Genomic DNA, 57,671 nt, shown 5'->3' with positions numbered 1-57,671 from the left:
TCGAGACTGACCCGCCGCCAGGAACGGCACATCCTCATGATGGCAGCATCTTTGACGTAACGACGATTGACCAGCACGTGACGGTCAACGGCTCCGCGATCGCTCAGCCGGATGCGCAGCACACGCTCACGCTCACCCCCGACGCGCAATTCAAGGCTGGGAGTGCCCTCTTTAACGACAAAGTCGACTTGACCCACGACTTCAACATTGCTTTCAGCATTTACTTCGCGCCAGGTCAGCCCGCCGACGGCATGGCCTTCGTACTCCATAATGATCCTAACGGCGCCGATGCCGTCGGCAAATTCGGCGGCGGTCTCGGTGCTCTCGGCCTGCAAAACGGCTTGGCCATCGAATTCGACACCTATCGCAACGGTGCCCCATTCAATGACCCTGCCTACAATCACACCAACATCGTCGACACCGACGCTGGCCCCGGAGCCAACCTCACCAAGCCCACCAATATCGGCAACATTGTCAATGGCGGATGGCACCAAGTCGGCGTCACGTGGGACGCCGATGCCCATCTCCTGCGCTATTGGGTCGATGGCAAGCTCGGAGGCACGCTCACAGGCGATATCGCCACCAAGTATCTCGGAGGTCAGAGCACAGCCTATATGGGCTTTACTGGTGCTACAGGCGGCGCGGACGACCTCCAGCAAGTGCGCGTTTCCGCCGTCGATGCCTACTTCGAAAATGTCAGCCACAATTACGCGAATATCCTCGATCCGATCGCGCTCTCCAACAGCGCCTCCCTGAACGGTTCAGCCACCTACAACAGTGCAACCCACACCTTCGTGCTGACGCCCGACACGGCCTTCCAGGCTGGCTCGGCAATGCTCAACCAGCGCGTCGATCTTTCTTACGACTTCCAGATCTCCTTCGATCTCTACCTGGGCAAAAACGCAGCAGGTGCCGATGGCATGTCGTTCGTGCTGCAGAACGATCCCCGCGGTGAGAGCGCCTTGGGCGCAGCCGGAGGCGGCTATGGCGCCGCCGGCATTCAAAACGGCTTCGGCATCGCTTTCGATACCTACCAAAATGCTAACCTCGGCGACATCGCCGCTGACCATACGAATTTCTTCAACACCAGCGCCCCACTGGCGCTTGGCCGCATCAGCAATCAGTTATCCCTCGGAAATGGCATGGTGACGGACGGCCAATGGCACAACGTTCTTGTCAGCTGGGATGCCACCGATCACACGCTCACCTATTGGTTCGATGGTGTGCAAAAGGCTTCCCTGAACCAGGACATCGTCGCCACTTACGAAGGCGGCTCACAATATGCCTACCTGGGCTTTGCCGCAGGAACAGGCGGCGCGCACAATCTCCAGCAAGTCCGTATCGACTCATTGACCGCGACCTTGGAGCCGCCCTTACCTCCCGGCCGCCCTCATGATGGCAGCATCTTTGACGTAACGACGATTGACCAGCACGTGACGGTCAACGGCTCCGCGATCGCTCAGCCGGATGCGCAGCACACGCTCACGCTCACCCCCGACGCGCAATTCAAGGCTGGGAGTGCCCTCTTTAACGACAAAGTCGACTTGACCCACGACTTCAACATTGCTTTCAGCATTTACTTCGCGCCAGGTCAGCCCGCCGACGGCATGGCCTTCGTACTCCATAATGATCCTAACGGCGCCGATGCCGTCGGCAAATTCGGCGGCGGTCTCGGTGCTCTCGGCCTGCAAAACGGCTTGGCCATCGAATTCGACACCTATCGCAACGGTGCCCCATTCAATGACCCTGCCTACAATCACACCAACATCGTCGACACCGACGCTGGCCCCGGAGCCAACCTCACCAAGCCCACCAATATCGGCAACATTGTCAATGGCGGATGGCACCAAGTCGGCGTCACGTGGGACGCCGATGCCCATCTCCTGCGCTATTGGGTCGATGGCAAGCTCGGAGGCACGCTCACAGGCGATATCGCCACCAAGTATCTCGGAGGTCAGAGCACAGCCTATATGGGCTTTACTGGTGCTACAGGCGGCGCGGACGACCTCCAGCAAGTGCGCGTTTCCGCCGTCGATGCCTACTTCGAAAATGTCAGCCACAATTACGCGAATATCCTCGATCCGATCGCGCTCTCCAACAGCGCCTCCCTGAACGGTTCAGCCACCTACAACAGTGCAACCCACACCTTCGTGCTGACGCCCGACACGGCCTTCCAGGCTGGCTCGGCAATGCTCAACCAGCGCGTCGATCTTTCTTACGACTTCCAGATCTCCTTCGATCTCTACCTGGGCAAAAACGCAGCAGGTGCCGATGGCATGTCGTTCGTGCTGCAGAACGATCCCCGCGGTGAGAGCGCCTTGGGCGCAGCCGGAGGCGGCTATGGCGCCGCCGGCATTCAAAACGGCTTCGGCATCGCTTTCGATACCTACCAAAATGCTAACCTCGGCGACATCGCCGCTGACCATACGAATTTCTTCAACACCAGCGCCCCACTGGCGCTTGGCCGCATCAGCAATCAGTTATCCCTCGGAAATGGCATGGTGACGGACGGCCAATGGCACAACGTTCTTGTCAGCTGGGATGCCACCGATCACACGCTCACCTATTGGTTCGATGGTGTGCAAAAGGCTTCCCTGAACCAGGACATCGTCGCCACTTACGAAGGCGGCTCACAATATGCCTACCTGGGCTTTGCCGCAGGAACAGGCGGCGCGCACAATCTCCAGCAAGTCCGTATCGACTCATTGACCGCGACCTTGGAGGACCATTCACACATTATCGCGTAAACTCCTACCTCACCTCTCCAATGTGAAGTACATGCCGGCCGGGAACCAGTTTAAAGTAAACTGCGTTGCTTGACTCACATTCATTTTTCAGGGTTTGTTCTGACGAGAACAATCAACTCACTCCGCTGCTTCAATTTAAAAGCGACACGTTCTAATGAAATCCGCGAACGGAGCCGTTCCATTCGAGCACCACCCTCTCACAACAGCTGTGTTGAGCACTTACGTTCGCGCCGGTATGTCTCTGAGCGCGGCGCGTGCACTGTCGTCGGGCAGCCACGTGTAACGCAGAGACGGCATCTGAAGACGTCTGATGACGAAACGGCACTGGCAGCCAAAATCGTGCGGCTCCGCCCGCTATGGTCGTTACGGGTATCGGCGCATCCGCGAGACGCTAGTTGCCGGCGGCCTCGGCCGAAAGCAGATCGCGTCCTGACGTCTCGAAGAAATGGAGCACGGCTTTGTCTTCAAGGGACGGCGAATTGGCGACGTCAACGACAACTTGTGTGACAAACATCGCCGCCGCAAGCCCCACGTGAGTGAAGGTGTTTCGCAGTATTCACGCCCGCGAAAATCGCCGCACCTTATAGATACGGTCATATCCTATTCGGAAGTTGGTGACGGCATGAAGGGCTGAAGGCGGTGTATCTTAGTGGTGGCGCATGACACCTCCAGTTCACCACCAAAGAAGCGATGCGTCGAGACCAACGATACCATTTTCAAAATCTTCAACCACGGGCGTTCGCCGCGGGCTAGAGACGGCCTAGCATCCATTCGGGACTATCAAGGCCCGCCTGGGAGCCGCGTGCTCCTGTGCAAGACGTCACCCTATCGGCGCGCTTTCAGACCGCCAAGACCCACGGCTAGTTTGGGTTACCGTAGAACATCAGGCTGCTCATTCTGCTTCTGCTCGACAATTAAAGCACCGCTTCCCCCCAAGTGTAGCACTCTCAACTTTGGAGGTTTAGCTAGACATCTGTCGTAGCAGTCCTGTAGGAGGACTTCGAGCAACTCGAGCAAATATCGGTCAGAAGGTGAGGTCCTTTCCGCCGTTTGGCGGCAATAAATCTGCAGCCAACAAAAATCAATTCGTGCGACCTTGACTTTGAACACGAGAATTGAGTCAGCGAATGGCCTTCAATATCCTAAAGAAGATTGCGCTTCAGCTCTTCAGCACTCCGGCTTTTCCGCCCCAAAAAGACCGATTTTCTCTTCAGCCATGGAATTTCGCTGCGCAAGCTTCTCAGTCCGAGCGCGCCGCCCAGGCGTCGCACCAAGAGCTTCTTAGACAGAGGAAAGAATTGCAGATCGGTCGAGGAGTCTATATCTCGCCAGATGCCGATGTGAGCGTCGGTCGTTTGAAGATCGGCGACAACACTGCGGTTGGCGCTTCCTGCCAAATTGGGATCGATGTCGAGATCGGGCAGAACTGCACGGTCAATCCTGGAAGTATAATTCGCGGCTCCGTGCGAATTGGGAATGACGTCCGCATCGCGTCTGGGGCTCAAGTGCTTGGCTTCAATCACAGTTGGCAAGACCTTGAGCGTCCCATATGGCAGCAGCAGCTGATCCAAAAGGGCATAGAGATCGGCGACGATTGCTGGATCGGTGCCAATGCGCTGGTACTCGATAGCGTTCGCATTGGAGCCCATGCGATCGTTGGCGCTGGCTCCGTTGTGACAAAGGATGTTGCCGACTGGACGATCGTCGCGGGCAATCCCGCGCGAGCAGTTCGATCGAGAAAATACGGCCGGTTCGCAGAATCCGAAGACCTCAGTGGCGAATGGGAGGCCTTCGTCGCCGTCGTGCGTGAGCAGATGCCCACCGCATTGGCCCGTTGCTTTTCGAGAGGTGCTTATTGCGATTTTCCCGGTGACGCGCCGCGGGTCAGACCGCTGGCCGATGCCGTTGAACTCGCCGCGATGGTAGGGTGCGACGTACCAGGCTTCACGCAGCCCCAACTCATCGAAATTCTGACATCATGGCAGGACGAGGCGACGGGGCTCGTCCCTGGCCCGTACGGCGAAGATGCTTTTGAGCGCGGCACGCCACAGGCGGCAAATCTCGAATATAGTCGCTCTGCATATTCCGTGATGTCGACAGGATATGCGCTTGAGTGCCTCGGCATCGGTCTTCGATATCCGGTCTCGGTTGCACACAATATGTCTTCGGCCGATCTCGTGGACATCCTTGATCGTCTGCCTTGGACTGACCACGCGTGGCAGTGCGGTGCTTGGATCGATCATTTTGCGACCGCGTGCTATTTCAACGCAAAACATCACGGCCTGGAACGTGATATGTCCGATCTACAGGGTTGGCTCGCCCACAAAGCCGATGCCGGAAGCGGACTTTGGGGCACGTGCTCGCCACCAGGGGATTTCCTCCAGCCGGTCAACGGGTTCTATCGCCTAACGCGCGGCGCTCATGCGCAGTATGGATGGAATATTGGCACTCCTGACCGCGTGATCGACAGCGTTCTGGCTCACGCCCACGACTCGCGGCACATGGCGGAAGTTTCGGCGACGGCATGCAACGTGCTGGATGTCGTCCATCCGCTTTATCTATGCGGGCGGCAAACCGATTATCGCCGCGATGAGGTTCGTGCGGTTGCACGCTTCTGGCTGAAAAGGATCAGGGCGCATTGGCAGACCGATGAAGGCATGCGCTTTAAGCTATCTGATACTACCCCGGCACGACTTCAAGCGACCGAAATGTGGCTGGCTGTGGCCTGGCTTTGCGCCCATCTCTTAGGGTTTGCTGGCGTGGATGATCCCTTTAGGCCTAGGGGGGTACATCGACTGTGACCACTCCAACAGCTAATCGCTATGGCAGTAGCGGCGATCCGCTAGTCATGACGCTCCTGGTTCGAGACGAGGCTGACATTATACGCCAAAATATTGAATTTCATCTGTCCCGCGGCGTGGACCACGTCATTGCGACCGATAACGCTTCGACCGACGGGACGACAGACATACTCGAGGAATTTGCCCGGGCCGGCTGTCTGTCATTGATCCGCGAGCCGTCGAACGACTATCGGCAGATGGCGTGGGTCAACCGGATGATTGCACTGGCGACCGAAAAATTTGGCGAGATTTGGCTAATCAATAACGACGCGGATGAGTTTTGGCGACCTCCCGATAATTCTGAGGGTCGGGTAGGGAACCTGCGTGATGTGCTTACTGCTTCACCCTCGCCGAGCGTGCTGTGCCGTCGCCGAAACATGATCACATCGCCTGACCGGCTCGGTGCGAAAGCATGGTCGGAAGCGCTGGTCTGGCGCTCTATGATCGAAACCAGACCAAACGCAGCCGAGCTGGCTCGGCCCGAGCCCATGGAGCATCCCTTTTTCTGTTACAATCTTCCTAATAAGGTGCTTATGCATTCCAGAAATTTGGTATCAGTAACAAAGGGGTGCCACTCCGCCACTTTTCGCGATCCTGTGAAGCCGGTCGACCTTGGCATAGAGATCTTTCATTATCCGATCCGGTCTATTTCCGAATTCACCGCCTCGGTTACACACATCTATCGGGCTATTTTACGCGACGTAGACCGAAAGCCGCAGGAATCGACAAAATATATTAGATGGGCGAACATTCTGGAGCGGACAGGTTCTACTCGTAAGCTCGTTGAAGACGCTTTGCCGACAAGGAGCCAGCTATGGCGATACCGCCTCTCGGGGAAGCTGGTAAAGGATCATAGGATGCGGAACGATCTTGCGGGTATCTAGCCCGCCTCATTGTTGGCGCCCGCCGTATTTGAAGTGACACTGCGAGATGCCAAATCACGCGGTTGAACTGCAGGGATGCTCGTAGCTTCGTATTTGTGCGTGAATGGTCACGCTGGCCTACCCAATCGTGATATGCCGGCATGCCGGCTCAAGTAATCAGTCTCGGAGGGCGAAGCCGACATTGCAATCTTTTCAACATACGTGTTGATCACCGGCACTCGATGTCCGGATTGAGTCAGAAAAGATCTTGGCACGTTGGAGCGAGACTGAAATCTGTTCGAATGAATGTCGGCTTGATTCCCGTAGCGATACGTTCAGCTCGATAGAATTCAGACCGACTGCGCCAATCGCGTCCAGGCGTTTTACTCATTCCCGAAATAGATCTGGATTTCGGATCCGACAAGAACCTGCGACTGGAAAACTTTGAATATCCTTGGGCCTGATTTCGAAAAATACAATGCCACAACGCTGAAGCTTCGCTCGAAAGCATCAATCCCTGGCCTCCAAACCAAACATTCGAGTCCCTGCCCGAATTCACACCAAACGGCAAGGATATTGTTAAAAATATAACTAGCGTCGATTGCCTCGTATCGAATATTCGCCCGCTATTTACGAATTTATAGGACGCAAGACGAACTCATCGATATTTATGACTATCGATCGATCACGGGTCATTCTCTAAAATTGCAACGTCATCGAGATAGAGCCATGCCATGCATCGTCTCATCCGCGTCGACGTGGATAATCCAATCGGCATCGAGTTCCTCAATTGCCCTCCTTTTGCATCCGGATTGAAGCTGAAGTTCAAACGCACCGGCATAAGGTAGGTTTGAAAGATGAACGAGGCGCGCGATAATTCGCATTACGAACAATGTCGATTGCTCCGTCAGTATATTCGTTGTCAATTATAGTGAAGCAATCATCTTTATGATCAAGGCAGTCTGCGGTATATTCCCCGTTCGTTACGCAAACAAATAACTGCCGTAATTTTTATGTTCCCGCCCTTTCGGCAATAACTGGATTATCGGCTCACGCCGCTCCATCTGCAGCCTCCCAGTAATAGGTGCTACGGATCGCGCCGTATTAAGGCGGACGCTATGCGTCCAATAGCATGTGGAGATCGCAGCCGGTGCAGATCTTGATTTGAATACCAGACAAGCGCAACGTGTTAAAAACTTTCGCATAGCCGACCGTGGGTGTTGATATTGGCACTTCCGCACCTTGCGGCCGCAAAGTCATAGGGGGTAGACCAGCTCCAAAGCTTTTGACTCTTTGTTGCATAGGAGACGGCGTTGACAAACGCGCAACTTTTTGGGAATTCCTGTAGGACAAACCTGCCCCCCCAAGAAGATCAAGTTTCATCGCAATCAAAACGCGTTTGCATTCTGGTTCTCGGAATGCATCGATCCGGTACAAGCGCGCTGACGCGCGTTCTTAATATAGCTGGCGCCAAACTACCCAATTGTCTCATCGGCGCAGGTGTCGGCAATGAACTTGGCCACTGGGAACCCGCGCGCCTCGCAAGTTATCACGACGAGTTGCTGCAGGAACTCAATTCGCACTGGAGTGACTGGCGGACGATCGACTGGGGCACTCTGCCTCTTTCCAGACGTCAGCAAATCAAAAGCGACATCGTAAGACATTTAGAAGATGACTACGGTGACGGAGAACTGATTGTACTGAAAGAGCCGCGAATCTGCCGCTTCACGCCGTTCTTCTTGGAAGCGCTGGACAAAGCTAGGTATGATGTTCGTATTATCCTACCACTTCGCAACCCACTTGAAATTGCCGACTCTCTCCGAACGCGCGGTGATTTGGGACCTGCTGAGACAATGCACTACCACTCTTCGCTTCTATGGTTGCGCCATGTATTGGACGCGGAAATCGCGACAAGAGACATTCCGCGAGCCATAATTTCTTACGACAGCTTACTTTCAAATTGGCGCGAGACATTGGCATTTTTGTCTCGACGGTTGCGCGTCAATTGGCCCAATAGCCCTGATGAAATCGATACGAGAGTTCAAGAATTCCTTGCGTCGGAGAGACGACATCATCTGTATTCGACCGAAGACCTCTATTTACATGAAAATGCGTTCAATTGGCTGACACAAACGTACGAAACAATGCTTACCCTCCAGCATAATCCGTATTCCAAAAATGCGTTGCAAACCCTCGATCAAATACGGCGACAATTCAATGATCTCCAGCCTGTGCTGGTAGGATTGCTTGCCGAAAAACAGCGTACTTTCGAAGCTGCAATTGAGAAACTCAACAATAGCACGCTTCATGACAAAACCACGATATCACATTATGAAGATATGCTTCAAAGTCACAGAGACGAGATAACCTCGCTCCAGCGGAGGGTGGACCGTCGCAAAACATGGCTTCGAAAAGTGAGGCGTAATCTTTTCAAGCCAATGACACACCTTTTGACAAAGGAGGGCAGACGAAGCGATTAGATGTTTAAAGTGCCGGCTTTTTTAAAATTTTTTCGGCTCAGCTTCGACAAGCTCCGCTACCTGCCGTATTAACGGAAAGCACGATTAAGCCGACGGCAGCTATCGTATAGTTTACCACCTCTAGGGGCTCGCCTGCGTCTGTCCTGGCTGGGGCATAAGCGCCAGTTTGATGCAGTGCTCGGCCAAGCAAAATCTTTGGAGAGCGCTTCTTTGGCGCGCCGATCACTCTGGTTGCGGAGTAAGGCACGGAGCCAAAGTCGGTTCGCATCACTTTTTTCGTTTGCACTCTTCGGATTGATGCCTGATTCAACCCCAACCCGAATATCCTGCCTTAAGGTATTAGCCACCCCAGCTTGCCATCAAACTCGAAAACGCTGGCTCAATGCTTTTTGCCGGCCCACCAACAGGTTTCCAAATTCAGCCGTCCGCTTCTTCAGTATTTACGCCGCTCATTTCCGAAAAATCAGCAATTTTCTCACGGAGTAATGCCTCACTTTTATCAATGAGCGTTCGATATTGGGCGTTGGAAAACGACCATAACGTAGAAACGCTATCATCTCTGTGATCAACAATGAATGGAACCACGGTAACCACGCGCAAAGACTGCTGTCGTTCAATAAATCTATCTATCGTATTTATTGAGACATCGCCGTTGGATGGATCCCATTTCGATAAAATCTGCAACGCTCTCTTAGAATAGATGTTGTACACCATGCTAACCATTCTATCGAGAGTCACAAGCGTTAATCCATCAATCGAAGTCACTTGAACCACTTTCGTATCTTGGTGAAGATCGGCTATCAACCCGCAGAAGAAATCCCAATCCACCTCTTCAAGATGACGCATTATGCATTCGAGATCGCCTTCTCGTTGATTGCGAAATACAGCATCGTCCTCAAAAACAGTAAGCATTTTGAAGTTTTGCTGGAGCGCCTTTGCTGCCAAAAACTTATAGCTTAATGCGCACCCAACCCAGGCAGGAACCGCGCGCAGCCCGTCGAAGGCAAAATCATCAGGATGGGTTCTGCGAAATTCAGCCCGTCTACGAAAAGTCTCGGGCAAACTCAAAGCCAATCGCGCGGAAGGAAGACGATACGCCTCATTAGCATCCCAAAAAACGTCATACGAGATAATACGCATGGCAAGCAGCAGCCGGGTTAAATGAAATCGAAAGTTGGTCTCCTCTGCACTAATCGCATTGTTTCTAGAAGACACATCCGCGTGGGAGAAGCCTCTTAGGGCCTCTCGAATGTTCACAATCAACGCCTCAACATCCCCAGGTTCGACGAACCGGACACGTTCATTTAATTCGGGGTAATCTTCCTGATCAAAGCCTACTTCAGAAACAACCTGACATCCAAGCGACAAAGCCTCAAATATACGCGTACTCTCAAGCAATGCACCTTCGTAGTAATGGATATTTACTACTACTTTGGATGCGCGGACCGCATCGCGGAGATCTTTACCAAAGGTATCATTCAAAATATGGATTCGAAATTCCTTCGCGAGAGCATCTAATATTTTTCGACGCCGGTCGACTTTGTCGTCGCCATAAAATAGAACGTCATATTTCTTGGCGATATCGAAGCCCTCCTCGCCTAGAAACGACGAATAGTTATCAATTGGGCCGAGCGGAATATAAAAGAGCTGCGGATGTGATATTCCGAACTTGTCTAGCGCGGAAATATTGACCATCGAATATTCCGCCACTGCAAGGCAGCTTCGCAGAATGTCGATATATTTCGCCGTAAACCAACGAGAAGATACGGATTGCTCCATCTGAAAGGCAATTGTTTTTGACGGGGGTGGCAAATGCTCGAACATCTGCGGACAGACGACAAAATACAGGTCACAATCGTCTTCTCCAGAATACTCTGGCATCTGAAAAGTCCGAAAATTTAGACTGGACAAATGCTTGGACAAAAGGTGCCCAACAAATTGGGTGTGTCTTGTCGTGATTATCCCGACTCGATAAATACTGCCGGAGCGCAGCAGCGGCGCTTCCCAAGCTAAATATTCGCTTTTCCTGGCTTTGCGGTATGCCTTTCGTTTCTCGGCATTTAATGGATGACGCCACAAGGCTCTAAGCTTAAGCTTCAGTCGGTAGATTTTGTAATCGCTTTTCATTTATTTTTAGGATTCGATTCAGAGACGCCCAAATTCCCTTGGAGAAACGCTAACCCAGCCCTTAGTTCATGCTCGCCTTAGGCGGAAAACCTCACGGAGCTGACGAATGCATTTGAGACCTCAGCTGCAATTTTAGTTTCTCAGCGCGTTCCATGCAAAAAAAAGGTCAAAAAAAGCAAACACTTCGAACTGCAGTGACTTATTTGCACGCGCCTATGGGACAACGTCCTAAGGCCACTCTCTGTTGACCCCTTCTTTTACGCCGACCTACCCGTCGACTCACAAGTGATGTGGGGTCGATCTTCTGCCGATAGGCGCAGATTGTGATGCCAGCGCGAAAAAAGCGCCTTCCCGGCAACAGCTCTCTTGGCAACCAGCGACGAGCAGAAAATAAAATTCAAAAGCAAACAACCACAAATGGGTTTTGTGACAAGATTTTGCGGGCTCCGAAAGCGATTTGGCTCACTACAGATTACTAAAGTCGCCCGGATCATACGTAAATCAACTTGGTCCCACCCTAACATTGTTCCGGCGATCAAAGCATTAGATCTGAACGGCAAGAGATGACGAATGTCGATAGCCAATTGATTCGGCGCCGCTCAGCAGAAACCGCGGAGCGCATCGACCGCCGAAGCTCCGTCACCTCGATCAATGCCCCACACGACGGCTTTCACAGCGTCAATACCCGAACACTTGAGCAAAATTTACGTTACTAATGCAAGCATAATCTAGGATGAAACCTATTTCGCCCGCCGCTAACTTGCTAGAACTCTAACAGCCTCAAAGTGTTAGAACTGCATCTTGCTAGATCGCCAATTCCTGCTTTGCACGCCGATAAATGAACCCTATCAACGCCCGCGTGGCAGCGTCGGCGCCATGAAAGGGAGGGTCGCCTGTGGATGTGATGGTCGTCCGTTCGCAATTCCCGTCCTGCGCAAGTGACCTCGGGGTCTCTAAAAGCGTTCTCCTTGCCTCAGGCAGGAGGCAGCTATGCTTCGACGCCTTTCACGTAGGATGGCTTATCGTGAGATAGGCGAGCATCGAAAACACCTTCGAAAAAGCCTTCTTTCACCATTGGGCAAGCTCTGCGGGCGAACTAGCGCGTCGAACGGGGCCAGTTTTTCTTGAAACTTCGCCATCGGGCATCAATAGTGCGTTCGGTGGGCTAATGGGGCGGACGGAATTTATGGCGCATGTACTGGCCGATTTCCTGGAGGGAAGGAATCGTAACAATTTGGACGGCCTTTACCGAAGCTTCGGTGGGCGTCGGCTATCGGCGCATCGACCTGCTCGCAAAAAGGCGCGGAACCCGGCGAAACCCGGCAGGCGACTCAACTTCGAATCCATTTTAAATAATATCCGTATCGTAATTTTTAAGCCTCAATCGAACAGCGACCAGTCGTTGTCAGTAGCATTGCTCATCAAGCACTAGTCTGCTTCATGCTGCTTCAGGCTCTGCATTGACAAAGCCCAGGATCACAACCTATGCAGATCGCCCATTCGAAAATTCCCGGCCCCCTCGTAGTCGCACCGAAACGGTTTTACGATTCAAGAGGGTTCTTTACGGAGCTTTACAGTGCCAAGGCGCTGGAACAAGCCGACATCAAAGACGTATTCGTCCAAGACAACTTTTCACTATCTACGACTGTTGGAACCGTTCGCGGCTTGCATTTCCAGATTCCGCCGCATTCGCAGGCAAAGCTCATTCGAGTCAGTCGCGGACGCATCTTGGATGTGGCTGTCGATATCAGGCGCGAATCTTCGACCTACGGTCAGCATGTTGCCGTGGAACTCTCGGCCGACAATGGCCATCAAATCTTCATTCCGCACGGCTTCGCGCATGGTTTTTGCACTCTAGAACCTAACACCGAGATTGTTTACAAGGTTTCCAGTTATTATGCCCCTCAAGCCGAGGGTGGAATTTTGTGGTCGGACTCGGCCTTGAATATTGCTTGGCCGATAAGCAAAGATGCAGCCGTCGTCTCGGAGAAAGATGCAGTGCTTCCTGTGTTGAAGGACCTGGCCGCGGTCTTCTAATTTTTACTTGTGTTCGGGGGAAAGCATGAGGGTCATCATCACCGGAGGGGCCGGATTCATAGGCTCGGCCCTCGTTCGCTATCTCGTTCGTGATCGGGGATGGGAAGTCCTAAACGTCGATAAGTTGACCTACGCCGCAAATTTGCAGTCTCTTGCGTCGGTCTCCGACCGACTAAATTATCGCTTCGTGCAAGCCGACATCACCGACATGGCCGCGATGCGTCAGTCATTTGCCGATTTCCGACCTGACGGCGTGATGCATCTTGCAGCCGAGAGCCACGTAGACCGCTCCATTTCCTCCTCCGGAGAATTCATCAAGACGAATGTTCTTGGCACCCACGTCCTTCTGGAGGCTGCCCGCCACTACTGGCGCGATCTCTCCGCGCCGCGCCGTGCGGCATTCCGATTCCTGCATGTCTCAACGGACGAGGTCTTTGGCACTCTCGACGAGAATGAGTTTTTCGCTGAGACAACCGCCTACGATCCAAGATCGCCGTACTCGGCCAGCAAGGCCTCGTCAGATCATCTCGTTAGCGCCTGGCGGGAGACCTTCGGGTTGCCGACGCTGATCACGAACTGCTCGAACAACTACGGTCCCTTTCATTTCCCGGAAAAGCTCATCCCACTCATTCTGCTCAACGCGCTGGAGAAAAAGCCGCTGCCCGTTTATGGCGACGGCCGGCAGGTGCGCGACTGGCTTTATGTCGAAGATCACGTCAAAGCTTTGACGACGGTCTTCGAACGCGGCCGGATTGGCGAGACCTATAACGTTGGAGGCCGGGCGCCCATGGAGAACCTGACCGTGGTCGAGCGCGTTTGCGATCTCCTCGACGCGCGCATGCCGGATGGCGAGCCGCGGCGAAGTCTCATCACCTTTGTCACGGACCGGCCAGGTCATGATCGGCGCTACGCGATTGATCCGACAAAAATCGAAACCGAACTTGGCTGGTGCGCGGAAAAAACGTTCGAGACCGGCATTGCAGCGACCGTGGACTGGTATTTGAACAACGCCTGGTGGTGGCAACCCCTACGCGAGAATGTCTATTCAGGAACGCGGCTCGGATTACTCCCTAAGTCGACCACAGCTGACGAACTTGCGGAGAATTCCGTGTGACGGCGGACACTCCAACCATTCTTATCCTCGGCCGGAACGGTCAGGTCGCACGATCTCTCGAAGAACAGTTGATTGCGCATGGACGCACTGTCGTAAAAGTTGGCCGACCCGAGGTCGACCTCTGCGATCCGTCGAGCGTGTCGCGGGTCATTCGCGTGGCCCGACCGGCATGGGTTATCAATGCGGCCGGCTACACCGCCGTTGATCGGGCGGAAGACGAAACTCAAGCGGCGTTCGCCGCCAATGCCATAGGCGCGCAAGCGGCGGCCCTAGCTGCCTCCGAAGCTGGTGCGCCAATCATTCATTTCTCGACAGACTATGTGTTCGACGGGACTAAGGCCATGCCTTACGTCGAGACCGATGCCACCTCTCCGCTCGGAATTTACGGTCAAAGTAAGCTCGAGGGCGAGCAACTCATCGCGAAGGTCAATCAGCAACACGTTATTTTGCGTACTGCCTGGGTCTTTAGTCCGTTCGGTGCAAATTTTGCGAAGACCATGCTGCGCCTCAATCGGGAGCGGCCGACGATTAATGTTGTCGATGATCAACACGGCAACCCAACCTACGCCCCGGATCTAGCAGACATCGTGTGCCGGATCATCGCTCGTTTAAGCGAGTCACCTTCGGACCAGAACAATTTTGGCATATTCCACGCGGTAAATAACTCTCCAACTACGTGGTGCGGTTTCGCGCAGGCAATTGTCGAAGGCGCAGCGCAGCGCGGCGCACCGCACGCAACCGTCAACCCGATCACAACAAAGGATTATCCGACCAAGGCGGAACGTCCAAAGTACTCCGTGCTTTCGACCAATAAGCTTGCGAAGGTTTACGGTGTCCGGCTCCGGCCGTGGCAGGACGCTCTGTCCGATGCTCTCGACCGCTTGATCGGACGGCGGAATGAAAAACCATCGCATCGCTTGCAACAGGATTTCGGCTAATCAGCATGAGCGCCACAAAAGGAATCATTCTCGCGGGAGGCAGCGGCACGCGTCTTTATCCGTTGACACTCGCACTTTCGAAACAACTTCTCCCCGTCTACGATAAGCCGATGGTCTACTATCCGCTCTCAACGTTAATGCTCGCCGGCATCCGCGACATCCTGATCATCACCACACCGCATGAGCAAGCACTTTTTAAGAACCTCCTCGGAACTGGCGAGCAGTTCGGAATTCGATTGAGCTACGCCGTCCAGCCGGCGCCCGAAGGGCTCGCACAGGCATTCATCATCGGCCGGGAATTCATCGGTAACGATCGCTGTGCCCTCGTTTTGGGCGACAACATTTTTTACGGTCACGGCCTCGGGCCCTTGCTTCGCGCGGCCGCTGCACGAGAGGACGGGGCAACGATCTTTGCCTATGAGGTTGCCGATCCTGAACGCTATGGCGTCGTTACGTTTGACGCGACCGGAAAGGCCCAGACGATCATTGAAAAACCGAAAGCGCCGACGTCCAGATGGGCAGTGACGGGCATCTATTTCTACGACGAACGCGTGGTTGAACTTGCTTCCAAAGTTAAACCCTCCGCACGCGGAGAACTCGAAATCACGACGTTGAACGAGCTCTATCTCAATGTGAACGCGCTGCACGTTGAGAAAATGGGTCGCGGCTTCGCCTGGCTTGATACAGGAACATTTGAGAGCCTGATGGACGCCGGAGAGTACATTGCAACGATCGAACGCCGTCAAGGCTTGAAAATTTCGTGCCCGGAAGAAATCGCGTTTCGAATGGGCTATCTGTCAGCGGATGAAGTAACGGCATCGCTCGGTCGCTTGGGAAAGAGTGCGTATGCGGAATACGTAAGACGCATCCTGACGGCCGAATAAGCCCATCCTTATCCATCAAGGCCTACGCCAAGTTGATCGCCGTGATTGTTTTGTCGGCCAAACAACTTGATTAAAACAGCCGATACGACAGCCCGAATGACGAGTACGTCATCTAAGTAGCCAATTAAACTACCTTGGTATAATCACAAGCATGGTGGCGCAAGCGGTTCGCTGGAATAGACGGAAAACAAATTGTGGACACTCCCCTTCAATAAATTTTCAATAAGCCGAACAGCCTATATCCTTTGCCCAGCAGGGGGGGGGCGAACATGGGCGGAAAAATATTTGTCCACATTGGAGGCGAGAAGACGGGCACAACGAGCCTTCAAGAGTTCCTCACCCGCAATGCATCGAAGTTATCACCACAAGGCTTTTACTACCCCAGCGAGCCGGACAACATAATTTTTTCGCATACTGCTCATTTTCCCGTTGCCGCATCCCTGATAGATCAAAAGGTTGGATTCATAGATAGACAACGGCGAACGACACTTTCTCTCGTGCCTGCTAGCCTAAAGCGAACGATAGCAGGCACAAACTGTACAACCATATTATCATGCGAGCATTTTTCATCGCGACTGAAAAACGTCGAACAGTTGAGAGCCCTCCGAAACTTACTTCCAGCGGACGAAATTAAGATCGTCTACTACATTCGGGAGCCCTCAGATCTTGCTCTGGCCTCTTGGTCTACGTTTGTCCTGTGCGGGGGAAGACAGGAGTTCGATCCTAGCATCGTCGTCCCAGCAAACCGATATTTCAACCATTTAGAAACTCTCCGTTTATGGGGGACTGTATTCGGTGACGAAAACCTGATCGTACGCGAATATAAACGTTTGGCACTCAGATGCGGGGACATTCGTCGGGATTTCTGCGATGTGCTGGGAATTCAAACGGCAGCGATGCAGTTCGATCAAGATGCTAATCAGTCAATCGATTTGCAGCGCCTCGAGGTTCTCAGATATCTTAATTTCGCGCTCTCAGAGTTTCACGAATGCGAAGATAAATGGCTAGTGGCCGAAAATCTCAGGGCAGTTGTTTCTTCGCATATTCCGGAAGGCGGTGATTTAAACATGCTGATAAGTGAAAAAGAAAGAACCGCCATCAAAGCACGCTTCTATGATGTTAACCGACAAATCAACGAAAAATACTTAAGTGGTCGCTTGTCGAACGATTGGTTTCCAGATCCAGAAATGTCCCGAAAAAACAGTGTTGCAACGACTCCGACCCAAGACATCTCACCAATTCTCCGTGAAACGATTATTCGATTAGCCACCACGATGGATGCTTCCAATCGAAAATTGCGAGAAACTCAGCAATTGCGAAAAGCTCCGCGTTGCAAGGAACGCAGGTTAAGCCGATTTTTCAAACGATTGAGACGAGCATCTGGAAGGCTTTTGGAACTCTCCTCAGTAAGAAATTGAATGTGTCTCCGAACGCTCGCGGCTTTTTTTGGAGGGAGAAGAGGCCGGGAGTTGGCGGCGAAAAGTGAAGGCCCAGGGCGATCTTTTCTGCCCTTATCACGACGTCACGGTATAAGTTAGACAGCGGCCTCATTTGCCTACCATCTGGGCTGGCGGAGGCGCCGCTTTGTGCAGACCGAAATGCTGACGGCAAGATCACTTCTGTTGCTGGCGGCTCATAATTCAGCGACGAGTATGGTCTGACGGCGTTATAGTGTCGTCGCCTCCAGCTTTCGACTAGCACCTGAAGTCGTCATAATTTTACTGGCCCAGTCGGGTCTCACGATAGCGTCGTCATCCAGAATACTGAAAACGCTCCTGTGAGATTGCGCAACCTCATGTTTCGCGCGTGGGAACGGATTGGCAGAGGCTGCACGATATACGTGACGCCCCTTGCTGCAGCATACGTCTCACGTGCTTTTGAACCCCAGCGAAATTATCAACAACGATAATCTTAAAATTAGCAAGCGTTTGGCGAAGGAGGGATTCGATCGCACCATCCAGAAGGTTGTAGCGATCATATGTGCACACCACAACAGATGACATCTGCTTCAAGAATAACGGTCATTTTCCTATAGCCGCTTCCCTGCTTGTGGGTGTGGTCGCGGTGGAGTTCGTATGTGGACGGGCATAGAACCCTATCGTCCGTGTTGCCTAATGCTTCGAGCTTTTGCGCACGATAAGCTTTTCTTTCGCGAGAATTGAGGGGATGTCGCAAGAAAGCGGATGCTTTCGCAAGTTTTTGCGAAAATCTGAACGTCGGCTGAGGCCTTGGGCTGCGTGCTTGAGTTCGCAATTCGACATTGTAGAATGCTCTATCGAGTATGCCTCTAAGTGCTCCGGCCGAAATAGTCACGGACACCTCAAAGCAAACCAATCCGGCAGACACTTGTACGATGCAAGCGTGACATGTGACCGACCCACGAAAGGCTGCATGGTCCAGGATCAAGAAAAGTAGTGCTCCCTTCAAAGGGATTGCTAAGTTTCTTCCGCCCCTATGAGACGGCCCCTGCTTCGGTTATTTTATTGGGACTTTAGGCTCTTCCCGGGCCAGATCCGGTAAACGAGATTGACATTGATCCGCCAATCCTCGGCGACCAGCATCTGGCGGATGCGAACCGTAATGGCAGTACCGCGTCACGAACCGCACGATGTCGGCAATCATGCGCTTCATTAACAGGCTTCGAAAAATGCCGTCTTTGCGTTGCGTGTGGCTGTCCAACGACAGGACACGTGCGACCCTCCGAGACATCTGGACACGAATGGTCGTGTTCAACACGAGCCGCTCGCGGCAAGAGTTTCCTTGAGGATCAGCTTGTCCAACGTCTGCTTGGATATCGCTTCCTAAGGCGCTCGTTCTCGCGGATGATTATCACATTGGGTGGCGTCAAGAATTTGGCCCGACTCCGGCAAATTGAAGTGATCGAAGTTGAAGGTAGCGGCCAGATTAAGACAAACTTCGCGTGCATCTGTCCATACAAAGGCATGACTGCGACGACAGATCACTTGCGAAACCTATCAGTCGAAAGATCAAAACCTTCAGCGCTCGAACTGAGTAACGGGATCCGCAAAGATCTACACGCCCCGTCCATGCCTCCGATTTCATTATCAGCGACCCAGACCGTAGTAATTCCGAACTCAGTCAAAAAGGGATAAAGCCCCATCCTCTCGGCAAAGATTGAGGGAAGGATTGAAACGGAGGGCGACAGCAATCCGCGCACGCGATCAAAGAGGGTTGCATCTCCGCTTAACAGAACGGTGACGTCTTCACCGCGTCCCGATACTGTATTAGCCAAACGGCACGCTGCGGAAACAACATGTTCGTCACACGCCGCCAAAATCAGCAGTATATGATTTATATTTCGCGGAGTTTTCATGACTTCGCCAATGAGACCCCCCTGGGCAAATTCACGCCCCGCGGCATATCCCAAATTGGCGACGCATATCGCCCAGGCGTTTTGCAACAATAATCTGATCGCGGATTTATTTACCTCGTAGTGCCTTCTTAAAGCTTGGGCGATGCGAACATGTTCATTATAAAAGCTCTCACTCTTTAAGCTTGCTTTTGAGCTGTTTGACGTGTGGACTCTGAAATAAGCCTTTGCATTCGGATCATAGGCAATTCGGCCGCCCCGCGCGACGCGACTGTAGAGATACCAGTCGCCGCAAATTCTATAAGAAGCCAATTCAGAGAAGATATCCGGACTGAACTCCTGTCTTCGGAAGAGGCAGCCACCAACATTTGCAACAACGTTCTTGTTGCCAAACGGACCATTGAACCAGGAATAGGCACTCGCGATTATCGGCGCCCCCCAGAACTTCGATGCAGAGAGCGAGAGACCTGATTGCGGAACGACGATCCCCTCTCTGTCGATCGAATCTATCCGGCCGAATGCCATCATCACGCTCGGATCACTGAAATATGGAACAAGCGTGCCAAGAAACCTGGGATCACACGTATCGTCACTTTCGCACAGCCAGATTAAATCTCCTTTCGCCAATTCAAATCCCTTCTCCCATTGGCGAAAAATGCTTCCGGAATTCATTTCGTTGAACACAAGCTTCACGGGCACCGAAATGTCCCGCGTCATTTCAAGAATGACATTTCGGCTATCGTCCGTAGATGCATCGTCCAAAATTATCAATTCGCTTAGTTCTACTTCCTGGTCGAGAATTGACCGTATTCGCTCCCGAAGGAACGCGGCATGATTATAATTCGGAATAATCACCGATATCCTTTGCGTCCGCTTGTCTCGAAAGACCGGAAGCTCGCCATCAACCGATATGCCGTATTTCGCATTCGGGGGGAGCCCCGAATGCGAAACCGACTTGGTCCCAGCGAATTGCCTGCGCTGAAAACCATTAAATTCGATCGCTTCAACAAGACGTCCGCGAAACAATTTACGTTTGGAAGATTTGAGCGGATGCCGGATATAGGCCAACAGCTTCGCGAGCTTATGCCTCGGCCGGATTGTCCAGATCGCAGTCATTGTTCGCAGCGCACCGCGAGGTCGACATCAGCCCGCGCGTCCATTTGTGATTGGAAATTGCGCTGTCTCATTTATGAAGAAAATGACAATCTAACAAATCTTCCGGGATGCAAGCGGACGGCGTTGGCAAACATACGCAGCTTGAAGAAGTCCAGGCGACGGTGGTGGCTCGCAGCGAACAATAGAGCTTCCTGATAAAGCTTCTTATTTTGTTTCTTCATTCGAGGCGAAGTACTCTCGATCTTCTTTACAGCCGAGAATTTGGCGTCAAACAAAGCCGTGGGATCGAGAAGAATGAGTGTGGCTCGAAAAAATTCAATATGTTCAGATATGAGGTCATCCAGGAGCCGGTCATTCCAAAGATCCGGAGGACCACGATAGAAGCTCGCCGGATCGGAATGGCCCGCCATTCTCAAATGATAACAAGCCTGCGCCAATGCTGCCGACACCCGCTGCTGAATTTTATGCTTTTCCGAGACACTCGCTCCGTGAATCCGATGAAGGATTCCAACAAATGGCAAATTATCCACCTTCGCGTGCTGCACTACCCTAAGCCACAAATCATAATCTTCGGCATGCCGGAAAGCTTCCCGATAGCCTCCAAGCTTTAAGATAGGCACGCGGCGCATCATTACCGTCGGGTGACATAGTTCACAGCTGCGAAGCAACGCTTCCGAAACCGCTCCTTCTCCCTGCACAACAGTTGGAGTGTGCAGCACGCGACCGCGACCGTCGATCAATTTCCTCGCCGTGCCGACAACCCAAACGTCTGGGCGCCGGGCCAAATATTCAATCTGCTGCGCAAGACGACCAGGCAAACAAACATCGTCCGCATCCATGCGGGCGACGATAGGAGCAGTCGCACTCTCAAGCCCGATATTGAGGGCAGAAACTAGACCTAGCTTGCCACGGCTGATGACGCGAACTCGCGAATCGCGATCTTCGAAGTTCTTCAAAATAGCACTGGAAGCATCACTCGATCCGTCGTCGATGCAAATGAGTTCAAAATCGCGAAGTTCCTGCCGAAGAACACTTTCAATCGCCTGAGACAGATATTTCTCCGCATTATAGACGGGCATAATGACAGACAGAATTTTGCTCATCTCACCCTCATCCCACCTTTGGTGCTTTGAATCCTCTCCCACAGCACCGCTGCTAGCCAACGGAGATCGACAATTGAGAAAGAATCGAGCTTAAAGGGCATTCCAGCCTCGCAGCTGAACTTCGACCACAGGCGCACTGATCTCACTCCACTTGAACCCGCCCAGTCCGGCCGCCAATTTAAGCGGCGTTCACTTTCAACCGCCCAACGATCCGCTCATAAAAATTGTCGGCGCTGGCTGAAACGGCACCCAAGGCGAACTTCTGCGCACAATAGCTGCGGCCCTCTTGAGCGAGCCGGCTCATCATCCCCGGGGCGCCAATTAAGGTGGACACCTGATCGGAGATATCTCCAGCAGAAAAACGATCGGGCAAAAACAATGCGTATTTGCCGCTGACTTCCTTCAGTCCACCGGTCCCAGAACTGACAACTGCACAACCGGCAGCGTGAGCTTCCAGTGCGGTACGACCAAATGGCTCCTCCCATCGAGATGGCACAAGTGCAATCGAAGCTTCTTCTAATCGCTCCCGAACGACGGCAAGTGTTTGATTGACCTCCACCACCACCCGATCCGCGACGGGACGTAACGTCGCCATGACATCTTGAAGATAATCGGGAAACCGCTGTGTCTCGCTCAGTATGAATCGGGCGGACCAAGATGGCTCTCTACCCAGAATATCGACAACGGCCTCGGCGGCTTCTTTAATGCCTTTTTCCGGTGCCGCGCGGCCGACGCAGATGATCTCGCGCCGGCGCGTATTCGCAGGCTGCCAATCACTGAAATCTAAGCCATTGTAAACAACCGACATAGGGGTTGTAACTTCGGGCCAGTCTGCGCGAAATTGATCTCTACACGTCTCGCTGACGAAAATAATTCCTGCCAGAGCTTTGTATTGATTAACGTGCCATCTACGTTTCAGCACGTTCAATACGCCTGTTGCCGGCACCGATTTGATCATGTTGTGCTTGTGCAAGATCACAGGCGTTGAAACTCTGCGTGCCACTCCGGCTGCAGTCGGAAGATGCTGTTGAACGACAATAAGATCGGCCGAGCTCTCTTGCGCTTGGTCCAACGCAAACTTCGTCTTTTTTGTCTTGTGGCGATCTATTGACGGCGGGTACGTCGAGATATTCAACCCCGAAAACAGCGTCTCATTCTCACAACAAAGTATTTTTGTCGTATCTCGATAACGACTGGCTTTGATGAGATCATATACGCAAAGATCAATCGATGTCGCATTGGAGGGACCAAAGCGCATATTTCGGGGCATGAAACAGGTTATGCGCATCCAGTTCGATTTACCCCTCCAAGCCTCAACCTGAGTGCATGCCTTTGACTGCACAGTCAAGCCAAACAAAGATCCGACAGCCCCGCAACATCGCGCAAATGTCTAAATAGCTTCCGCGAGCGGCTGCTTGGTTTCGAGGAACTTCGCAAACTGCAGCTTGAACAGACGACTATAGGCGCCGCCTGCGGCCATCAACTGCTCATGAGTGCCACTCTCGATGACACGACCGGCTTCGATCACATGGATCAAATCGGCATGCAGGATCGTCGACAGCCTATGAGCGATGACGAGCGTCGTCTTCCCTTCCGTCAAGCGTCGCAATTCGCGCTGGATGACGTCTTCCGTCTCACTGTCGAGCGCCGACGTCGGTTCGTCCAACAGAATGATCGGCGCATTCTTCAGAAAGGCACGCGCCAGGGCAATGCGCTGGCGCTGACCGCCTGAGACTTGTGCGCCAAGTTCGCCGACCTGCGTATCATAGCCACGCGGCAGTGATTTGATGAACTCGTGTGCGCTCGCTGCTTTGGCCGCTTCGATGCACTGCTCTTCAGAAGCAGTTTCGTGGCCGGCCCGAATGTTATCGATGATCGACCCTTCAAACAGGAAAGCATCCTGGCCGACGACCGAGATGTTCTGCCTCAACGACTTCAGCGAAACGTCAGCAATCGACTGGCCATCGATCTCGATGGTGCCGGCGTCCGGGACACGCAGACGCTGGAGGAGCGAGAAAACCGTGGTCTTACCGCCGCCGGAATGACCAACCAGCGCAGTCACCTTTCCCGCAGGCACGGAAAAGGTCATATGCTCAATAACCGGCTTGTTCGCCACATATCTGAAAGCGACGTCGCGAATGGCAATCTCGCCGCCTTTGACATCAAGCTCAGGCCTGCCCGGTGGCTCGTCTTCTCGCGCCGGCGTATCCAAGATCTCATACATCATCCGCACACCAATCGAGGCGGAGGCGAGTTGCAGTTGGACACGAGAAAGACGGCGCCCTGGATCGGAGCACATGAGCAAGGCGGTGATAAACGCAAAGAACTGGCCAGGGCTTGCGCCATGATAGAGATTTTGCCAGCCGGCGTAGAAAATGACGGCGGCAACGGCACAGCCGCCGATAGCCTCCATCAAAGGGTTAACGCCGGCCTGAATGCGCAGCATCTTGTTGGACAGTCGCTGGACGGCTTCGATGGCATTAAACATCCGACCGCGCATCGTATTCTCGAGCTGGAAGGATTTGACGACCTGCGCTCCCTGACTGAGCTCGCGCGTCGCCTGGATGATCCCCGCCATCGAATGAATTTCACCCTTCGTCGCTTTCTTAATCCGCGCCACCATCTTGCGCGATGAGATCGCAGCGACAGGGCCGCCGATCAGCGCGATCGCCGACAGAACGGGATCTAGCGCGATCATCGTGCAAACGAGACCCACGATCGTGAACAAGTCACGACCCACATTCAACGAAACAAGCGTCAGCATGTCCCGCACGGCGCTGGCATTGTAAGATATGAGGGTGACGAGATTGCTCGAACTGTATTGTTGAAAGAAGGCGACATCGACTTTCAACATGTGGTTGAACATGCGTTTTTGCGTATCCGCCACGAGACGGTTGCCAATGTTGCCGACGATGACCTCAGAGAAATAGGCTGCAACACCCTTGGCGATGAAAATCCCGACGATAAGGAACGTAATGCCGATCAACGCTTCGCGGTTCTGATTCACGAAGATCGTGTCGATAACGGTCTTCAGCACATAAGCACTTAGAGACGTCGTACCCGCGACAAGCAACATGCAAACGATGGCGATGGCGTATCGCGGAGCGTACTCCCGGCCATTCTCGCGCGCTAGGCGTTTCAATAAATCAAGGGTTGTAGGCGTCGTCGACGGCGTCGGCATCCGCTTCTCTCTGCTTTCGCGACTGACCGCCGCGCCGGCTCGCGCAACGCCCAAACGCGTTGATGTGTACAAGGGCCAAAGTCAACGAACGCATCCGCATGCGCAACAACGTTGACAGCACTAAGCCCGTTCTACGTAAATCTCACCGGCGGGCGGCCTCTGGGATATAATCAAAATCTGCCAGCGAGGGTACCACGCTCCCTTCTTGGTCCACATGTGTTTCCGTCTAGGTGTGGCCCAATCGCGACGACTCTCCGGCCGCAATACCGGACTTGGCGTTTCGAGGCCCAACAAATAGATGGCGCTGGCCTAAGTTGAGATGGGAAAACTCCTAGAAGGAAAGTCGGCCCAAAAAGTGGCCGACGAGCATATCTCTGCTAGAGAGCATTGATCATTGTCCCCTGTTACGCCACCCCGAGCGAAGAATAATAATCAGGACCTCCCACAGTGCACGCCGAAAAGCTTGAAATTCCGGATGTTCTTCTGATCCATTTCAAGCGCTTTTACGACAAAAGGGGCTTCTTCACCGAGCTTTATAATGGCGAGGAGTTCGCACGAGCGGATATTCAAGAAACGTTCGTGCAGGACAATTTCTCGTTCTCCTCCGAGGCCGGCACGATTCGCGGCCTGCATTTTCAGTCCGTCCCCCACGCCCAGGCAAAGCTCGTGCGCGTTAGCCGCGGACGCATCTTCGACGTGGCGGTCGATTTACGACGGCAATCTTTGACATATGGCCAGCACGTTACGGCTGAACTTTCGGCTGAGAACGGCTTACAGTTGTACGTTCCCCGTGGCTTTGCGCACGGTTTTTGCACGCTCGAGCCCAACACCGAGGTCGTCTATAAAGTATCGAGCTACTATGCTCCGCACGCCGAAGAAGGAATTCTATGGACGGATCCGCAGTTGAAAATTAATTGGCCGGTCGATCCGAAAGACGCAACCATTTCCGGCAAAGACGAGGTGCTGCCTTTGCTGCGGGATCTCTCATCAACGTTTTAGCGTCGCACCGCGGGGGATAACCGATGAGAGTCATCGTCACAGGCGGAGCTGGCTTCATCGGATCCGCCTTGGTCCGGTATCTGGTCCGTGATCGCGGCTGGGACGTTCTGAACGTCGACAAGCTAACCTACGCTGCCAATTTACAATCGGTCGCTTCGGTCTCAAGCCGAGCCAACTATCGCTTCGTTCAAGCCGATATATGCGACGGCGACAGCATCAATCGCATCTTCGCTGAATACCGCCCCGATGCGGTCATGCATCTTGCCGCCGAGTCTCATGTCGACCGATCAATTTCGTCATCTGCGGCTTTCATCTCTACCAACGTTTTTGGAACGCACGTCCTGCTCGAGGCAGCCAGGTTATATTGGAGCGAACGTCCTCCCGCGCTTCGAGAAACGTTCCGCTTCCTGCACGTCTCGACCGACGAAGTCTACGGCAGCCTGGACGGTGACGGCTTCTTCACGGAGAGCACCGCCTACAATCCAAGGTCGCCTTATTCCGCCAGCAAGGCTTCATCAGATCATCTCGTCAGCGCCTGGTACGAGACGTACGGCCTGCCGACGCTGATTACGAACTGCTCGAACAACTATGGTCCCTATCATTTTCCCGAGAAACTGATCCCGCTGATCATTCTCAATGCCCTCGAAAACAAACCGCTACCCGTCTATGGCGACGGCCGCAACGTACGTGATTGGCTTTACGTCGAGGATCATGTGAAGGCGCTCACGACTGTTCTCGAGCGCGGTCGCACCGGCGAAACTTATAATATCGGCGGCCGGGCGCCGGTTGAAAACATCGCGGTGGTGGAACGCATATGCGACCTTGTTGACGATCGCTTCCCGGGCGATATCGCGCGACGAAATCTCATCACCTTCGTGCCCGACCGCCCCGGTCACGACAGGCGATACGCCATCGATCCAACAAAAATCGAAACGGCATTAGGTTGGCGCGCCGACCAAACGTTCGAGACCGGCATTGCCGCAACTGTCGACTGGTACTTGAATAATGCGTGGTGGTGGCGTCCTCTGCGCGAAAACGTCTATTCAGGAACCAGGCTCGGCCTGATTGAAAATTCGCCAATCAACGAAACTCAGCTTGCGGATAATTCCGCGTGACATCTGACGGAAAATCCATTCTGGTCATCGGCCGCGACGGCCAAGTCGCCCGTTCTCTCGACGAAACACTGAGCGCATCCGGATATCACGTTGTGCAGATCGGACGACCGGAGACCGATCTTCGCAATCCATCTTCGGTATCTGAGGCAATCCGGGCGGCACAGCCCGATTTCATCGTCAATGCCGCGGCTTATACGGCTGTCGATCAGGCCGAAGTCGAGCCCGAGACCGCCTTCGCAATAAACGCGGCGGGCGCACAGTCTGCCGCCGAAGCCGCGTCCGAGATCGGCGCTCCAATCATTCATTTTTCGACCGATTATGTATTTGATGGCAGCAAAGGCGTACCGTACGTCGAGACGGACGCAGTATCTCCGCTCGGTGTTTATGGAGAGAGCAAGCTCGCCGGTGAAAGCCTCGTCGCCGAAGCCAACCCCAAGCATATCATTCTGCGCACGGCTTGGGTCTTTAGTCCGTTTGGTTCTAACTTTGTGAAGACGATGTTGCGCCTCAGTCGCGAACGCCCCGAGATCAACGTCGTCGACGATCAGCGCGGCAGTCCGACCTACGCTCCCGATCTCGCCACGACGGTTTGCCAAATCATCAGCCGTCTTCGCACGTTGTCGCCAAGCCCAGAATGCTTCGGCACATTTCACGCAACAAACAGCGGTGAGACGTCGTGGTACGGGTTCGCTCGCGCAATCATCGACGGAGCAGCCCGAAGAGGCGGACCCCAAGCAATAGTCCATCCAATACCAACAAGCGCCTTTCCGACGAAAGCCCACCGCCCCGCCTATTCTGTTCTCTCCAACGACAAGCTTTCGCATGTCTACGGCATAAAGCTCCGCCCATGGCCGGATGCGTTATCGGAGGCTCTCGATCGGATAATCGGCGCACGTCATGAAGAGACACCGCAACGTCCGAAACAGGGCTTCGATTCAACAGCATGAGCACATTGAAGGGCATCATTCTCGCTGGAGGGAGCGGCACACGCCTCTACCCGTTGACCCTCGCGGTTTCAAAGCAACTTCTTCCTGTCTACGACAAGCCGATGATTTATTATCCGCTGTCGACGCTCATGCTCGCTGGCATTCGCGACATCCTGATCATCACCACACCGCACGACCAGCCCTTGTTCCAAAGTCTGCTCGGCTCAGGTGAGCAATTCGGTATCCGCTTGAAATATGCTGCCCAGCCCACACCGGAGGGACTGGCGCAAGCTTTCATCATCGGCCGCGACTTCATCGACGGCGACCGCTGCGCGCTCGTCCTCGGTGACAACATTTTCTACGGGCATGGGCTTGTCGACATGTTGCGCGCCGCCGCAGACCGCGACAGCGGCGCAACAATTTTTGCCTACGAAGTCGCCGATCCAGAACGCTATGGCGTCGTCACGTTCGACGCCTCGGGCAAAGCGCTATCCATCATCGAAAAGCCAACGAGTCCAAAATCACGTTGGGCCGTCACTGGCATCTATTTCTATGATGAGCGCGTCGCTGACCTCGCATCACGCGTTACACCATCGGCACGTGGCGAGCTCGAGATCACGACATTGAATGAAATGTATCTAGCGCTTGATGCGCTCCACGTCGAAAAGATGGGTCGTGGCTTCGCGTGGCTCGACACGGGAACATTCGAGAGCCTGATGGATGCGGGTGATTACATCGCAACCATTGAAAGACGCCAGGGCCTCAAAATTGCCTGCCCCGAAGAGATCGCGCTTCGCTTAGGATATATCAAACCTTTTGAGATGGAGCGCTGGCTGACGCGTCTCGGCAAAGGAAAATACGTAGATTACATTCACCGCTTGATTGAGGAAATGTAGACAAAAGGGATGCAGCCAAAAATCCGGAGGAAGCCTGCAGCCTTGCTTTTCGTCGCGACGCCACGGTGATAGCCCGGTGAAGCGCTTAGTGGACGGGCTCTTTGGTGGAGAAGACTTCCGTAGGCCAGAATGCTTCCAATTACCAGATCTGTCTTTTTTCCCGCATCTGTCGGTAGCAGTGGCCGTTTGCTTCATCGCGCTTGCCGGCGTCGCGGCCGAGACCGGCGTCGTGATGCTGATTTATCTCGATAGCGCCAAGCGCGAAGCCCTGGCGAAATGTCTGCTTCAGGGACGGCAATTCCGCGTGAAGACCTCTACCGTGCCATCATGGTCTTCTCATCCACGCTGGTGACGCTGATTGTTATCCCGGCGAGCTATAGACTGGTGAAGAGCTGGAGGCTTCCCATGGCCGCATCGGTGCAATCCGGTCTGCAGCAGAACTCGCAGGTAAGCACGGCAAGAAAATCAGACCTCCGAGGGAAGTCGGAAGTTAGCTTTATGGCCCTTCGTGTCAGGACTGCAGTGTCCGCTGTTTAAGGCGATGTCGTCATGAAGTCTCTCGATGCCCCCTGTCCTTCCTATTATCTCCCATTTAGAAGAAGCGATGAAGAGCTGGCTCGGAGACCTTCACGGATACAGGCGACAATGGCTTCGTCCGCTCTGGGAGAATGCACTACATATGCGGAGTAAGAAAATTCCGGGGCGTTCTCGACGAGCGACAGCCGACCATCTTCCAGATATGGGCAAATGAAGCCGCGCCGAAAATATCCGCGGCCGCCGATGGCCAATATGTATTCGAGGGCAAGTGGGCCATAGCTGACCGCAACTGTAGATGCAGGCTCATCCGGAAAAGCCGAATAATATGCGTCGGCGAATTCTTGCCCCCAATCGATTTGAACGGTTTGCGATGTACAGTGTAACGAGGACGGACGATTTGACTCCGCCAGCACCAATTTTTCTTCGAAAATGAGCTCGGCGACCAGACCAGGCCGCCGCGGCGCGCCATAAAGAACGGCGGCGTCAAGCGAACCCTCCTGCACCTGATCTATCAGACGATCAGCGGTGTCGACCCGTACCGAAAGCGCAAGTTCAGGATGCGACTGACGCATCCACACCAACCAAAGCGGAACGATCGGATGCGAGATGCTGAGTTCCGCCCCCAACATTACGACTGTGTCCTGCGCCTGAGACAACCGGATGGATTGCGTGGCCTGATCTGCAAGCCTGACGAGACTTACAGCGTATCTTTGAAATTTTTGCCCTGCCGGCGTTAATTGCGTCCCGACTTTGTTGCGAACAAAAAGAGGACAACCCAACTCTTGCTCAAGAACACGGATGCGTGCGCCGATCGCAGTCTGCGTTACGTGCAAATTCGTGGCAGCCGCTGCGAAGCTTCCCGTTTTGAGGACCTCAAGGAATGTGCGAGCCGCAGTGATGTCCATATTGTATCAGGTCTAACCAAGCAGGCAAAGAGCGAGGTTACAGAATCCACCACACCGACGTTTTCAGTTGCCAAGCCCAAGAATATCGTAATGCGATGGGAAGTCCTTGTTCCATATTTTCGTTGAAACGGCAAACTTCACATTATACGATTTTCAATACGGAAAAATCTGTCGGTCAACCTGAAGGGCCTTGAGAAAAAGACCCTCCAGAGATGCGCGTTTCCCGTAATTCCGTAGCCTGCCAGCCGCCTCCCAGCGCCAAAAAAATTGCGATCTGATCCTGACTGACTTCCGTCTGCCCAGCAGCATAAGCTTGCTCCGTTGCGGCGAGGCTGCGGTCGGCATCCAAAGACGTCAACGCGTCCGCGCTTCCGCCCCGCCATAGCCTTCGTGCATCCTCAGCGACTTTCGCGGCTCGATCCCGCGCCTTCTTGAGATTTTTCAGCCGGTCGAGGTTGTAGGCATAGTTCGTGAGTGCACTTTCGATTTCACGAAGCGCGGCGAGAACGGTTTTATCGAATACGGCAAGGTTTGCCCTGGTTCGCGCCTCAGCTGCAGCAATTCGCGTACGCGCCACATTCTGATTGATATTCCAACTGATCACCGGGCCGACGCCAAAACGATTGGTGAGCGGGCCAAACACGTCAGTCGCAGCGCCTTGGGTTCCGACGGATGCGCCGATCTTGACGTCCGGATAAAGCTCGGATGTTGCAACCCCGATCATTGCGGTCGACGCTGCAAGCCGGCGTTCGGCAGCACGCACATCAGGACGGCGACCGAGAAGGCTTCGCGCGTCGCCGACCATTATTCTCGACGCCAGCCGCAGCGGCCGGCGGCAAGCCAGCAGCGAACGGTCGTAGTTCTCCGGCAGTTGGCCGATCAGTGTCGCCAAGCGATAGGCCGCGTTAATCTGGCGCGCTTCAAGACGGGGGATACGCGCCTTGAACTGCTGATAAAGGCTCTCCTCCCGATCAATATCGAACGAGGCGACTCGGCCATTCGTCGCCATCGTTCGGGTGAACGAGATGGTGCGCAACTGGACGTCCGCTGTCCGGCGTGCGGACCCCAATTCGTTTCCACTGTTGCAAATATCGGCATAAGCGCGGGTGGTGTCGGCGACGACATTCACGCGAACCAAATCGCGCGCAGCCACAGCCGCCTCGTCGTTCGCAGACGCAGCCTCGATACCCCGTCTTATACCGCCAAACAGATCGAGGTCGTAGTTGATCGCAATACCCGTGTTGGCGATTTGATGCTGAGGCGGTTTGATGTGGCTGAGGTCCGCCTCTGCCGATTGCTGGACGTAAGTCGTCTCGAAGGCTGCGGAACCATTGATTTGCCGGCCCGTCTCAGCCTCGGCAAGTAAAGCGTGGGCCTGTTCGAGGTTGGCCTCGGCGATCCGCAGATCGGTATTAGCACGCAAAGCCATCTGAATATGATGAGAGAGCGTTGCATCGTCATATAGGCGCCACCAGTCGGCAGGCGGGTCGGCGGTATTTGTTGCATCGGCGCGCGACGCGAATGCTCCATTTGCCGAAGGCGCATTTACGAGTGCTTGTTCCGGCAGACGATAGTCTGGCCCCACGGTGCATCCACAGAGAAATGGCAGACACATCCATATTCCTGTCCGGGATACTCTCACCACGGGAAGCTCCGCTTGACCGTTGGCTCTCCGGGTCGGGGTTTTACTTCTACCGTCGCCGTCTGGCCGACGATCAACTTGAGACCCGATGGGATTTCATCGATCGCGATGCGAACAGGAATGCGTTGTGCGAGTCGAACCCACGAAAAGGAGGGATTGACGTTTGCCAATGCGGACTCGCTGTCGCTACGTTCACGGTCCGCGATCCCTGACGCTATGCTCTCCACGTGACCACGCACCGGCTCCCCAACGCCCATAAGAAAAGCGACCGCCGGATCTCCAACATGGATCGCCGGAACTTTTGTCTCCTCAAAATACCCTTCGATCCGCATCGACTTGGCGTAAACGAGCGCAGCGACGGCCTCGCCAGCCTTCATGTAAACGCCGGGCTGGAGGGTCATGTTTGAGACATACCCATCGACTGGCGCGCGAACGTACGTGCGGTCGAGATTGAGTTTTGCGAGATCGCGAGCCGAAGCCGCTTCCGCCACGCGCCCGCGCAGTTCGTCGACACGCGCGCTACCCTGCTCGATCTTTTCAGCTGCGATAAGGGTAGACATAGATCGGTTGCGTCGATCCTCACGCTCCGCCTGCGCAAGCATTGCCTCAGCACTCGCAAGCGTGGCGGTCGCGCGCTGAAGTGCCAGCTCGTATCGTGGCCGATCCATCACCAGCAGGACTTGGCCTCTACGAACGAATTCGTTGTCCTGAACGCAAACCTGTGTGACGAGTCCCGAAACGTCCGTCGCGACCTGAACGACATCGGCCCTGACTTTCCCGTCGCGCGTGATCGGGTCAATTTGATATCGCTGCCAAAGTGCCTGGAGCCCTGCAAGCGTCAGCGCCACAAGAACTAAGGTCCCAAGCGTTCGGCTCCAAAGCAAACCGTCCATCATACGGGAAACCTTGTCGGCAGGAGGCGTCCGTCCGCTAGCCTCGCCAGGCCCCACCAAAGGAGCATAAAAACGGCGATGTCGAAGAGCGCTGGACGCCAACTGATGCGGCTCAAAGGCAAACGATGAAGCAGCGGGCGCAGCCAATACGTCAGCAGGATTGCGAGACTCGCCCAGCACAAAGCCGCAGGCACATACACGCCGAAGATTTGCACCTCATCGATCACGAGGGTGATGACCCGTTCGCGAGCGGAACCGACGGCATAAGGTTGCAACGGATGCCCACGGCGGCGAGAAGTGCTTGGTGCCGAATGGCATTGTTTTCCATGGTTTGTATGGATGCGATTGCATTCTCGAGCTTTGTCCAGAGAGACTTCTGCGGTGGGGTCACGACCCCATCGATGCGGCGCTTGCGGAACAATTCGGCGATTTCCGCCAGCAATACTTCGATCGATCGTTCTATTTCCCCATGCGCAAACGCCGCCACGCGCAGATGCAGAATATTCCGGCCAATTCGAATGTCGTTAAGCCCGTCCGCGGCATGAAATTCATCTCCCTCACTGGAAACGGCAATGCGTGCAGCAATTTGGCCGGTACGATCGATCGCTCGGGTGGTCCAATTTCCAAAGTCCGGCGTGCTGCGCATGGTCGCGAGCCCCTCAAGTTCCTGCCACTGTGCCCTGACCATGCGGTATGCGATCCAGTCCACTCCGGCAGACCGGAAGAGGCGTGTCACGGCAATCGTCACGACGATCCCCATGACTTGCGCGATACCCGTGTTGACGAATGATGCAAAATCCGGCTGAAATGAATCGACGAAGCCCAATCCGACGATGAGACACGAGAACATCGGCAGCGCGACTGCAGACCGAGCCGGATCAGCTTGGATATAGCCGATCCCGATCAGTGCCGGGGCTAGCGCTAACGACAGCATTGGGTAGCCATCTACGCGGGGTAACACCGCGAACATATAGATCGCAGCAATCGGAAACGTCGCCAGTGTTGCAAAGAGATAGCGGCGTATGGCGGGAGCTGGATCTTCCTGGGCAGCAAATGAGCATGTGACGAGGGCCGCGAAAGCTGCTGTCGCCGATCCGGCTGGCCATGCGAGCAATATCCAGATCGTACAGTAGAGAACAACCGCTGCTGACATGGCCAAACCTGCAAGGATCGCCAAAATGCGATCCTGCCTCAGCGGCGAAATCTTATCAGCAACGTCCTCCGAGGAAATATGAACCGGCGTCCCATCAAGCGCGGCGACAAGAGTTTCCGCCTCGCGTATTGCCTCGATGAATTCCGCCAACCGCTCCGCGAGGCTCGCTGCAATCCAAGAAGACCAATCCGATCTTGCGCTATTCTTCTTAGCCAGCGACCGCGCACGCACCACCAGCCTACCACCGCATTCGTCCGAGGGTGGCCTATCTGTTTCCTGGAGCCAAGCGCGGCTTTCGCCGATCAATTCCATTAAATCTTTGTCTGCCTCCTTGCCGGCAAGCAAGTCAAGCCGATGCGCAACGGCGGATGCCAAAGGAATCAACGATGCGAGGCGGCGTTGCAAAACGTAAACGAGCGCACGCGTTCTTCGATGTCCGCTCATGTCGTAAGGAAGATGCATCGCTATTAGTCCGAGTTCAGCGACGTCAGCTGCAATCTGCTGCCGACGCGAACTGCCCCAGCCCTTGTGTTGAGCGTCGAGCGCACCTTCTGCCCATTCAGCCGCGTCGCGGAGAAAACGACGCCCGCGCTCCTGGACAATTTTTCGAGCATCCAAAGGCCGCGTCAGCGAATGAGCGAGCGTGACAGCAAGGATCGCGACTGTCATTTCCTCGACACGCGAGATGGTGGTCATGAAGATATTTGATGGATCGTCAAGATAGGGGAAGCTGATGACTGCCGCGCTGAAACCGGCCATTTGGAAAAGAAAAGCGCGCGGGGTTCGGTCGGAAACGGCGAGATATATACAAAGTCCCGTCCAAACTGCGAGACTGAGAACCAAAAGTTCCGGTGAATTTTGCAGATTGGGAACCAGCACGATTGCGGCAGCCGCACCGAGGAAGATCCCGATCAGGCGATAGGAGACCTTAGGCCGAAGCGCTCCCGACATGGGTTGCGCGGTGACATAGACCGTCAGGATGGCCCACCAGGGGCGCGGGAGGTCGACGGCAAATGCGATACCGAGCGTCAGGACACACGCCAAATAGCTGCTCAAAGAAAAAAGCAGCTTTTGAAGATCACATAAGAAGAAGCGGTGATAACAAGCGTGTGCGCGAGCCAATTCGGACATGAGTTGACAGATGCATTTTCCCTAAACGCGCAATCGAGCCGAGAATGATCGATTCCCGCTCATCACGTTCAGACCACTCCCACATCTGTCCGTTTCACTCAAAATCATATAATTGCGGTGTGACCGCAAAAAATTTTTAGCGATCGACCGTGCGCACGCCGAGCAGCGATCTACTCCCTCTCTCCTAGCCCGCCGGCTTTCCCCTGTGCATCGACGCACTGCGATGTCGGACTTGGGGTTTCTCTGTGGTTATGGATGATTTAGCCTATCGGTTGTGCAGCACACGTCGCGGAGATCCGATAATTTCGTGCCGGCTTTTAATTTGATGCGCCCCTCACCTCAGACGCTAGAGCAGTAGGATGTTGAAGACCCGGCTCACCGATATGTTTTCACTGCGCCATCCGATCATAGGAGCCCCTATGGCCTTTGCTGCAGGCGGTCGCCTAGCTGGTGCGATATCAGACGCTGGCGGCCTCGGATTGATCGGCGGTGGCTACGGAGATTCGAAGTGGCTGGCAGAACAGTTCGCGATCGCGGGAAATCGGCCCGTCGGATGCGGGTTCATTACTTGGTCGCTGGGTAAACAGCTTCACGTGTTGGACCAAGCATTGTCCCAACATCCCAAAGCGATTTTGTTGTCCTTCGACGATCCTTTGCCGATTGCGCCGCGGATAAAGAGCTCAGGAACACCGCTCATCTGTCAGATACAAACCCTTCGCGATGCCGAGCGGGCGCTCGAATGCGGGGCGGACGTCGTAGTTGCACAGGGCTCGGAGGCAGGTGGCCATGGCGAGAAGAGAGGTACGATCTCGCTCGTTCCGGAAGTTGCCGACCTTATCGCAAAACGCGGCTCCGACGCGGTTCTCTGCGCGGCGGGAGGGATTGTCGACGGCCGAGGCGTTGCGGCCGCGCTCATGCTTGGCGCGGAGGGCGTGCTGGTTGGATCACGCTTGTGGGCTTCGCAAGAGGCAAACGTTGGCCCACGCATGCACCACGCCGCGCTTGCCGCGACGGGTGACGATACCGTTCGTTCTCGTGTTATGGACCTCGCACGCAGGTTGGACTGGCCGCCTCGCTATACCGCGCGGGTACTAAGAAATGCATTTACCGATCGTTGGCATGGTCGCGAAAGTGAGTTGATGGCTGTTGCCGACGTTGAAGCCGAAAAGTATCGCGAAGCATGGATCGACGGAGATCCAGCCAGGAGCAATACGTTCATAGGTGAAGGCGCGGGGCTCATTCATGATATCGAACCTGTTGCGAACATCATCGCGAAGATGACCGCGGATGCATCAGATTATCTCTTAAAAGGCAAAAAATTTGCAATCGTCGGCGAGGGTGAACAACCCGGATCCGATAGCGTTGGGACGGGCAATCTGCATAGGTAATTTCTACCCGCCGCGAGCGTAGACAACGAGTTCATAGAGCGTACGCCCCGGACGGATGCGCTGGCGGCTCTTGGAATCGCAATCTGCAGGGCACACGCGCTTACATCGCTATGCACTCCAGAGATCGGGTTCAGATAACGTCAACAGATCACTTCAGAATCAAGGACGCGGCGGACGTCTGCTCGCAGAGCTGGAAGTAGATTGGTTTCAAACCAAGTATTGCGCGCAAGCCACTTGTTGTTGTGCCATGAGGGATGTGGCAGCGGAAACCTGCGAACAAATGGATCCGCGTCATAAACTTCGCGCCATTGCTGAACCGTCCGATTGACACCCTGCCGTGCTGCCACCTGTCCCAGGTGCCATCTTTGGGCGTACCCGCCGATGATCAAGTATAGCTTCACATTCGGCAAATGAGCGAACAACTTTGCTCTCCAAGTTTCTGCACATTCACGGCGGGGAGGATAGTCGCTGCCATCCGACCTCAATCCTGGAAAGCAAAAACCCATCGGGATGATCGCGAACTTGGAAGAGTCATAGAATACTGATTCATCGATCCCGAGCCAGTTTCGCAGCCTGACGCCCGATGGATCATCAAATGGCCGGCCGGTTTTATGAACACGTGTCCCGGGAGCTTGGCTAGCGATGCAGATGCGCGCGGCTTTTGAAACCTGGAGGACGGGTCGCGTCTCATGAGACAGTGGCTTCCCATAGACGGGATGCTCGCGGCAGATGCGGCATGCACGAATAGACGCCAGCAACCCGTCAAGATCGTTGGAACTCGAAGACGAGGTCATAGCCCTTCACATAGCGGCGGCGGGCTTCGAATAGCTTCCAATTCTGGCCGATAGTGGTCGTCAGTTTTCAACTGTTCAGGCATCTCCTCGGCCGAGTAGGACGTCCCTAAGCACCACCGCGTCGTTGTACTCCTCGTCGCGTGCGCTGTAGATGAGGGTAACAGTGTGTGTATTGGCGAGTTTGCGAATGCTATTCAGCAAATCCCCATGTTGGCGAAGCTCGGCTCGGTAGCGACGCTGAAATTCTGTCCAGCGCGCCGGATCATGACTGAACCATTTTCGAAGCCCCGTGCTCGGCGCAATATCTTTCTCCCACTTGTCAAGCGAAGCCTTCTCTTTACTGAGACCGCGAGGCCAAAGCCGATCAACAAGAATGCGAATGCCGTCTTCAGGAATTGCTGCTTCGTAGGCTCGTTTCAACTGCAGATGAGAGACCTGAATATTTACTCTTGGCATAGGACGCTTCCTCAGACCGCCTCAATCTCGCCCACTATTAGACGCGCCGTGATCGACGTACATTTCGGGCGCCACTGAGCGATTTTATTCAATCGTGATTGACGAGCATGTTTGCGACACGTGTGAAATGGCGCAGCAACTCGCTTTTCGCATCACTCGATATGCCCACTTTATCGATAGCCATGCTCATACATTCAAGCCAAGTATCGCGCGCTTCTGCGCTGATTTCGACATGTTCGTGCATCTTGCGAACGTCAGAGTGTCCGTATCTCTCAACATACAGCCTCGGACCACCGAGAAAGCCGGACAGAAATCGAAACTGTTCGATCCGCGAATGGGCAACGCCATGTCCCCTTAGATGCAAGATATTGAGTATCTCTGCTCGCGGTTCCGTTTCCACGATATCATAAAACGCTTCAACCAGCGCCCGCGTCGCTCCCTCACCGCCGATCCGGTCATAGAGCGATGACAAAGTTCTCTTCGACGTCGCGTCAGCTCGCATATCTGAGATCATGTCCGTCTTCGCTCCAAGACTGGATGGAAGTATCAGGATATAGCGTTGCGTAAAAATCGCCAATGTTCGGTTCGCATCTACCAGCGAACGGAAGCTTTCTAGATCCATGCGGAACTGTCCCAAAAAAGAATGGCCCCTTTGCAGGTGAGGTGGAGGCGTCGTCGACCATATCCGCCAGCGGAGCGAACCGCCTCGGATGTCGATCCTCTGCATGGTCTCGCCGGCATCATCGACTTGCCTTCAAGATGACGAGCGGCGCGCTTGACAGCACCAAACGCTCGGTCTGTTGGCGAACTCGGCGATCACCTCGAACTCTTGCCTTCGCTCGCTGCCTGCCGCCGGTACTGTGCCGGCGTCAAACCGACGTGCTGCTTGAACGCCCGCTGGAACGCGGCTTCGGATTGATAGCCCACATCCTCGCCAATCGCCGAGACCGATGTGGATGTTGCTCTCAGCGCGTTCGCTGCCGCCGTCATGCGCACATCGGTGAGAAGCTCGATAGCGGAACGGCCGAGGCTCTGTTGGAACTGACGTATGAACGTGGCTCTCGACATTCCGCATAAGTCGGCGAGCTCCGGCAGCGTCCAAGGATGACCTGGATCAGCGAACATAGCCGACAAGGCGCCCGCTAAACGCGGATGTCCCGCCAACGTGAGCAACCCGCTAGGAGCAGCCTGGTCCTCGCTCGCCAATCGCAGTGCGAGGGTGAAGAGCACAGCCGACAAAGCACCAAGCATAGCTTGGCCCCCAAGGTTCTCTTCGGCCGATTCCGATCGCATCAATGCCACGAGGTTGGCGAGACGGGCTCGTGCCCCCGGCTTCGCAGCCTTCACTAAGTGTTCGGACGTGCTGACCACCAGTCGCGGCGGTAGATAATTATGGATTAGGAGTGCGTGCTCTGCGGAGAAGAGGAAGCGGCCACAGAGCATGTCGAGTTGCTCCCCCTGACCGTCATTTTCGTCGATCGTGATAGTCGCGCCTTTTCGCTGTCGAATTGGCGAGGCGGCTTGGCCTCCGCCATCGTGCAAGACATGAGCTGGCCCTCGCGTCAACAAGAGGATATCGCCAGCATTCAGCGTACGAGACGGCTCGCCATCCGTTCCTTCAAGACGAGCCGATCCAGCAAGAACGACGTGATAGGGGATTTCGCCTGGTTCCGATGGCTCGTACTCGAGCCGCCATGGCGCCGCGAAGAAGCAGCGGTGCTCGGCTCGGCCGCTAACCGGCACGATGTGCAGCAAACTGCTTAGCCAATCGATGTGCGTCATCTCGAACCTCAAATGAGACGATCTAGCATATAATTGCACCATCCTGGCATTATCAATCTCATTTGCACGACTATGATGACTTTCATCGACATCAAGCCAGATGCGATCTCGGAAGCTTTCACCCTCGCAACTGGCTCTACCATTGAGGAGAAATCCAATGAACGTCATCGCTCAGCTTCTCGGCCGCACCGGTCTACTGAAACTCGATTACAACCTGCTCCGCGCCGCAATGGTGATCATCTTCGCGTGGTTCGGTTACGACAAATGGTTCGAAGCAGAAATCAGAGGCTTGCTGCCCATCATCACCCATGGGCCATTTATCTCCTGGACCATTCCGGTTTTGGGCATCCGCGGCACTGCTGTCTTTCTCGGCGCCTCAGAATGGACCTTTGGGACGTTGCTGTTTCTGGGTTTCTGGAACAAGAAACTGGGCATGCTCGGCGCCCTCGGTTCGACCTTTACCTTCATCGCTACCTTCACGGTCCTGCCGTTCGTGCCTGACGCGTGGGATGCCGGCGCGGGAGGCTTTCCAGCCATGACAATTAATTCGGCCTTTCTTCTGAAGGATCTCGTGCTGCTCGCGGTCTCTGTCTACCTTCTGAAGGAAGACGTTCAACGGGTCCTCAACGAGCAGCCGCGCTAAACGTCTGACGCAGGGTCCCTCGCTGATTAAAGCGCCATAGGGCGGTCCGGAAATACCGGGCCGCCCTTTAGCGAACCTCATCCATGCTTGAGCACCTAAATGATCGTCATCATCGACGAGATCTGCTTGCCAGTAAGAGCGGGTGCCCTTCAGAGACGATCGCCTTAGGCGCGTCGCGAGGCAAAGAGCATTCGTGAAATCCCTTTTAGCGCACCAAAGCTCTATCCTTTAGCGCGCATGACGCGCAATCGAACATGGCGCACGTAGTAAGATGCGTCGAGCATCCCAGCCTGCCAGAAATTTCGACTGAAAAGTACGGTGCCTACGCTCCGAAACAGCATCCCCGTCCCCATGCTAAGGCGCCCACCGCGATAAAGCATCCGCCGGACACCCACGATGATCGCGACGACGAACAAAAACGAACTTTCCCCAGACAGAAGAGCGATACGTCCCAAAGGCAACGCCCCTCGCGTGATGCTTAGAAGCGCCGCTTTTTCGCCGAGCTCACTTAGACGTAGGCGCAGCGCGTTCTCATCTCCCAGGCTACCGATAAAACGATAGCTTCCAGGCGTAAGCACATGGACATATCCGGCTCCTGTCGCACCGACGGCCGCATTGCCGTGCTCAATTCTCTTTAGGCGCACCAGCCGTTTCTTGAACCAGATAACAATGCCGGTGAGCGATAAGACGGCAACGACGAGCCCCATGAGCGACAGCAATATGCGACCGGGAAGACCTGCTATGCGGCCGGAGTGCAGAGGAAATTGGAGTTGCATGAAAATGTCGGCGGCTGTCCCGGCCCACGGGATGCTATCGCCAAGCATGACGCCGGTCTTGCCATCAAAATAGAGTGTTTTCGGCTCCATTCCACCGCTGCCGTGCTCTTCGCCAGCTTCGAAAAACGAGACGCTATAGATGCCGGTCTGCTGATTATAGAACGTGCTTCCCAGCGGCTCCTGCCATGAGCGCTTCGCCGCTTCGGCTGCTGCGATATTCAAAACGGAAGCGAACGACAGCTGCGGTGAGATGGGCTTGTCGATCGGAGCCGGGGTCCGCGATTCCCCGACGTCCGGCGTCAAGGAAAACACTTTGGAGAGAGCGGGACGCACGACCTCATCGCCAAGGTTCATCGAGATCGAGGTAAACGCGAGGATCAAAAGAAAAAGCCAAGTCCACAGCCCAAAGGCCCGGTGAACATCGAAATTCATGCGATAGGCACTGGCATTTTTCTTGATGCGCCACGCCGGCGCCCAGCGGCTAAGCCAGCTTTTTTCCCGATGCGGCGATGAGATGGCAATCGCGCTGGTAGCACCGCGCTTCGACTGCGGAAACGTCAACCAAAGGCCGACGAAGCAATCGAACATCCAGACGATGCCGACAATGCCCATCAACCAGATTCCCCAACCGTCGAACCCTAAGAAGTCCGGAACGTGCATCGAATAGTGAAGCTTATAGAGGAACGGGAGAATGTCCCGGCGATCCAGGGAGATTTGGCCCCAATAGCGTTTGCCCCTCACCTCCCCTGTTGCTGGTTCGAGATAAGCTTGGTTGTAGTTGAGTTCGAAGAGGCGCCCCGTCGCCGGATTGACTCGCGGCTGGATGAATAGTCCCGCCGTTTTTCCTGGCTCGTAGGACAGCGGAAAATAGGTGACGCGCGCCTGCGGATTTGCCGCTTCAAAACGCGCCACGAGTTCGAGCGGCGGCAACGGCGGCCCGCCCAGCTTCGCTTCGAAAAGATCTGGATTGAGCCATTCGTCGAGTTCGTGATCCCAAGAGATCACGGCTCCGGTGAGACCGGCCACAAACAGAAAAGCTGCAATGAAGAGACCGGCCCACCTATGGACAATAACGAGTAAGCTGCGCACTTCGCCTCCCTGCCGCATCATTGCAAACGAAGACGATTGTACCCCGACAAATATTGACTTGAAAAGTAAAGAATGTGTCGCTAGCGTGTTCTGATTGGACGTGATTGCGGGGTGGCAATCGCGTTCGAGTTGTGTGGGGGAAGACAATGTTTGCGAAATGGCCAAGCGCCCGCGTGCGGGCGCTAAGTGTTGCTGCGTCCTCGATTCTAGCGGCGCCTGCCGTCCGCGCACAAGAAACCGTGCCCGTTCCGATGCCGGAAATCGTCGTTCAGGGCCAAAGCCAAAAGCAGCCTGCTGCGAAGAAATCCGTTTCCAAACCGGCGAAGACTGCGGCGGCAAAGTCGCCGGTCACGAAGACAAATGCCCCTAAGACTCCGCCTCCGCTGAGCGACGGATCGAGCGTGCCCCTTTCCGCAATCGACGGCTACGTCGCCAAGGAAAGCTTCGCCGCGACCAAAACGAATACGCCTTTGATCGAAATACCGCAGTCGATCTCGACCGTGACGCGCAAGCAGATTGAGGATCGCGCTCCGCAGAATCTTAGCGACGCAATTCAATATGTGCCCGGCATCCGGACCAATCTTTCCGGCTACGATCCGCGCTTCGACACCTTCAATATTCGCGGCTTCGACGCAACGTACACCGGCATCTATCGCGACGGCTTGCGTCAGATGAGTAGCGGCTTCGGACAGTTCCGCACCGAACCCTATGGCCTCGACAGCATCACCATTCTTCGCGGCCCGACGGCATCGTTATACGGCTCAAGTAACGCCGGCGGCATTGTCGATATGTACTCCAAGCGCCCGACCGAAGCGCCCTTCCGAGAGCTTGAGGTGCAGATCGGCAATTACGATCGCTACCAAGGCAACTTCGATTTCTCCGGCCCGACGACGCTCGGCGATAACGTGCTCTATCGCTTTACCGGCCTCGTGCGCGACAGCGATACCGAGCTGATGGGAACGCCTGACGATCGCCTCTATCTGGCACCTGCGGTCACATTCAAGTTCGATCCGAACACGAAGCTCACGGTGCTCGGCGAATACATGGATGCTACGACCGGCGCCAACACGGCCTGGTACAACGACTACAGCTCCGGCCACGCACACCGAACGAACATCTGGTCGGGCGATCCGAATTTCCAGCTTTTTGACCAGACGCAAGAGCGCATTGGCTATGAGTTCGAGCATCGCTTCAACGACATTTTCACTTTCCGCCAAAAGGCGCGCTACTCGCATCTTTCGTCGACCGGCAGATACATTGATATCGTAGATGAGATCGAGCCGGACATTTGGAGCCGTGCCAACGGCATCGTCATCAGCGACGTGAATAATTTCGTGGCGGACAATCAGTTGGAAGCTCGTTTCTCAACGGGACCACTGAAACACGTGGCGCTGGCTGGCGTCGACGTTGCTTATGTCTGGTACAAAGAGGGCATGGGCTTCGGCGAACCCATCGAGGATGGCGGTATCGTCCCTCCCCTCGTCAATTACAACTATGGCCAAACACACATCCCGGCGCCGGCGATCCAAACGGTGACGCATCAGGATCAGATATTGACCGGCACATATCTGCAGGACCAGATCAAGCTCGACCGATGGGTGTTGACCCTGGGCGGCCGCCACGATTGGGTTACGACCGACACCGACACGGACGGCGACGATCTCAAGCAAAGCGATGCGGACTGGACCGGCCGCGCCGGCCTCACCTATCTCTTCGACTCCGGCTTCGCGCCCTACATCGCATACGGTACAGGCTTCGTCGCAAACTCCGGGACAGATTTCATTACCGGCAAACCGTTCAATGCCTCGAAGTCGGAATCGAAGGAAGTCGGCTTCAAGTATTTCGTACCGGGCTACAACGCATCCATCTCGTCTGCCGTCTTCGACATTCAGCAAACGGATGGCGTCCAAGACCAATGCGCGGATATCAACGGTGTCACCCAGTGCGGCTCCGTTCAGACCGGGGTGCTGCGGTCACGAGGTTTCGAGATCGAGGGCACAACCACGCTCGACAACGGGTTGAGCCTCTTGGCCTCTTACTCCTATGTCGACATGCGCATCGAAGACAATGCAAATGGCAATGAAGGCAATGTGCTTTCGAGCATTCCCTTCAACACCGCATCATTCTGGGGCGATTATACGCTCCGGTCAGGACCGGCGGCTGGGCTCGGATTTGGCCTCGGCGTCCGCTATATCGGATCGAGCTTCGGCAATGATGAGAACACATTTAAGAACGCAGGGCATACGCTCTTCGATATGGAGTCGCATTACGATCTCGCCCGTCTCGACCCAACCCTGCGTGGCGCTCGTCTGCAGTTGAACATCAATAATATTGCCGACAAGCGTGTCGACGTATGCTCGTCCGATTATTGCTATCTCGACCAGGGCCGCACCGTGATCGGCAGCTTGCGTTATCGATGGTAGCATTGAACGAGATGAGGAGCCGGCTCAGCGGTTGCTTCACCCGCGGGCGGCGAGATCGCCGTAAATATCCAGATGGCGGGTTGCGATAGCGGGCCACTCGCGTTCTGCCAAGCCGTTCGCAAGTGCTGCGGCGTCAATGACGGGAGGCTCGGGTGCCATGACGTGCGCCACAGCATCGAGCGGCCCAGAACAATGAGTTGTAACCACACGCAGCCAATCGGGCGTCTGTACGGAATGCGTCGTTAGTACGGTCACGCCGTGCTTCAGGCAAGCCAATGCAGATCCCCGCTTGTCGGTGATGCCGTCAGGGAAAGGGAGATAGGCATGACTAGCTTGCGCCAGCTCCTGTGATACCTCTCTACTGTCCAAGTTGAGGCGAAGATCGACTGCGTATTTTTGCGCACTCGCACGGACAAGAGCCACAGTTGGCGAAGCCGGATCAACGACAGCTCCAATGAATGCAACAGGAATGTCTGAGCCTTGCGCACGCAGCGCGGCTACGGCTTCGATGACACGCTCGAGGCCCTTGTTTTCTCCTATCTGCCCGAAATAGATCAAACGTCGCGGCCGGTTCTCTCGGCGAACGGCATGAACCGGTATGTTATTGCCCACCGGAACGACCGTGCACACACGCTCCGCAAAAGGATACAACGAGAGGAAGGCGCGCCGTTCTTCGGCATTCGAAAAGATGATCTGCTTTGCCCCCACAGCAATTGGCAGGCAATAAAGTTTGCGCGCTGTACTGAATATCCGAAACTCGTGCAGCGTCACCACAGAGTTTCTGCACAAAAAGGTCAAAAGCCCCCACCATGGTGCTCTGCCCATTTGCATACTCGGGTACTGTATATGGATAACATCTTGTCGATATGCGCTGGCGACCCGGAGCGTCTCTTTAAGCGACCATCGATCGACGAGCGCACATTCCGTCGCACCATTCATTTGTGAAAGTGCATCGACCAATCTCGTCGTGTAATCGAGGACACCGCACCGGTTGTCGGGCTTGCCCGCCAATACATGGACGACCCGCACCTCAATTCCCCTTTGCGATCAGAGTTGCAAGGGAGCGGACTCCATCTTCGCACGTAGCGATGTGATGATCACGTAGGCCTCCATCTAAGCCACTTTGTGCGGCCTGCAGAACGCGCGCCGAAATATCATCAGGCTGCGCATCTCGGTCGTCGAAGAAGTAATCCACGCGCTGCGTCAATCGATAAAAGCCGCGAACTTTAGGATCCCATCCAATTCCCACCGAAGGGACTCCGACAGCGTAGGAAATGATCGACGCGTGAAGGCGCTGCGCCACAATAGCGTCGAAACCAGCGATACGACTGACCAAATCGGCGTCGTCCCCGGGAGCGATGGCGGAACCATCGTACGCTATGCCACGCTCGCAGAGTTTCGACCCCAAGCGATGTGCCGCGCGGATGTCGCCAACCTCACCGGTCGTGAATAGATAGACGTCCACACCGGCAGCAACCAAATGCTCCGCAGCGGCGATCCAAAAAGCATCGTCAATCCCAGTCGGCGCATCGCGAACAGCCCTCACGACCGCGGGCGACATGATGCCAAGCCCAACGCGAAGACGCTGACGGGGCGAGCGCTTCCCAATCTCGAAAGTCCTTGCCGCAAGCAAGCCTGGGTCAAGCGCGATCCGGATATTTTCCTTTCGCCAGCCGGTAGCGACGAGATGATCGGCCGATTGTTCGTCACGCACGCTTATACTTGCGATGTAAGCATCCTGCAGAAAGCGGTGCAATTGTTTGCCGGCCGCCTGCTGCCACGTATTGGGATGGGATACGCCCACGGAGTGTATGTGAATACCGACACCCAGTTCGCGCGCAAATTCAGCGACAGCGTTGAGACGCACGGGGAAGTATTCAGTCGTCGCAGTAATTAAATGACCTCCTCCGACGACAATCGCGGACACTGATCGCTGGTGCACAGATGTTTTCCACTGAGACAGCAGTCGGCTGCGCGCACGACGCACGTTAAGCTGCGTCTTGAGACGACGCGGAACAAGCGTGCGCACCACATCTGTTGCAGACCATGCCGCTGTAGCCGGTTCGCCCTCGGGTCCGCTCTTTCCGTCGATATCCCAACCATCAACACCGCAATCCAGTTCGGATCGCAAGGCTTCATGAAGACATCGACCAAGCAGCCGATCACCAAGATTGGCGCTGAAAAAATCATTGAAGCAAAGAACGCTCAGTTCAGCACCTTTCACGCTTCGACACGGTCGATAGTTCCGTCGGATTGTTCGGGTTTCTTGATCGGACGGACGAAACCACTGCTCCGGGCCTCCGGAGATTTATTAATCACGATGCCAAGCAAGCGGCTTGAGATCACCTCCGCGTTCTCAAGACACCGCTCCAAATCGGCAATCGGACTGCCCCAGCGACACACCATAAGAACGCGATCTAAAAGCGGTGCAATGGCGCGCGCATCGACATGATCGAGCAACGCCGGAAGATCAATGATGATGTAATCAAAGTTGCCTTGAGCTCGCTGCAGCGCTTGATGCATGGCGTCGCAACTCAGGATATCGGCGGGGTGCGCGGGTATTGCAAAATTACTCTGCCCCACAAAGCTCAGATTGTCCGCCAGGCATACGACCGTGAGTGTTTCGTCTACGCCCGTAATAAACTTCGTGAATAACTCTCCGTCCCGCTCGCAGAAACATTTCGCCAATGTCGGATTGCGCAAATTGGCGTCGATCAGTAGCGTTCGACTTCCAGATTGGGCAGACAGCAAAGCGAGATTGTACGCAACCGTCGTCTTGCCATCATGAGATGTCGGTGAGGTCACGCCAATCGCGCGAGTTGGCTTCTGCAAGTCAAACTGACTGAGCGCGATCTTGATTTTCCGAAGCTCATTTTCGGCAGCATTCGCGCCGCTCCCGGAATTCCCGACGAGCACAACGGGCAGTCCTTTGTCACGACCGAATAGGCCGGTACGCACCTTACATAACGGAAGCGGCTCGAAGACTCGTACTCCAAGCGCTGTTGACAACTGTGATCGCGACCGCACTGGAGCTTGCACAAACTCTGCGCCGAAGGCGCCGAGCGTCCCCAGCGTGCAGCCGGCGATCAACGAAAGCGCCAATACGAGTGTGGTGCGCGGCGAACCAGGAATATTCGGTGGAATGGCTCTGGTTAGCACGCGGGCGGAAGTCGACGGAATTGCAACTTTCTGAAGCTGCAGCGCTTGGGTGTAACGGTTCAAGTAGGCTTCGTATCCTGCCCGCGCTATTCGTGCTTTGGCAGCCAGATCTAACGCTTTTCCGTTGTCGGCGGAAACTACGCCCGACGCTGCCGTCTGGCCCGGACTAGAGCCGGTTACAGTCGCATCTCGCGCCGCCTTCTCAGCGCGCGTTGCTTGATCTCTTAAAACCACGAGACGATCTTGCATCCATTTATTAGCGCGCAGTTGCGATTCCTGACGCGCGCCGAGTTGTTCTTCGATGTAGCCGTCGGCAATTGCATTTGCAATTTTTGCAGCCTTCTCCGCATCGATGGACGTTGCGTCAATCTCCGCGACGTAACTCCGCCCGATGCGATCGATCTTCAATTTCGCTTGAAGATTGTCCAGTGCGATCTCACGTGGATTCGCTTTGTGCGCCGGACTTTTGCCAATCGGAGACATAGCAAGCAATCGCGAAAGAAAGCCTGGTCTTGGCTTGCCGAACTCAGGATCGTCAGCGAGACCGAGTTCGTCTATTACCCGCAAAGCAAGGCTTCCCGAGCGGACTGCCTCCATTTGCGATTCAATGACCGTGCTGTCGACAACAGCGTCGCTCGATGCCGCATCGTCATCGGGAGCCTGTCGGGTTTCGGTAAGAAGAACCGCTGTCGCGATATACTTTTTGGGCGTAACCGCGAGAAATAACAGCGCCGCGGAAAGGCAGCCAATCACGCTAATGATGATTATGCGATGCTGGTATTTAAGCACGCTCGCGATTTCACCGATCGACCACCGAGGCGATCTCAGCTCACGCACGTTTTGATTAAACTGCAGCACTATTCTGATCTTTTCTCATCGGTTTGCGGAGCAGGCGCACTGCTCTCGGGAAAGCGCAGCGCAACATCAACGACATCTCCGGGTCTCAGTTCCTCATCTTGTGACGCTTTGAGGCTACTGACGCCGGCATCCGTTTTCCGATGAATTAGAATGCTGGGCTCTCCGCCATTTCCGCGCACAAGTTGGGATCGAACAAGCCCTGTGTAGATCAGCTTATCGCCAAGAGCCTGCAACCGCGCGCGCGTTTGGCTCAATTCAAGCTGCGTATCGTGCAATTCCGTCAGAAGCCCTTGGCGTCGTTCATCAGGGAGCTTTTGAAGTTGTGCGGCCAAGTCCGCTCGATCCCTTTCGGAGACACCTCGCTGCGCTACGGTTTGCAGATACCGCGTCGATGACAGGAGAATTGTGCGACGAGCTTCAATGACCCGCGTGATGGGCAGCGTTTGCCTTCCGAACAGCTCCTTCACGCGCTCCAATTCCTCAGTATCCGCCTGGACACCAAGCTTCTCTTTGTCCTCTTGTTGAGAGAGCGCCGAAATACGATCGTTTTCGGTCGCGATCGCTGACTGCAGGTAGTCGCTTTGCTTCTTGTTGAGGCTATTACGCGCAGAGAGCTGAGCCTCCTCCAGATCAACGATATTCTTCACACTGCTCGCAGAGATCGGCGTTGCCTGGAGCGCCTTGGAATCGAAGTTGGCTTTCCCTGCAAGTTCCGCTTTCAACCTCAGAATCTTCGCCTGCTGCGTGGCAAACAGCGTCCACTGGGCGTCGTAGTCTGCTCGGAAATCGGCTTCCTCCAAAAGTGGATTCTGCGCTCGAAAACGCATCACATCTACGCCGCCCGCAAGAGCAATAGCTTGGCGAACGGTTATTCCCGGCCTGAATGACTGTTGTCCGGGCTGCGAGACGTCGCCATTAACGTAGATCGGACGATATTCGGCAATAACGACCGATATCTCATCCGCTGCCAACATCACTGAGAGTTGGCGGCCATCACTCGAACGGCGTTGGAGTACTTGTGAGGATACCTCACTGCGAACCTTCGCTTGGAGCTCAGACACAGTCATGCCCTGGGCTTTCAATTCACCCACCAAGGGAAAACTGATCTGCCCATCGATGTCGACTGTCGCGCGCGTCTTGAGGTCTGGTGCCGAGGCCGCGCTGAACTCGATGCTATCGCCAGGTTGAATACGATAACTATCGTCAGCCAGGCTTGCGCTCGTCGTGGCCAGAAGGATCGGCAGATATAGAAAAACAAACCGCAATTTTTTCATCAACTGCTGCCTCAGCTCCCAGTGCCGCGAAACACCTCAGATTTGAAAGTTTGCCAAAGGATCCGAAAATCCAGAAAAAGAGACCAGCTCTCAGCATAGGCGAGATCGTATTCTATACGCGCCTTGGCGAATTTTGCGTCCGTCGTGCTGCCCCTTAATCGATTGATTTGAGCCAAGCCGGTAATTCCGGGGCGCATGCGATGACGCTTGAAGTAATGAGGAACAAGCTCCTCATAGAGTAGACCGCCCGCACGCATTCCAGGAACATGTGGACGAGGACCAACAAGAGACATGTCGCCGAACAGAACGTTGAAGAGTTGCGGCAACTCATCGATGTTGGTGCGGCGAAGAATTTTTCCGACACTTGTGACGCGCGGATCGTCAGCTTTGGTTTGCCTGACGCCTGTGGCATCCCCCAAATCAATTCGCATGCTACGGAATTTGTAGATACCGAAAAGCTCGTTGTTCAAACCGTAGCGAGATTGCTTGAACAAGATCGGTCCGCGCGATGTCAGTTTGATTGCCACCGCCGCTCCAAGAAGGATCGGCGACGCCACAACGATGAGTGTTGACGCGGCGAAAACATCGACCGCGCGCTTAATTGCAAGTTGAATTGCAAGAGTGTTGGCGCTCGGCGATGACGCAAGTTCAGCACCGGAAAAAGACAAAGACTGAGGACGATTGAGAAAGGTCATCGATACCGTCTCCGCACACTGACTGGTTCGATTGGACTGCGCACTAACGGCAATCCAGATGAGTGAAAGGCAAGTGAGTTGCCGATCGAGAGGCAACCTCTCCACTGATCATGAGGCACAATTATGGTGCAACGCACGCAATGTTACTCTCATGAAAATACTATGTAATGCGACGTTTTGTTCGCTTCCGCGAACGCGCTCGATGCGTTGTCTACTTATCTCCATCCGCTAACGTCATTGCTCGAGACGTGTAAAAGTCGGACGCGAACTGATGCATCGCATTAACGTTCCCTCTCACGGCCAGATACCTTTATCCGCATGGCGCGCTGCCATCAGGTGGCGCCGTGGAACAATCATTACGTGGACACTCTTAGGCTTCGCTGCAGGAGCTTTGGCGCTTGGCACCGAGCAACGCCGACACGTCGTGACAGGCGAGGTCTTGCTGCCGTCGTTGAACGCAAGCGTCACAGCATCGGATGCCGAGGCGCGGGAAAGTTTCGTCGCGGCTCAGATCGAGACAATCAAGAGCGATCACATTATTTCCGAAACTCTCGACAAGCTCGCGTTTTGGGGTGAAGCGAACGGTCCGGCGTTTTCCGAGCCGGCTCTTTTGACAACATCCCTCGCGAGCAGTGAGCCGCAACAAATGTCATCTGTTGCGGAGACGGATGCCGAAAGACTCAAGACGATCGGAAAGATCAAGGACCTTCTAACCGTATCTCCTGTGGCATTGGGATCCGCGATCAGAATCACGCTTGCGTCGCGCGATCCATATAACGCCGCGAAGCTCGTAAATGCCGTGCTTGATGCTTACATTGAGGATTACAAAAAAACGATCGGAAATGGGCCCAAACAAGCGGTGCAGGAGTTACAGCAACGCCTCGATACGTTGCAAGAACGTGCGGCTACCGCAGAGGAACAGGCACAGGCAGGACCCAGCAGACCCGTCGAACGCAAAAAGCTCGAAGCTTTAGCAAGCACCTATCGCTCGCTACATCAGCAGACACTTAGTGAGTACGCCAACGCGCTTAACGCCGAGCCACAGGCTGCGACGGGACCAAGAATTCTGACGCGGGCGAGCGCTTCACGCGCTTCTCCCACTTTCAGTACGGCGATACTTGCCGCAGCACTTTTGGGTGGCGGCCTCATTGGCCTCGCATTTGCTGCCCGTCGCGAGTTCGTTCTTCGTCCTGTTCGCACTCCAGAAAATTTGGAGCTCAACCTGGGATTACCTGTACTTGGCGTTGTCTCGCTTGTGCCTGGCCGCAAACTGTATCCAAAGAACGGCGCTGAACCGCCACTTCTTTTGCATGACGACAAGGACGGATTGCGCGGCATTCTTCTACGCCTGCGAGAAAACCTCAATAACGGCACATGTGTTGTCGGCGTCGCCTCAACGCGCAACGGCGAGGGAAAATCAACGCTCGCGTTCAACCTCGCGGTGCTCGGTGTTGAAGGCGGCGCACGCGTTCTCTTAATGGACGGCAACCTTCATCGACCGGCACTTGCGCGCGGACTGACTGGTACGCCGGCAACAGAATTGCTGAGCGCATTGAAGAACCCTACAGATCTCGTCGACAATGTCACGACGACGGAATTCGGCTTTGATTTTCTGGGCGAACGCAGCATTTCCGATGACGTGCGGCCCGCTGTGCTGATGGCATCACCTGAGCTGGACAGGCTGATCACCAGCGCGCGCGGCAGCTATGATCTCATAATCTGTGATCTGCCCGAGCTTACAAACCACGCGGATGCCGAAGCCGTCGCGACTTCACTCGATGTCTGCGTAATCGTCGCGGAGTGGGGATCCACATCGACCTTCACACTCATGCGGGCACTTAAAACGTCGCCTGCGGTTGGCGTCCGTGCAGCAGGTGTCATCATCAACAAGGCTCCGTTGGAGGTTTTGCGGTCAGCTTGAGATCGTCTCGTTGGCTCTAGGAGGTTGTTCATGCGTGTATTGCATGTTGTTCGCCAGTTTCATCCGGCCGTGGGCGGCCTCGAAAATATGGTGCTGTCGTTAGCACGCGCCCAACTGAGAGCTGGGCTGCAAGCAGAGGTGCTCACTCTCAACCGCCGCTTTCAAGATCTCGACACAGTGCTTCCTTCACGCGATTGCGTTGAAGATATTCCTGTTAGGCGCATTCCCTTTCGCGGTTCACGGCGCTACCCAGTTGCTCCGCAGGTTTTGTCACACGTTGAAGATTTCGACTTGATTCACGTCCACGGTGTCGACTTCTTTGCGGATTTTCTATCAGCCACCGCGCCATGGCACAGAAAACCAATGGTATTGACGACCCACGGCGGCTTCTTCCATACGACGTTTGCGCGACGCCTGAAGCGCTTCTATTTCAGGACCATCACAAAGTCCTCGGTCCGCAATTACCGTCGCGTCATCGCCTGCAGCGAGAACGACGCTCAGACCTTCAGCACAATCGCGGGCGAACGTGTTGTGGCGATCGAAAATGGCGTCGACATCCAAAAATTCAGAGATGCCTCAAGTCGAGAATACCAACCGAAGATCGCATATTTCGGTAGATTCGCGGCCCACAAAGGTATTCTGAACCTCATCAACGCATTCGACCTCGTTCGCCATGCGATCCCGGACGCCCGTCTCGTATTGATCGGAAACGATAGCGACGGAATGCTACGCATTATAGAGGCGGCCTGCGCCGACGGCTTGCGCGACGGCAGCATCAAAATTCTGACCGATCGAAATGACGGAGAGATTGCCGATGAACTTTCTACCTGCAGCTTCTTCGCGTCGGCGTCCCAGTATGAAGGATTTGGGCTGACGCTCGTCGAAGCCATGTCTGCCGGGCTCATACCGATTGCAAATGAAATTCCAAGCTTCGAAGCGATCCTGCGACGCGCCGGCATCGGGCTTCTCACGAATTTCGACGAGCCAGAAGTAGCAGCCGACCACCTTCTCAGATTCATGCTGGCATCTTCCGAGCGCTACACCGAATTGCGATCTGCAGCTATAGCGGCAGCAAAGCCTTACGATTGGACACAGGTCGAGCAATTATATCGCAACGAATATGAGCGGGTCCTCGGCCACAAGACACGCACACTGCTAGGCGTTGAAATCAGCGTGATGTCGCGCAATGATGCCGTCGATGCGTTGGATCAGGCCGTCGCCCAGAATTTTCAACAGCGCATAGCATTCGCCAATGCTCACACGCTTCGCCTGGCGGCACGAAATCCCGATTTACGTAAGGCGCTACGGCGCTTTCTTGTTCTCAACGATGGCTTCGGTGTTGATATCGCCAGCCGCATGAAGTTTGGCAGACGATTTCCCGCCAATCTGAACGGAACTGACTTTGTCCCGCACTATCTGAGCAATACCCGGCATAGATTGCGCATTTTCCTGCTGGGCGCGCGACCGGAAATTGTCTGCTCCACCGCCGCCCGGTTTGCCGCTTTATATCCGCGCCACTCGATCGTCGGAGCCCGCGATGGATATCTGTCGCAAGAGACAGACATCCAACTTGTACGCCACGAGATAAAGACCTCCAAAGCCGACATACTTCTCGTCGCCATGGGAAATCCACTTCAAGAAATCTGGATAGACAAGCACTGTCATGATCTGCCGGTGCCACTTCAGCTCGGCGTCGGCGCCCTTTTTGACTTCGCGTCTGGACGCATCAGAAGGGCACCAGGTTGGATTCGCCGCGCCCGATGCGAGTGGCTGTATCGCTTAGCGCTCGAGCCTCGCCGGCTGTTCTCTCGCTATGTAGTGGGAAATATCGTTTTCTTGCATCTTGCCACTCGCGACCGTCGCACCGGCTTCGCGCCATGAGCGACGTAACCAGCCTATCGAACAGCAATGCGAATTTTCGTTCATCCGGCCTAGCAAACAGCTGGCTGCTGGACGTTGCCCCATCCGCCATCGTAATCGCCGCCATCATGTTCAACGCTGGGCTGGCCGTCGTGAATGCCAACGTGATGGCGCTCACGCCATCCCTCGTCATGCTCGTCGAGGGGATGCTGACTGCGACTGCGCTCGCGGTTGCACTGCTTCGATGGCGGCCTGAGATGGCGCCTATCGTCGTCGTAATGAGTCTCATTTTCCTGTTCGGTGTTGTTCGCGCCATCGCCACCGGAGAGCTGCAACCCAAATACATCCGCGACGTGATGATCATCCCCGTGTTTCTGCTCCTGGGAATGGCATCGTCAGAACGCTATCTGGTGCGCACTGTCCTGTTCGTCCAAACAGTAGTGCTTGCTGTCTTTTTGCTTGAGTCATTCTTGCCAGACATACACTCGGCAATTTTCAAAATTCAGGAATACTACATAAACACCCGCGGAACCCGCGCCGATCAGTTCTACAATTCGAACTCCGATCTCTTCGTCAGCGCCACGCGTCCGAACGCGCGCTATTTTCCATGGGTCAACGAACTGCGGATGTCATCGATATTTCTCGAGCCGGTATCGTTGGGAAATTATTGCAGTATCATCGTTGCGTTTACGACCTCATGCTTTCGCCGCATTGGCTTGCCTGCCACAATCTATCTCGCAGTCACGACCGTCCTATTGCTTATGGGCTGCGACGGCCGGCTCGCTGTACTTGCCTCGGTCATTATTTTGGCGGCAGCGTTTGTGACGCCGTACCTGCCTCCGTACTCCGCGATCATCTACCTTCCGCTGGCGGGGCTTACGTTATTTTCTGCCGCGGGCCTCTTCGGACTAAAATCTGGAGAGGACGATTTCGCAGGGCGACTGGCCGGAACGGTCGAAATCATTCATCGGTTCGAACTTCCGGACCTGCTTGGAATCTCCGAACAATTCGTCAACTCTACGGTTGATAGCGGCCTTGCCTATCTTATTGTGACGCAATCTCTCCCCGGCCTCATCCTGCTTTGGACTTTCATCGCGTGGCATGTCTCCGAAAAGACGACGGAGCAGGTTCGCTTTACGCACGCACTCTGTATCTACCTCACCCTGTCCATGTTGGTCAGCTATTCGCTTCTGACAATTAAAACCGCCGCGCTCCTGTGGTTCATCCAAGGTGCCCTCCAGGCGGGGGGCGACGCGGAAGGAAATCAAATTCCCGCGTTAAAAGGAGCATAAGATGGTTCTCAAACCAACGCGCCGGACTGTGATTGCCACGGGCGCCGCTGCGATCGCCGCGCAGGCTTTGAACGCACCGGCGCTGTCGGAAAATTCTTCTGCCTACTGCGCGGGCGTCAATATCGCCGGCGGTGAATTCGGAAAGCTACCGGGAAAATATGGTACCGACTATTCGTATCCTTCGAAGGAGAGCTTCACCTATTTCGCCGCGCGGAATTTCAATCTCGTGCGTCTGCCTTTTCGGTGGGAACGCCTGCAGCCGGCACTCAACTCGGATTTAGATCGGCAAGAGTTGGAACGCCTGAAGGCGTCCGTCGACGCCGCGAGAGCTACCGGCCTCAAAGTTGTTCTCGACACTCATAATTATGCGCAGCGCCGCCTTAAGACCGACGACTGGAAGGAAGCACACGTCATCGGATCGGAAGCTGTGAGCGCCGCAGCTTTCGCCGACTTTTGCGGGCGGCTCGCTGCCGCGTTCAGAGATGACAACTCGATCATCTTTGGATTGATGAACGAGCCAACTGGAATTGTCGCGTATAATTGGCTGCCGATTGCTAATGTTGCGCTCGCTGCCATACGAGCGAGCCAAGCAAAGCAACTCGTCTTTGTTCCGGGCGTGAACTACACCGGAGCCCATTCTTGGTTTTCTTCTGGAAATGACCTGATGGCGGAGGTCGTCGATCCGGAAAGAAACTTCGTGCTTGAGGTCCATCAGTACCTTGATCAGGACTCCTCGGGAAAGACCGGGGATGTCGTGGGACCCGATGTGGGATCGGACCGATTGCACAAGTTCCAGACTTGGGCCCGCGCAAACGAAATTAGAGCATTTCTTGGAGAGTTTGGTGCCGGTCGTGACCCGAAATCGTTGGCCGCTTTGAAAAACATCTGTGTCACCATGCGCGACAACCGTGATGTTTGGATGGGTTGGGCCGCGTGGGCCGGCGGCGACTGGTGGCCCGACGACTATCCTTTGAATCTTTCGCCAGCAAAGGACGGGTCTCCACGACCTCAGTTGGAAATTTTGTCAGCACAGGCAGCCCAATTCATTCACGGCAATCCGACGGAGCAGCGTCAGAACTGATGTCACTCACAATGTCATCGCCAGTGTTGCGTCTTAGCGTGTTTGCGATGCGCATATCCGGCATTACGAGTAAGTTCCTTCTCGGCCTGTTCATCGCGAAACTCATGTCGCTGACCGATCTCGGTATATATGGTCTGCTTCAGGGGCAAGTCGCAATTTTGCCGATCGTTCTTCGCCTCGGTTTAAATCGCCAAGTGGCGCGCGAGTTGACAGACGTCAGCCACACCGAACAGTCGCTGCTCATTGCGGGATACTTTTCGCCGTACGTCATCTTGTACGCTCTTGCGCTCATGATGGCCGCGGCACTTGCGATGGCGGACGTGATCCCCTGGCTCGCTGTTATTGTTGTTGGCCTCGTGGCAGGCGAACACTTGGTTATGGACGGCTATGACTTTTTGATTCAGCTCCGGCGCCCATTTGCGGCAAATGTGGTGCTGAGCGTCCTTTCGACATCGTGGCCAATCGCATTCATAGTTGCTGCATACTTCGAGCCCACCTGGCGCACGATATATGCACTATCGGCATTCTGGCTGGGCGGCAGCGTAGCCGCGACGATTCTGATCACAGTGTTTCTTCGATCCCATCTCTCGGCATTTCACCTTCCCACTATTGAGCGGGTTCGCCGATCCATTCGCGCATCCGCACTTCTTTATGGAAATAGTCTGGCATCGACAGCCACAATCTATCTCGACCGCTATCTCGTTGGCGCGTTCCTGTCACTCGAACTTGCTGGCGTGTACTTCTTTTTCTGGCAAGTCGGAACGGCCATATATAATCTCGTGAATTCTGGGCTTATGTCATTTGCACGGCCTCACCTCGTGTCTGCTTTTCAGGCTGGAGACGATGATGCATTTCGAGATCTCGACATTCAGACCACGCGGAGCGCCCTTATGGAGGCGACGCTCCTCGGATTGGCTGCTGCATGCGTGGTCTGGTTCATCGTGCCTTATCTAGACCGCCCCCTTCTTATCAAATACCAAGCCTTGCTTTGGCTCTTGCTCGCCGCGACGCTCGCACGGATCATCGCCGAGATGGGGGCATTGCGTCTCTACTGCAGGAGCCGCGATCCGTTGCTCATGAAAAGCACTTTGCTTTCCGCCTTGCTCACTGCCGTGTTCCTGCCCACAGGCATCTGGACCGGCGGCGTTTACGGATGCGCCCTCGCGTTGGCACTGATGTACGTTTTGGTTGCTGTCTACCGCGCACACGATCCTTACCAAGT

Annotated in this window: 42 protein-coding genes and 3 pseudogenes (2 of these 45 cut by a window edge); 23 read left to right on the top strand and 22 right to left on the bottom strand. The window is 54.8% G+C overall.

The window, feature by feature from the left end:
• On the top strand, nt 1-2,747 hold the 3' portion of the coding sequence (locus RLW41_RS19625; RefSeq protein ID WP_414462580.1) for a lectin-like domain-containing protein. The gene continues 2,071 nt to the left of window position 1, outside the view; the window shows 2,747 of its 4,818 coding nt (coding positions 2,072-4,818); its start codon lies off the left edge, out of view; it ends in the stop codon at nt 2,745-2,747.
• A gap of 400 nt (nt 2,748-3,147) precedes the next feature.
• Here the strand turns inward: RLW41_RS19625 and RLW41_RS19620 are convergent.
• A pseudogene (locus RLW41_RS19620) lies at nt 3,148-3,294 on the bottom strand (NmrA family transcriptional regulator); the annotation flags it as partial.
• A 580-nt stretch (nt 3,295-3,874) separates the two neighbouring features.
• On the opposite strand from RLW41_RS19620, the pseudogene RLW41_RS19615 reads away from it, so the two are divergent.
• The 4 genes and pseudogenes from RLW41_RS19615 to RLW41_RS19600 all read left to right on the top strand — a co-directional run.
• Nucleotides 3,875-4,417, top strand: a pseudogene (locus tag RLW41_RS19615) (acyltransferase); the annotation flags it as partial.
• A 3-nt stretch (nt 4,418-4,420) separates the two neighbouring features.
• Complete coding sequence (locus RLW41_RS19610; protein ID WP_414464670.1) at nt 4,421-5,548, top strand: hypothetical protein; 1,128 nt, start codon at nt 4,421-4,423, stop codon at nt 5,546-5,548.
• The gene (locus tag RLW41_RS19605) at nt 5,545-6,471 is read left to right on the top strand and encodes a glycosyltransferase family 2 protein (RefSeq protein ID WP_414462579.1); all 927 of its coding nucleotides are present in this window, start codon (nt 5,545-5,547) and stop codon (nt 6,469-6,471) included. Before RLW41_RS19610 ends, RLW41_RS19605 begins: the two co-directional genes overlap by 4 nt.
• Nucleotides 6,472-7,763: 1,292 nt before the next feature.
• The gene (locus tag RLW41_RS19600; protein ID WP_414462578.1) at nt 7,764-8,930 is read left to right on the top strand and encodes a sulfotransferase family protein; all 1,167 of its coding nucleotides are present in this window, start codon (nt 7,764-7,766) and stop codon (nt 8,928-8,930) included.
• A gap of 417 nt (nt 8,931-9,347) precedes the next feature.
• Here RLW41_RS19600 and RLW41_RS19595 read toward each other — a convergent pair whose 3' ends face one another.
• Nucleotides 9,348-11,057 carry a methyltransferase type 11 gene (locus RLW41_RS19595; protein ID WP_414462577.1) on the bottom strand — a complete coding sequence of 570 codons (1,710 nt, stop codon included), beginning with the start codon at nt 11,055-11,057 and terminating at the stop codon, nt 9,348-9,350.
• A gap of 1,485 nt (nt 11,058-12,542) precedes the next feature.
• Here RLW41_RS19595 and rfbC (RLW41_RS19590) point away from each other — a divergent pair.
• The 5 genes from rfbC (RLW41_RS19590) (at nt 12,543) to RLW41_RS19570 (ending at nt 17,448) form a co-directional block, all read left to right on the top strand.
• A complete protein-coding gene (rfbC, locus tag RLW41_RS19590; RefSeq protein ID WP_414462576.1) occupies nt 12,543-13,094 on the top strand; it encodes a dTDP-4-dehydrorhamnose 3,5-epimerase in 552 nt (183 codons plus the stop codon).
• 25 nt (nt 13,095-13,119) lie between these two features.
• Nucleotides 13,120-14,208: a dTDP-glucose 4,6-dehydratase gene (gene rfbB / locus RLW41_RS19585; protein WP_414462575.1), complete on the top strand. Its 1,089-nt coding sequence runs from the start codon at nt 13,120-13,122 to the stop codon at nt 14,206-14,208.
• Entirely contained in the window at nt 14,205-15,146 is a 942-nt protein-coding gene (rfbD, locus tag RLW41_RS19580; RefSeq protein WP_414462574.1) for a dTDP-4-dehydrorhamnose reductase, read from the top strand. The genes rfbB (RLW41_RS19585) and rfbD (RLW41_RS19580) overlap by 4 nt, the downstream gene beginning before the upstream one ends.
• 5 nt (nt 15,147-15,151) lie before the next feature.
• Nucleotides 15,152-16,030 (top strand): glucose-1-phosphate thymidylyltransferase RfbA, encoded by an 879-nt coding sequence (gene rfbA / locus RLW41_RS19575; protein WP_414462573.1) that lies wholly within the window; start codon nt 15,152-15,154, stop codon nt 16,028-16,030.
• A gap of 269 nt (nt 16,031-16,299) precedes the next feature.
• Nucleotides 16,300-17,448 (top strand): hypothetical protein, encoded by a 1,149-nt coding sequence (locus tag RLW41_RS19570; RefSeq protein WP_414462572.1) that lies wholly within the window; start codon nt 16,300-16,302, stop codon nt 17,446-17,448.
• A 375-nt stretch (nt 17,449-17,823) separates the two neighbouring features.
• On the opposite strand, the gene RLW41_RS19565 is transcribed toward RLW41_RS19570, so the two are convergent.
• The 5 genes from RLW41_RS19565 to RLW41_RS19545 form a co-directional block, all read right to left on the bottom strand.
• Nucleotides 17,824-18,033, bottom strand: coding sequence for a glycosyltransferase family 2 protein (locus RLW41_RS19565; protein ID WP_414464620.1), 210 nt, complete (start codon nt 18,031-18,033; stop codon nt 17,824-17,826).
• 956 nt (nt 18,034-18,989) lie between these two features.
• Entirely contained in the window at nt 18,990-20,429 is a 1,440-nt protein-coding gene (locus RLW41_RS19560; RefSeq protein ID WP_414462571.1) for a glycosyltransferase family 2 protein, read from the bottom strand.
• A 119-nt stretch (nt 20,430-20,548) separates the two neighbouring features.
• Nucleotides 20,549-21,580 carry a glycosyltransferase family 2 protein gene (locus RLW41_RS19555; RefSeq protein ID WP_414462570.1) on the bottom strand — a complete coding sequence of 344 codons (1,032 nt, stop codon included), beginning with the start codon at nt 21,578-21,580 and terminating at the stop codon, nt 20,549-20,551.
• Nucleotides 21,581-21,758: 178 nt separating this feature from the next.
• Nucleotides 21,759-22,850, bottom strand: a complete 1,092-nt coding sequence (locus tag RLW41_RS19550; protein ID WP_414462569.1) for a glycosyltransferase family 4 protein — start codon at nt 22,848-22,850, stop codon at nt 21,759-21,761.
• Between the two features lie 120 nt (nt 22,851-22,970).
• Nucleotides 22,971-24,761, bottom strand: a complete 1,791-nt coding sequence (locus RLW41_RS19545; RefSeq protein ID WP_414462568.1) for an ABC transporter ATP-binding protein — start codon at nt 24,759-24,761, stop codon at nt 22,971-22,973.
• Between the two features lie 447 nt (nt 24,762-25,208).
• Between RLW41_RS19545 and rfbC (RLW41_RS19540) the strand changes: the two genes are divergently transcribed.
• The 5 genes and pseudogenes from rfbC (RLW41_RS19540) to RLW41_RS19520 all read left to right on the top strand — a co-directional run.
• On the top strand, nt 25,209-25,760 hold the full coding sequence (gene rfbC, locus RLW41_RS19540; protein WP_414462567.1) for a dTDP-4-dehydrorhamnose 3,5-epimerase: 552 nt from the start codon (nt 25,209-25,211) through the stop codon (nt 25,758-25,760).
• Between the two features lie 23 nt (nt 25,761-25,783).
• The gene (gene rfbB, locus RLW41_RS19535; protein ID WP_414462566.1) at nt 25,784-26,875 is read left to right on the top strand and encodes a dTDP-glucose 4,6-dehydratase; all 1,092 of its coding nucleotides are present in this window, start codon (nt 25,784-25,786) and stop codon (nt 26,873-26,875) included.
• On the top strand, nt 26,872-27,822 hold the full coding sequence (rfbD, locus tag RLW41_RS19530) for a dTDP-4-dehydrorhamnose reductase (protein ID WP_414462565.1): 951 nt from the start codon (nt 26,872-26,874) through the stop codon (nt 27,820-27,822). Before rfbB (RLW41_RS19535) ends, rfbD (RLW41_RS19530) begins: the two co-directional genes overlap by 4 nt.
• Nucleotides 27,819-28,697 (top strand): glucose-1-phosphate thymidylyltransferase RfbA, encoded by an 879-nt coding sequence (rfbA, locus tag RLW41_RS19525; protein WP_414462564.1) that lies wholly within the window; start codon nt 27,819-27,821, stop codon nt 28,695-28,697. The genes rfbD (RLW41_RS19530) and rfbA (RLW41_RS19525) overlap by 4 nt, the downstream gene beginning before the upstream one ends.
• Before the next feature lie 163 nt (nt 28,698-28,860).
• A pseudogene (locus tag RLW41_RS19520) lies at nt 28,861-29,234 on the top strand (hypothetical protein); the annotation flags it as partial.
• A gap of 44 nt (nt 29,235-29,278) precedes the next feature.
• Here the strand turns inward: RLW41_RS19520 and RLW41_RS19515 are convergent.
• From RLW41_RS19515 to RLW41_RS19495, 5 genes are all read right to left on the bottom strand, one after another.
• On the bottom strand, nt 29,279-30,139 hold the full coding sequence (locus RLW41_RS19515) for a LysR family transcriptional regulator (protein ID WP_414462563.1): 861 nt from the start codon (nt 30,137-30,139) through the stop codon (nt 29,279-29,281).
• 175 nt (nt 30,140-30,314) lie between these two features.
• Nucleotides 30,315-31,754: an efflux transporter outer membrane subunit gene (locus RLW41_RS19510; RefSeq protein WP_414464619.1), complete on the bottom strand. Its 1,440-nt coding sequence runs from the start codon at nt 31,752-31,754 to the stop codon at nt 30,315-30,317.
• Nucleotides 31,755-31,777: 23 nt separating this feature from the next.
• Nucleotides 31,778-32,677, bottom strand: coding sequence for an efflux RND transporter periplasmic adaptor subunit (locus RLW41_RS19505; protein ID WP_409563170.1), 900 nt, complete (start codon nt 32,675-32,677; stop codon nt 31,778-31,780).
• Nucleotides 32,674-32,889, bottom strand: a complete 216-nt coding sequence (locus RLW41_RS19500) for a DUF1656 domain-containing protein (RefSeq protein ID WP_414464618.1) — start codon at nt 32,887-32,889, stop codon at nt 32,674-32,676. Before RLW41_RS19500 ends, RLW41_RS19505 begins: the two co-directional genes overlap by 4 nt.
• Nucleotides 32,890-32,897: 8 nt before the next feature.
• On the bottom strand, nt 32,898-34,958 hold the full coding sequence (locus RLW41_RS19495) for an FUSC family protein (RefSeq protein WP_414462562.1): 2,061 nt from the start codon (nt 34,956-34,958) through the stop codon (nt 32,898-32,900).
• 359 nt (nt 34,959-35,317) lie between these two features.
• Between RLW41_RS19495 and RLW41_RS19490 the strand changes: the two genes are divergently transcribed.
• The gene (locus tag RLW41_RS19490; RefSeq protein ID WP_414462561.1) at nt 35,318-36,346 is read left to right on the top strand and encodes an NAD(P)H-dependent flavin oxidoreductase; all 1,029 of its coding nucleotides are present in this window, start codon (nt 35,318-35,320) and stop codon (nt 36,344-36,346) included.
• A gap of 140 nt (nt 36,347-36,486) precedes the next feature.
• On the opposite strand, the gene RLW41_RS19485 is transcribed toward RLW41_RS19490, so the two are convergent.
• The 4 genes from RLW41_RS19485 to RLW41_RS19470 form a co-directional block, all read right to left on the bottom strand.
• A complete protein-coding gene (locus RLW41_RS19485; RefSeq protein WP_414462560.1) occupies nt 36,487-37,140 on the bottom strand; it encodes a uracil-DNA glycosylase family protein in 654 nt (217 codons plus the stop codon).
• 75 nt (nt 37,141-37,215) lie between these two features.
• Complete coding sequence (locus tag RLW41_RS19480; protein ID WP_414462559.1) at nt 37,216-37,596, bottom strand: DUF488 domain-containing protein; 381 nt, start codon at nt 37,594-37,596, stop codon at nt 37,216-37,218.
• A gap of 88 nt (nt 37,597-37,684) precedes the next feature.
• Nucleotides 37,685-38,218, bottom strand: a complete 534-nt coding sequence (locus RLW41_RS19475; protein WP_414462558.1) for a group II truncated hemoglobin — start codon at nt 38,216-38,218, stop codon at nt 37,685-37,687.
• A 194-nt stretch (nt 38,219-38,412) separates the two neighbouring features.
• On the bottom strand, nt 38,413-39,378 hold the full coding sequence (locus tag RLW41_RS19470) for a cupin domain-containing protein (RefSeq protein WP_414462557.1): 966 nt from the start codon (nt 39,376-39,378) through the stop codon (nt 38,413-38,415).
• Nucleotides 39,379-39,535: 157 nt separating this feature from the next.
• Here RLW41_RS19470 and RLW41_RS19465 point away from each other — a divergent pair, with 157 nt between their 5' ends.
• Nucleotides 39,536-40,021 carry a YkgB family protein gene (locus RLW41_RS19465; protein ID WP_414462556.1) on the top strand — a complete coding sequence of 162 codons (486 nt, stop codon included), beginning with the start codon at nt 39,536-39,538 and terminating at the stop codon, nt 40,019-40,021.
• A 221-nt stretch (nt 40,022-40,242) separates the two neighbouring features.
• On the opposite strand, the gene RLW41_RS19460 is transcribed toward RLW41_RS19465, so the two are convergent.
• Nucleotides 40,243-41,886 (bottom strand): PepSY-associated TM helix domain-containing protein, encoded by a 1,644-nt coding sequence (locus RLW41_RS19460; RefSeq protein WP_414462555.1) that lies wholly within the window; start codon nt 41,884-41,886, stop codon nt 40,243-40,245.
• Between the two features lie 146 nt (nt 41,887-42,032).
• Between RLW41_RS19460 and RLW41_RS19455 the strand changes: the two genes are divergently transcribed.
• A complete protein-coding gene (locus RLW41_RS19455) occupies nt 42,033-44,309 on the top strand; it encodes a TonB-dependent siderophore receptor (protein ID WP_414462554.1) in 2,277 nt (758 codons plus the stop codon).
• 36 nt (nt 44,310-44,345) lie between these two features.
• On the opposite strand, the gene RLW41_RS19450 is transcribed toward RLW41_RS19455, so the two are convergent.
• The 5 genes from RLW41_RS19450 to RLW41_RS19430 all read right to left on the bottom strand — a co-directional run bounded on the left by RLW41_RS19450 (nt 44,346) and on the right by RLW41_RS19430 (nt 50,295).
• Nucleotides 44,346-45,338, bottom strand: a complete 993-nt coding sequence (locus RLW41_RS19450; protein WP_414462553.1) for a hypothetical protein — start codon at nt 45,336-45,338, stop codon at nt 44,346-44,348.
• A 1-nt stretch (nt 45,339) separates the two neighbouring features.
• Nucleotides 45,340-46,251 carry a polysaccharide pyruvyl transferase family protein gene (locus tag RLW41_RS19445; protein ID WP_414462552.1) on the bottom strand — a complete coding sequence of 304 codons (912 nt, stop codon included), beginning with the start codon at nt 46,249-46,251 and terminating at the stop codon, nt 45,340-45,342.
• Between the two features lie 278 nt (nt 46,252-46,529).
• Nucleotides 46,530-48,326 carry a polysaccharide biosynthesis tyrosine autokinase gene (locus tag RLW41_RS19440; RefSeq protein ID WP_414462551.1) on the bottom strand — a complete coding sequence of 599 codons (1,797 nt, stop codon included), beginning with the start codon at nt 48,324-48,326 and terminating at the stop codon, nt 46,530-46,532.
• Nucleotides 48,326-49,600 (bottom strand): polysaccharide biosynthesis/export family protein, encoded by a 1,275-nt coding sequence (locus RLW41_RS19435; RefSeq protein ID WP_414464617.1) that lies wholly within the window; start codon nt 49,598-49,600, stop codon nt 48,326-48,328. The genes RLW41_RS19440 and RLW41_RS19435 overlap by 1 nt, the downstream gene beginning before the upstream one ends.
• An 11-nt stretch (nt 49,601-49,611) precedes the next feature.
• A complete protein-coding gene (locus tag RLW41_RS19430; protein ID WP_409563158.1) occupies nt 49,612-50,295 on the bottom strand; it encodes a sugar transferase in 684 nt (227 codons plus the stop codon).
• A 271-nt stretch (nt 50,296-50,566) separates the two neighbouring features.
• Here RLW41_RS19430 and RLW41_RS19425 point away from each other — a divergent pair, with 271 nt between their 5' ends.
• The 5 genes in view from RLW41_RS19425 to RLW41_RS19405 are tightly spaced (at most 30 nt apart) and all read left to right on the top strand, a layout consistent with a single transcriptional unit that may run on beyond the window.
• Nucleotides 50,567-52,216, top strand: coding sequence for a hypothetical protein (locus tag RLW41_RS19425; RefSeq protein WP_414462550.1), 1,650 nt, complete (start codon nt 50,567-50,569; stop codon nt 52,214-52,216).
• A gap of 30 nt (nt 52,217-52,246) precedes the next feature.
• On the top strand, nt 52,247-54,097 hold the full coding sequence (locus RLW41_RS19420; RefSeq protein WP_414462549.1) for a WecB/TagA/CpsF family glycosyltransferase: 1,851 nt from the start codon (nt 52,247-52,249) through the stop codon (nt 54,095-54,097).
• Nucleotides 54,094-55,368, top strand: coding sequence for a polysaccharide biosynthesis protein GumE (locus tag RLW41_RS19415; protein ID WP_414462548.1), 1,275 nt, complete (start codon nt 54,094-54,096; stop codon nt 55,366-55,368). The genes RLW41_RS19420 and RLW41_RS19415 overlap by 4 nt, the downstream gene beginning before the upstream one ends.
• A 1-nt stretch (nt 55,369) precedes the next feature.
• Nucleotides 55,370-56,449 carry a glycoside hydrolase family 5 protein gene (locus RLW41_RS19410; protein ID WP_414462547.1) on the top strand — a complete coding sequence of 360 codons (1,080 nt, stop codon included), beginning with the start codon at nt 55,370-55,372 and terminating at the stop codon, nt 56,447-56,449.
• Nucleotides 56,449-57,671, top strand: the 5' portion of a protein-coding gene (locus RLW41_RS19405; RefSeq protein WP_414462546.1) for a lipopolysaccharide biosynthesis protein. It continues 25 nt past the right edge of the window; the window shows 1,223 of its 1,248 coding nt (coding positions 1-1,223); its start codon is at nt 56,449-56,451; its stop codon lies beyond the right edge, outside the window. Before RLW41_RS19410 ends, RLW41_RS19405 begins: the two co-directional genes overlap by 1 nt.

The organism is Hyphomicrobium sp. DY-1 (assembly GCF_047497105.1).
Lineage (GTDB): Bacteria > Pseudomonadota > Alphaproteobacteria > Rhizobiales > Hyphomicrobiaceae > Hyphomicrobium_B.
The sequence above is the reverse complement of the archived record's forward strand: the minus strand, read 5'-3'. Positions and strand labels throughout refer to the sequence as shown.

Coding starts and splice junctions, on each gene's coding strand:
- RLW41_RS19595 (WP_414462577.1), bottom strand. CDS start 11,057: ATGAAAAGCGATTACAAAATCTACCGACTGAAGCTTAAGCTTAGAGCC.
- rfbC (WP_414462576.1), top strand. CDS start 12,543: ATGCAGATCGCCCATTCGAAAATTCCCGGCCCCCTCGTAGTCGCACCG.
- rfbB (WP_414462575.1), top strand. CDS start 13,120: ATGAGGGTCATCATCACCGGAGGGGCCGGATTCATAGGCTCGGCCCTC.
- rfbA (WP_414462573.1), top strand. CDS start 15,152: ATGAGCGCCACAAAAGGAATCATTCTCGCGGGAGGCAGCGGCACGCGT.
- RLW41_RS19570 (WP_414462572.1), top strand. CDS start 16,300: ATGGGCGGAAAAATATTTGTCCACATTGGAGGCGAGAAGACGGGCACA.
- RLW41_RS19565 (WP_414464620.1), bottom strand. CDS start 18,033: ATGTCATCTGTTGTGGTGTGCACATATGATCGCTACAACCTTCTGGAT.
- RLW41_RS19555 (WP_414462570.1), bottom strand. CDS start 21,580: ATGAGCAAAATTCTGTCTGTCATTATGCCCGTCTATAATGCGGAGAAA.
- RLW41_RS19550 (WP_414462569.1), bottom strand. CDS start 22,850: ATGCCCCGAAATATGCGCTTTGGTCCCTCCAATGCGACATCGATTGAT.
- RLW41_RS19545 (WP_414462568.1), bottom strand. CDS start 24,761: ATGCCGACGCCGTCGACGACGCCTACAACCCTTGATTTATTGAAACGC.
- rfbB (WP_414462566.1), top strand. CDS start 25,784: ATGAGAGTCATCGTCACAGGCGGAGCTGGCTTCATCGGATCCGCCTTG.
- rfbA (WP_414462564.1), top strand. CDS start 27,819: ATGAGCACATTGAAGGGCATCATTCTCGCTGGAGGGAGCGGCACACGC.
- RLW41_RS19515 (WP_414462563.1), bottom strand. CDS start 30,139: ATGGACATCACTGCGGCTCGCACATTCCTTGAGGTCCTCAAAACGGGA.
- RLW41_RS19510 (WP_414464619.1), bottom strand. CDS start 31,754: ATGTGTCTGCCATTTCTCTGTGGATGCACCGTGGGGCCAGACTATCGT.
- RLW41_RS19505 (WP_409563170.1), bottom strand. CDS start 32,677: ATGATGGACGGTTTGCTTTGGAGCCGAACGCTTGGGACCTTAGTTCTT.
- RLW41_RS19495 (WP_414462562.1), bottom strand. CDS start 34,958: ATGTCCGAATTGGCTCGCGCACACGCTTGTTATCACCGCTTCTTCTTA.
- RLW41_RS19490 (WP_414462561.1), top strand. CDS start 35,318: ATGTTGAAGACCCGGCTCACCGATATGTTTTCACTGCGCCATCCGATC.
- RLW41_RS19485 (WP_414462560.1), bottom strand. CDS start 37,140: ATGACCTCGTCTTCGAGTTCCAACGATCTTGACGGGTTGCTGGCGTCT.
- RLW41_RS19480 (WP_414462559.1), bottom strand. CDS start 37,596: ATGCCAAGAGTAAATATTCAGGTCTCTCATCTGCAGTTGAAACGAGCC.
- RLW41_RS19475 (WP_414462558.1), bottom strand. CDS start 38,218: ATGGATCTAGAAAGCTTCCGTTCGCTGGTAGATGCGAACCGAACATTG.
- RLW41_RS19470 (WP_414462557.1), bottom strand. CDS start 39,378: ATGACGCACATCGATTGGCTAAGCAGTTTGCTGCACATCGTGCCGGTT.
- RLW41_RS19465 (WP_414462556.1), top strand. CDS start 39,536: ATGAACGTCATCGCTCAGCTTCTCGGCCGCACCGGTCTACTGAAACTC.
- RLW41_RS19455 (WP_414462554.1), top strand. CDS start 42,033: ATGTTTGCGAAATGGCCAAGCGCCCGCGTGCGGGCGCTAAGTGTTGCT.
- RLW41_RS19435 (WP_414464617.1), bottom strand. CDS start 49,600: ATGAAAAAATTGCGGTTTGTTTTTCTATATCTGCCGATCCTTCTGGCC.
- RLW41_RS19430 (WP_409563158.1), bottom strand. CDS start 50,295: ATGACCTTTCTCAATCGTCCTCAGTCTTTGTCTTTTTCCGGTGCTGAA.
- RLW41_RS19425 (WP_414462550.1), top strand. CDS start 50,567: ATGCATCGCATTAACGTTCCCTCTCACGGCCAGATACCTTTATCCGCA.
- RLW41_RS19420 (WP_414462549.1), top strand. CDS start 52,247: ATGCGTGTATTGCATGTTGTTCGCCAGTTTCATCCGGCCGTGGGCGGC.
- RLW41_RS19415 (WP_414462548.1), top strand. CDS start 54,094: ATGAGCGACGTAACCAGCCTATCGAACAGCAATGCGAATTTTCGTTCA.
- RLW41_RS19410 (WP_414462547.1), top strand. CDS start 55,370: ATGGTTCTCAAACCAACGCGCCGGACTGTGATTGCCACGGGCGCCGCT.